The organism is Idiomarina baltica OS145, from assembly GCF_000152885.1.
GTDB lineage: Bacteria > Pseudomonadota > Gammaproteobacteria > Enterobacterales > Alteromonadaceae > Idiomarina > Idiomarina baltica.
The window spans coordinates 60072-107540 of the sequence record NZ_CH672406.1; the positions used below are offsets into that span (position 1 = coordinate 60072).

At 46.2% G+C, this 47469-nt stretch carries 43 protein-coding genes and 1 tRNA gene; 14 read left to right on the forward strand and 30 right to left on the reverse strand.

The features are described from left to right. Nucleotides 1–32 precede the first annotated feature (32 nt). From rmf to rlmKL, 5 genes are all read right to left on the reverse strand, one after another. Nucleotides 33–209 carry a ribosome modulation factor gene (gene rmf, locus OS145_RS07810; protein ID WP_006955790.1) on the reverse strand — a complete coding sequence of 59 codons (177 nt, stop codon included), beginning with the start codon at nt 207–209 and terminating at the stop codon, nt 33–35. A 177-nt stretch (nt 210–386) separates the two neighbouring features. Then, the gene (locus tag OS145_RS07815; protein WP_006955791.1) at nt 387–2111 is read right to left on the reverse strand and encodes a DUF3466 family protein; all 1725 of its coding nucleotides are present in this window, start codon (nt 2109–2111) and stop codon (nt 387–389) included. A 5-nt stretch (nt 2112–2116) separates the two neighbouring features. Next, the gene (uup, locus tag OS145_RS07820) at nt 2117–4039 is read right to left on the reverse strand and encodes an ATP-binding cassette ATPase Uup (RefSeq protein ID WP_006955792.1); all 1923 of its coding nucleotides are present in this window, start codon (nt 4037–4039) and stop codon (nt 2117–2119) included. Then, the gene (locus OS145_RS07825; protein WP_006955793.1) at nt 4036–4266 is read right to left on the reverse strand and encodes a glutaredoxin family protein; all 231 of its coding nucleotides are present in this window, start codon (nt 4264–4266) and stop codon (nt 4036–4038) included. The genes uup and OS145_RS07825 overlap by 4 nt, the downstream gene beginning before the upstream one ends. Before the next feature lie 8 nt (nt 4267–4274). Further along, entirely contained in the window at nt 4275–6404 is a 2130-nt protein-coding gene (rlmKL, locus tag OS145_RS07830; RefSeq protein WP_006955794.1) for a bifunctional 23S rRNA (guanine(2069)-N(7))-methyltransferase RlmK/23S rRNA (guanine(2445)-N(2))-methyltransferase RlmL, read from the reverse strand. Between the two features lie 181 nt (nt 6405–6585). Here rlmKL and OS145_RS07835 point away from each other — a divergent pair. Then, nucleotides 6586–6659: transfer RNA gene (locus OS145_RS07835), tRNA-Met, on the forward strand. Nucleotides 6660–6771: 112 nt separating this feature from the next. Here OS145_RS07835 and OS145_RS07840 read toward each other — a convergent pair. The 16 genes from OS145_RS07840 to OS145_RS07915 all read right to left on the reverse strand — a co-directional run bounded on the left by OS145_RS07840 (nt 6772) and on the right by OS145_RS07915 (nt 27947). Beyond that, a complete protein-coding gene (locus OS145_RS07840) occupies nt 6772–7320 on the reverse strand; it encodes a cell division protein ZapC domain-containing protein (protein WP_006955796.1) in 549 nt (182 codons plus the stop codon). Nucleotides 7321–7389: 69 nt separating this feature from the next. Further along, nucleotides 7390–8397: a quinone-dependent dihydroorotate dehydrogenase gene (gene pyrD, locus OS145_RS07845; protein WP_006955798.1), complete on the reverse strand. Its 1008-nt coding sequence runs from the start codon at nt 8395–8397 to the stop codon at nt 7390–7392. Beyond that, nucleotides 8397–13241 carry an NAD-glutamate dehydrogenase gene (locus tag OS145_RS07850; RefSeq protein WP_006955800.1) on the reverse strand — a complete coding sequence of 1615 codons (4845 nt, stop codon included), beginning with the start codon at nt 13239–13241 and terminating at the stop codon, nt 8397–8399. Before OS145_RS07850 ends, pyrD begins: the two co-directional genes overlap by 1 nt. 208 nt (nt 13242–13449) lie before the next feature. Further along, nucleotides 13450–13671: a DUF2835 family protein gene (locus OS145_RS07855; RefSeq protein ID WP_006955802.1), complete on the reverse strand. Its 222-nt coding sequence runs from the start codon at nt 13669–13671 to the stop codon at nt 13450–13452. Nucleotides 13672–13706: 35 nt separating this feature from the next. Beyond that, on the reverse strand, nt 13707–16319 hold the full coding sequence (gene pepN, locus OS145_RS07860) for an aminopeptidase N (protein ID WP_006955804.1): 2613 nt from the start codon (nt 16317–16319) through the stop codon (nt 13707–13709). 9 nt (nt 16320–16328) lie between these two features. Continuing rightward, nucleotides 16329–17792 (reverse strand): Na+/H+ antiporter NhaC, encoded by a 1464-nt coding sequence (gene nhaC, locus OS145_RS07865; RefSeq protein WP_006955806.1) that lies wholly within the window; start codon nt 17790–17792, stop codon nt 16329–16331. A gap of 12 nt (nt 17793–17804) precedes the next feature. Next, nucleotides 17805–19187, reverse strand: a complete 1383-nt coding sequence (locus OS145_RS07870; protein ID WP_006955808.1) for a sodium-dependent transporter — start codon at nt 19185–19187, stop codon at nt 17805–17807. A gap of 124 nt (nt 19188–19311) precedes the next feature. After that, nucleotides 19312–21372, reverse strand: coding sequence for a carboxy terminal-processing peptidase (prc, locus tag OS145_RS07875; protein WP_006955810.1), 2061 nt, complete (start codon nt 21370–21372; stop codon nt 19312–19314). Nucleotides 21373–21394: 22 nt separating this feature from the next. Continuing rightward, nucleotides 21395–22030 (reverse strand): RNA chaperone ProQ, encoded by a 636-nt coding sequence (gene proQ, locus OS145_RS07880; protein WP_006955813.1) that lies wholly within the window; start codon nt 22028–22030, stop codon nt 21395–21397. Continuing rightward, entirely contained in the window at nt 22023–22313 is a 291-nt protein-coding gene (locus OS145_RS07885; protein WP_006955815.1) for a hypothetical protein, read from the reverse strand. The genes proQ and OS145_RS07885 overlap by 8 nt, the downstream gene beginning before the upstream one ends. Before the next feature lie 4 nt (nt 22314–22317). Continuing rightward, entirely contained in the window at nt 22318–22788 is a 471-nt protein-coding gene (locus OS145_RS07890; RefSeq protein ID WP_006955817.1) for a free L-methionine (R)-S-oxide reductase MsrC, read from the reverse strand. Between the two features lie 8 nt (nt 22789–22796). After that, complete coding sequence (locus OS145_RS07895; RefSeq protein WP_006955819.1) at nt 22797–23093, reverse strand: YeaC family protein; 297 nt, start codon at nt 23091–23093, stop codon at nt 22797–22799. An 8-nt stretch (nt 23094–23101) separates the two neighbouring features. After that, the gene (locus OS145_RS07900; protein WP_006955821.1) at nt 23102–23428 is read right to left on the reverse strand and encodes a zinc ribbon domain-containing protein; all 327 of its coding nucleotides are present in this window, start codon (nt 23426–23428) and stop codon (nt 23102–23104) included. A gap of 134 nt (nt 23429–23562) precedes the next feature. Continuing rightward, nucleotides 23563–25239: an alanine/glycine:cation symporter family protein gene (locus OS145_RS07905; protein WP_006955823.1), complete on the reverse strand. Its 1677-nt coding sequence runs from the start codon at nt 25237–25239 to the stop codon at nt 23563–23565. 40 nt (nt 25240–25279) lie between these two features. Further along, complete coding sequence (locus OS145_RS07910) at nt 25280–26413, reverse strand: M14 family metallopeptidase (protein WP_040487989.1); 1134 nt, start codon at nt 26411–26413, stop codon at nt 25280–25282. 88 nt (nt 26414–26501) lie between these two features. Further along, complete coding sequence (locus OS145_RS07915; RefSeq protein ID WP_006955827.1) at nt 26502–27947, reverse strand: glyceraldehyde-3-phosphate dehydrogenase; 1446 nt, start codon at nt 27945–27947, stop codon at nt 26502–26504. Nucleotides 27948–28073: 126 nt separating this feature from the next. On the opposite strand from OS145_RS07915, the gene OS145_RS07920 reads away from it, so the two are divergent. Beyond that, nucleotides 28074–28901 (forward strand): DUF2989 domain-containing protein, encoded by an 828-nt coding sequence (locus OS145_RS07920; RefSeq protein ID WP_006955831.1) that lies wholly within the window; start codon nt 28074–28076, stop codon nt 28899–28901. Here OS145_RS07920 and msrB read toward each other — a convergent pair. Beyond that, the gene (gene msrB / locus OS145_RS07925) at nt 28864–29277 is read right to left on the reverse strand and encodes a peptide-methionine (R)-S-oxide reductase MsrB (protein WP_006955833.1); all 414 of its coding nucleotides are present in this window, start codon (nt 29275–29277) and stop codon (nt 28864–28866) included. The two genes, OS145_RS07920 and msrB, sit on opposite strands and share 38 nt — an antisense overlap. Nucleotides 29278–29368: 91 nt before the next feature. Here msrB and pyk point away from each other — a divergent pair, with 91 nt between their 5' ends. Further along, nucleotides 29369–30799: a pyruvate kinase gene (pyk, locus tag OS145_RS07930; RefSeq protein ID WP_006955835.1), complete on the forward strand. Its 1431-nt coding sequence runs from the start codon at nt 29369–29371 to the stop codon at nt 30797–30799. A gap of 18 nt (nt 30800–30817) precedes the next feature. Here pyk and OS145_RS07935 read toward each other — a convergent pair whose 3' ends face one another. From OS145_RS07935 to OS145_RS07950, 4 genes are read right to left on the reverse strand one after another with little or no spacing between them, the layout of a single operon-like run. Then, nucleotides 30818–31666 carry a DUF6279 family lipoprotein gene (locus OS145_RS07935; protein ID WP_006955837.1) on the reverse strand — a complete coding sequence of 283 codons (849 nt, stop codon included), beginning with the start codon at nt 31664–31666 and terminating at the stop codon, nt 30818–30820. Then, the gene (locus tag OS145_RS07940) at nt 31666–32490 is read right to left on the reverse strand and encodes a LytR/AlgR family response regulator transcription factor (protein WP_006955839.1); all 825 of its coding nucleotides are present in this window, start codon (nt 32488–32490) and stop codon (nt 31666–31668) included. Before OS145_RS07940 ends, OS145_RS07935 begins: the two co-directional genes overlap by 1 nt. Further along, nucleotides 32487–33572: a sensor histidine kinase gene (locus OS145_RS07945; RefSeq protein ID WP_006955840.1), complete on the reverse strand. Its 1086-nt coding sequence runs from the start codon at nt 33570–33572 to the stop codon at nt 32487–32489. Before OS145_RS07945 ends, OS145_RS07940 begins: the two co-directional genes overlap by 4 nt. Nucleotides 33573–33604: 32 nt before the next feature. Next, entirely contained in the window at nt 33605–34306 is a 702-nt protein-coding gene (locus OS145_RS07950) for a flagellar brake domain-containing protein (protein ID WP_006955841.1), read from the reverse strand. Between the two features lie 78 nt (nt 34307–34384). Here OS145_RS07950 and OS145_RS07955 point away from each other — a divergent pair, with 78 nt between their 5' ends. Next, complete coding sequence (locus OS145_RS07955) at nt 34385–36160, forward strand: M61 family metallopeptidase (RefSeq protein WP_006955842.1); 1776 nt, start codon at nt 34385–34387, stop codon at nt 36158–36160. Here OS145_RS07955 and OS145_RS07960 read toward each other — a convergent pair. From OS145_RS07960 to OS145_RS07970, 3 genes are all read right to left on the reverse strand, one after another. After that, on the reverse strand, nt 36157–37005 hold the full coding sequence (locus OS145_RS07960) for a M23 family metallopeptidase (protein ID WP_006955843.1): 849 nt from the start codon (nt 37003–37005) through the stop codon (nt 36157–36159). The two genes, OS145_RS07955 and OS145_RS07960, sit on opposite strands and share 4 nt — an antisense overlap. After that, entirely contained in the window at nt 36998–37879 is an 882-nt protein-coding gene (locus OS145_RS07965; RefSeq protein ID WP_006955844.1) for a 6-carboxytetrahydropterin synthase, read from the reverse strand. Before OS145_RS07965 ends, OS145_RS07960 begins: the two co-directional genes overlap by 8 nt. A 77-nt stretch (nt 37880–37956) precedes the next feature. Beyond that, entirely contained in the window at nt 37957–38604 is a 648-nt protein-coding gene (locus OS145_RS07970) for a LysE family translocator (protein ID WP_050749996.1), read from the reverse strand. A 66-nt stretch (nt 38605–38670) separates the two neighbouring features. Here OS145_RS07970 and OS145_RS07975 point away from each other — a divergent pair, with 66 nt between their 5' ends. The 10 genes from OS145_RS07975 to OS145_RS08020 all read left to right on the forward strand — a co-directional run bounded on the left by OS145_RS07975 (nt 38671) and on the right by OS145_RS08020 (nt 47071). Next, a complete protein-coding gene (locus OS145_RS07975; protein WP_006955846.1) occupies nt 38671–39570 on the forward strand; it encodes a LysR family transcriptional regulator in 900 nt (299 codons plus the stop codon). Nucleotides 39571–39581: 11 nt separating this feature from the next. Continuing rightward, nucleotides 39582–40055 carry a GNAT family N-acetyltransferase gene (locus tag OS145_RS13025; RefSeq protein WP_006955847.1) on the forward strand — a complete coding sequence of 158 codons (474 nt, stop codon included), beginning with the start codon at nt 39582–39584 and terminating at the stop codon, nt 40053–40055. Between the two features lie 2 nt (nt 40056–40057). Continuing rightward, a complete protein-coding gene (locus tag OS145_RS07985; protein WP_006955848.1) occupies nt 40058–41290 on the forward strand; it encodes a permease in 1233 nt (410 codons plus the stop codon). Beyond that, entirely contained in the window at nt 41290–41919 is a 630-nt protein-coding gene (gene alkB, locus OS145_RS07990; protein WP_006955849.1) for a DNA oxidative demethylase AlkB, read from the forward strand. The genes OS145_RS07985 and alkB overlap by 1 nt, the downstream gene beginning before the upstream one ends. Nucleotides 41920–41983: 64 nt before the next feature. Further along, entirely contained in the window at nt 41984–42511 is a 528-nt protein-coding gene (locus tag OS145_RS07995) for an acyloxyacyl hydrolase (protein WP_006955850.1), read from the forward strand. A gap of 23 nt (nt 42512–42534) precedes the next feature. Further along, on the forward strand, nt 42535–43326 hold the full coding sequence (dkgB, locus tag OS145_RS08000) for a 2,5-didehydrogluconate reductase DkgB (RefSeq protein ID WP_006955851.1): 792 nt from the start codon (nt 42535–42537) through the stop codon (nt 43324–43326). Nucleotides 43327–43424: 98 nt separating this feature from the next. Continuing rightward, a complete protein-coding gene (locus OS145_RS08005) occupies nt 43425–43796 on the forward strand; it encodes a hypothetical protein (RefSeq protein WP_006955852.1) in 372 nt (123 codons plus the stop codon). Between the two features lie 51 nt (nt 43797–43847). Continuing rightward, complete coding sequence (locus OS145_RS08010; RefSeq protein ID WP_006955853.1) at nt 43848–45824, forward strand: cytochrome c biogenesis protein CcdA; 1977 nt, start codon at nt 43848–43850, stop codon at nt 45822–45824. Beyond that, nucleotides 45817–46317 carry a protein disulfide oxidoreductase gene (locus OS145_RS08015; RefSeq protein WP_006955854.1) on the forward strand — a complete coding sequence of 167 codons (501 nt, stop codon included), beginning with the start codon at nt 45817–45819 and terminating at the stop codon, nt 46315–46317. Before OS145_RS08010 ends, OS145_RS08015 begins: the two co-directional genes overlap by 8 nt. A gap of 28 nt (nt 46318–46345) precedes the next feature. Beyond that, on the forward strand, nt 46346–47071 hold the full coding sequence (locus OS145_RS08020) for a thioredoxin domain-containing protein (RefSeq protein WP_006955855.1): 726 nt from the start codon (nt 46346–46348) through the stop codon (nt 47069–47071). Nucleotides 47072–47117: 46 nt separating this feature from the next. On the opposite strand, the gene OS145_RS08025 is transcribed toward OS145_RS08020, so the two are convergent. Further along, entirely contained in the window at nt 47118–47423 is a 306-nt protein-coding gene (locus OS145_RS08025; RefSeq protein ID WP_006955856.1) for a hypothetical protein, read from the reverse strand. Nucleotides 47424–47469 lie beyond the last annotated feature (46 nt).

The window sequence follows — 47469 nt, forward strand, 5'->3', positions numbered from 1 at the left end:
GCCGGCGTTTGTATATTAATTTGCTGAGACATTTAGCGGAACAAGCCGGTCCCCCTAGCCTCCATGGCATCTCGCCAACCGCCTAACCATTGAGACCTGAAGTCGTCTTGGGTTTGATACGGACACTGATCCTTCGAGCGTCCTGATAATCCGGCTTTAAAGCCTTGAGTGTGGGCTCTTTCAAAGCGATCACGCTTCTGTCTTTTCATAAAACTACCCCTTTTTCACTTTCTTATTCGGTTGTGATTATCAAAAGAGCGCATTAACTAATGCCCTCCCTATAATTGATAACGCGAAACCAGGATAGTTCAATGTGAAAAAGTAACACAGCCTACTTGAAAAAACTTAACAAGTTGAAACTGTGTTACTTTTTTATGATATTTTCGTTATGATTTTTTGATATTTTTTAGCTGACGACGGCGCGAAAGTGTAATAAAGAAACCGAGTAGCGATAATCCCGCTAGCGGGAAGCCGCCAAAACTAGCGCCACTACGCTCTACTTTATTCTCTTCTTCACGACAGTTGTTCAACTCACCTTCGATCGGATCCATCTTTATAGTAACTGAAACCTGGCGGGTTTGAGTGTTCCCTTCACCATCAACGTACTCTTCAGTTTTAAGTGCCGAAGCGACGACCTCGCCAGAGTCTGTAATCGCGCGTGCGTCGACTATAAAGTACGGGCTGTCACACGCAATGGCATCGTTAAGGTTAATGAACTCAGCGTTTTCGGCAGCTGTATCGTACACGAACCCAACCCGGCGACGCGATGACGATAGCGAAGGCTCGATCTCTCCTGTACCGACCACTACGCCATTATTATTAATATCACTGGGCACCGTTGACGACCCTTCAAAGAAACCCGGTAACGTTTCGAGCGTGGCGCTATCCACGTCATAGTAAAAGCCGGTGTTTCTCAAATTTGCGGCGCGTGTTGAAGTTAAATAGCCGACAACGCGATTGTTGTCGTTTATCGCATTCGCAGAGCCCCAATAATATTCATCACTCTCAGTGACTGGAATAGCTTCGCCATCAATAAAAATGGCTGGCATGCGAATGGGACCACGACTAGGGTGATAAGTGAAACTCTGACCAACAGCGATACCATTATTGTTGACAGCAAACGCGTAGCTTGAGAAGTCAGATTGATCGTCTTCGCGGCGCTCCGCAAGCGTGCCTAGTTCAGTGGATGAAATCACTTCACCGTTTGCATCTAACTGCCACAAAAAACCACGAATATCGTAAATCGAACGCCGTGAGGCGTAATTTGAACGACTGTAGAATAAAATCGGCGCAATGTTATTCGCTGTAGCGTTGTGCAAGTCTATCCACAGCTCAGAGGCACACACTTCCAACGGTCGTGTTTGTATCGCATCGCTATCTTCGGCAGGTGTACAGTTGTCGATAGTCGTGGTCGCGCCAGGGCTTAGACCAATACTGGCATAGCCTGCAGCTAGTCCGCTATCATTTACGTCCATCAATGCGCTCTCGCCACCCAATACAGATTGGTCAGGTGGCGCGATGGTGGTCGTCTGGCCATCTTGATACCAAACACCTCGAGAAATAAAATCTCGCACATAGTATGTGCGCGTGACATCTTCATCATCCGCATTTTTATACGTGAACTCGACCGGTTTATAAGCACCGTACCCCATCCCCACAGCGGTATTCGCAGCGTTGATACTGTTTAAGTGCGTTATTGTGGAGACATCATCAGGTTGATCAAAGAAAGACACTGACTGGGTCACACCGTCATACATAAACGCTTGATACGGCGCAATCGACTTTTGCAGAAAGTTATTGTTTACGTTAGCGGCCAACGCGTTGACGATGTAATCATATTGAGCAGGCGTCAATTCAGTCACCTCTTCAATATCTGTAATACCCAAAGCCGCAAGCTGCGTCGCAGTTAATTGGCTTAAATCGATGTCAACATTGGTCTGAAAACTTGAGACACCAACGATGAATCCTTGCTCGTTTAAGTCACGCGGAAAGCTATTACGAAAGTTATCCGCCGTTGCAATTTCTTCAATTGAGAACGTATCCGCGCTTGCCGTAACACTGCAACCTGCTAATACACTCGCTACCAATAAATGCTTAGAAAATGGTTTCATCACGATTAACTACTCTGTTTTGATAAATTTTCGAGTTCTTCCCAACGCTCTAAGTAGCTCATTAACTGCTCCTCTAGAGCGCCCGCTTGCTCCATCACGGGCTGCGTGATATCAATGGGTTGAGAGAAAAACTCCGGTTCGTTCATTTGTTGCTGCAAGGTTTCGATGTCACTTTCTATCTTTTCTATTGCTGCAGGCAACTCATCGAGTTCACGTTGTAACTTGTAGGATAACTTTTTCTGCTTTGTTACTGAACCCTTGTTATTACTTTGTTCTGAAGACGGCTTCTCTGACTCTTTAGACGCTGATTTTGTTCCATCATTGGGCAAACTTTTACGAGCGAGATAATGCTCAATTTCAGAGAATCCCCCGAAAATCTCGGTGATCTGACCTTCACCCTCAAATAACAAAACGGAGGTCGCCGTATTATCCACGAATTCACGGTCGTGACTTACTAATAAGACAGTGCCTTCGTAATCCGCAATAATCTGTTCGAGTAACTCTAAGGTCTCTATATCAAGATCATTAGTCGGCTCATCGAGTACTAAAATATTGCTTGGTTTTAGCAATATTTTAGCCAGCAAGGCACGGTTGCGTTCACCACCAGATAAGGCGCGTACCGGAGTCCTTGATTGTTTGGGACTAAATAAGAAGTCTTGCAAATAACTGAGAATATGACGTGGACGACCTTGAAACACAATGTCCTGCTTGCCATCGCCCACGTTGTCCATCACCGACTTTTCAGGATCAAGTTGGGAGCGGTGCTGATCAAAGTACGCGACTTCCAGATTTGTACCGAGCTTAATATTTCCCGCATCAACGGCTTGTTCGCCCAAAATAACTTTAATCAGCGTACTCTTACCACAACCGTTAGGTCCCACAAGCGCCACTTTATCGCCGCGCTGTAGCAGTAAGTCAAGATCACGAATGATCGGTTTATCAAAGCTCAGTTCAACATGTTCGCCCTCAAACACGCGCTTGCCAGACCGCTGCGCTTGATTGACCTGCATCTTGGCATTACCTTGCAACTCACGTCGCTGCGCACGCTCCTTACGCAATTGCTGTAGAGCCCGAACGCGTCCCTCATTACGAGTTCTACGTGCTTTAATTCCTTGGCGAATCCAGGTTTCTTCTGCCGCAAGCTTTTTATCAAACTCAGCGTTTTGTGATTGCTCAACTTCTAGCAACTCCTGCTTTTTCGTGACATAGCTGTCATAGTTACCTGGAAATGAAGTTAAAGCGCCGCGATCCAAATCAACGATTCGTGTCGCAAGTTTACGAATAAAGGCACGGTCGTGACTAATAAATAAAATCGCACCGTTAAATTGCAGTAATTGCTCTTCTAACCACTGCACCATTTCGACATCCAGATGGTTAGTCGGCTCGTCAAGTAGCAACACATCGGGATCAACGACGAGCGCACGCGCGAGTGCAACACGACGCAACCAGCCGCCCGATAATTGCGACATCGATACGTCGGCAGGCAGACTTAAGCGCGTTAAAACCTGCTCGATACGAGTCGCAAATTGCCAGCCGTTCTTTGCATCGATCTGTGTTTGCAGACTATCGAGCGCTTTCATCATTTCATCACTCGGATCGTCTGCAATCATATTTGATAAACGATGAAACTCGTTTAATTTCTCGCCCACATCGGCTAACGCCTGAGCCACATAATCATAAACCGACATTTCGAGTTGCGCGGGCGGGTCTTGAGGCAACCGGGTGACTATCGTATCTCCCACATACTGAACTTGACCATCGTCTAAGTGAATTTCTTGATCGATGACCTTAAGAAGCGTCGACTTACCCGCGCCATTGCGTCCGACCAAACAGACTCGCTCACCGGCCTCTAAAATAAACTCAGCATGATCCAGAATTGCATCAGCGCCAAAAGCCAGCTGTGCATCCTGAACGCGTATCAAACTCATGATTCAATAAACTCCTTTGCCTTTTGAGCATCAAAAGGCCAACGCAGCTCGTTATCATTGGCATCAACTAACACCGGAACGAGCCAACCATATTCTTTTTGCAATCTTTCATCCGAACAAATATCGACAACACTCAATTCAATCGACTCATCTAAATCTATTTGATTGAGCAGCAGTAACGCCTCTTTACACAGAGGACAATGTGGCTTAGTTAATAAATAAAACACATTTCCACCTAGTACTCTTTACTAATAATGAAGTAGTGATGAATCCCTTTATGACGTTTAAAATCTTCAGGGATAGAGGCCTCAGTTTGGTTATTTACCGAATAACCCGCCTTCTCTAAACCCGCTTCATCAATTTTAAACTTCTTGCGGTTGTTAGAGAATAAGATCACGCCGCCCTCGTTCAGCAGTCGTCCAGCCGTTTTAATTAAGCCAACATGATCGCGCTGAATGTCCAGCGTACCCGTCATGCGTTTTGAGTTACTAAATGTTGGGGGATCGATAAAAATGACGTCGTAACGTCTGTCGTCGCGTTGATCACGCATCCAAGTAAAACAATCGGCTTGAATAAACTCGTATTGACGACCACGCAACCCATTCAAATGAAAATTACGCTCACCCCAAGCAAGGTACGTTTTCGACATATCGACCGACGTGACCGAATGCGCACCGCCCAACGCCGCTTGCACTGAAGCGGTACAGGTGTAACTAAATAAGTTCAGAACATCGAGATCTTCGCACTTATCAAACAGCTCTTTGCGAACCAAGCGATGGTCGAGGAATAAGCCAGTATCGAGATAGTCGGTCAGATTAACCTCAAACTCGGCGCCATATTCCTGCACGTTGAAAATAACGCTATCTTGTTTCTGACGATTGCGACGCTCGTATTGCTCTTGCCCTTTCTGCCGTTTACGCACCTTTAATACAATGTGGCTTGAATCAAACGGCAAAGTCTCAGCAACCATTTCCACTAAGTGCCAAAGACGATCGGTAGCAACCCCATCAGGAATAGTTTTGGGGGGCGCATACTCTTGTATTACTAAGTGATCGCCATAGATATCAATCGCCGCATTATATTCCGGTAAGTCGGCATCATAAACACGCCATGCTTCGAGCCCTTCTTTACGCGCCCACTTGCTAAGTTTTGAATAATTCTTTTTAAGCCTGTTAGACAAGTCTTCAGATTGACTTTCTGTAAATTCAACTTGCTCTTTAGTGAGATCGAATAGCGCCAATGTGGTGGCGATCGGACCATTCATAAACGCATATTTTTTATGACTACGCAGTTTTAGACGTTTTAATAATGTCTCGTCGCCAGCAAGAAGTCCTATTTGCCAGCCTAAGAAAGACTGTTTTAACCGACGGCCCAAACGGCGGTATAGTAACAGCGTTTCGACTTCTTCACCGAGGCGTTCACCATAAGGCGGGTTTGCAATCAGAAGACCCTGATCAGCGGGTGCCTGCATATCAAGCACATCGGATGTATCAAATTGAATAAATTGACCAAGCTGACAGCGGGCCGCATTTTCTTTCGCAATACCGATGAGTTTGGGGTTCATGTCACTGGCATAAAAACGCGCAGTCATCTTGTTGCGACCTTCCTTAAAGCGCTTTTCAGCGTTTTCAAGCACACTGTGCCAAACACTGCGGTCATGCCCTACCCATCGCAGGAAGCCCCAGTCGCGACGGTTTAGGCCCGGCGCTTGGTCGGCCGCTATCATGGCCGCTTCAATCACCAATGTGCCCGAACCACAGAACGGGTCAAGGATAACAGGTTCATCGTGTTCTAATTGTTGATGAATTCCAGCACGTATGAGCACCGCGGCTGCCAGTGTTTCTCGTAGTGGCGCTTCACCTTGTTGTTTGCGATAACCTCGCTGATGCAGCCCACCTCCAGAGAAATCTAAAGACCAGATAAGTTCATTCTTGTGATAACGCGCGTTTACTCGAATATCAGGAACCTGTTTATCGACATTCGGGCGCTGTGCGTTACGACCCCGAAAAAAGTCAATAATACCGTCCTTAACGACCTGGGCACCAAACTGCGTGTTACGTATCTCATCATTGGTGCCATGAAAGTCAACGACAAAGCTATGTGTATCACGCATGACCTGTGTCCAATCGAAGACACTAATCGCCTGCTGAATCTGTTCTGCGTTGAGTGTTTCAGCGCGGCCTAACTCGACGAGCACACGACTGGCTAAACGCGACCATAGAGCAATGGTGTACGCAAGCTTTAAGTCTGCATCGACATAGCACCCCGCCTGAGTCACAGTAATTGATTTGGCACCTAGCCCCTGCAACTCATTCTCTAATAATTGTTCCATGCCTTTTGCGCACGATACAAATAAACGCAACATAGTTTATTCCATTCAGTAATTTGGCCGCGATTATAGCGTTTCTCAATCAATGTGTCTTTAAAACACTGTAAACTGAACAAAGGTTGTTCGGTATGTGTGTTTTTTATGCATTTGAACTGTATTTTATTAAAAAGCGCTTGCGCAAGCGGTGGGACATGTATATTATGCACCCCACATCGGACGCGGGGTGGAGCAGTCTGGTAGCTCGTCGGGCTCATAACCCGAAGGTCGTAGGTTCAAATCCTGCCCCCGCAACCGAATCCGATGCCTTCAGTAAGCATTTATAGCTGTTACCAAGATCACATCTTCCATAAAAGTATTCTCGGCACACTATCGAAAGCACTCAATTGACTTCACGCGCAGTAATTTATGCGAGCTGTTGGCTAGATAGCATTGTTTGACGCATTTCTAGGGTCGAGGGAAGCAACCGATTATGAAGCACTTTGATGACGTGATACTGTTTAATCGTTTTAATCGGTGACAATTTCATATCACCTGACAACAATAGACATGAAGCAAATTCATCATCACGGTCGATTATCAAGAATAAACCGTCATCAAAACCGCTATTCAATTCACAGATATGACGTTCGGGCGCCCATTCTTCAATGTTCGACTTTTGAAAATGCCAACTTTGAGGCATTTGCGGACACCCAAAACGAACAAATGCCGCTGCGCACAACGATGCCTCTTCGACACTCGTACCTAAGTCATCTGTTGAGTAACCTTCTAATACATCGACAAAATTCTGTAAGAGAGTCAAATCTTCAACATTAAAAGGCGCAGAGCAAAAATCGACATTCACGAGTTGTTTGCCTTTATAAGGCAAACGGAAAGGTGCGCCATCCCCCGCCTGAATTGACAGTGGCTGAGCTTTATCGTCGTATAGCCAACACATGTGTTGATTAATTTCCAACTTGCACACCTTTATTATTATGAATGTTGTTATAAATTTGGCAAATAGATTACCCAAAGTCACCTAGTTTTACAAGTTATTGACAATGTCCTTTACAAGCCTAGGTCCTTTGTAAATAAAACCGGTGTAAACCTGCACTAACGATGCGCCCGCCTCAAGCTTTTCTTTCGCGGCGCCTGCAGAATCGATGCCGCCTACTCCGATAATAGGAATTGACGAGTCCAACGCTGAACGTAACAGCCGAATAATACAGGTACTGCGATCACGCACTGGTTTGCCGCTCAAGCCACCCGCTTCATCCGCTAGTTCGCTATGCGAAACACCATCACGCGAAAGCGTTGTATTCGTTGCAATAACACCATCGATGCCCTGCTCGTTAAACGCCTCAGCCATCATACGCACTTCTTCTGGGCTCAGATCAGGTGCGACTTTAACAACAAGCGGTACATACTTGCTATGCACTTTTGCTAGTTCTTTCTGCTCAGCTTTTAAGCCTGCTAGCAAACCATTTAAAGCATCGCCGTGTTGAAAATTGCGTAAGCCCGGTGTATTTGGCGAAGAAATATTGATGGTCACGTAATCGGCATAACGATAAACCTGAGTTAGGCAGGCAACGTAGTCTTGTAAAGCATCTTGCTCTTCAGTGACTTTGTTTTTACCAATATTAATGCCCAGCACACCTTTATAAGTACGTCGCTTGACCTGTTCAACCAACGCCTCGACACCGTCATTATTAAAACCCATGCGGTTAATAATGGCCTCATCATCAACCAACCGAAACAGTCTTGGCTTTTCGTTGCCTGGCTGTGGTTTCGGCGTCACCGTACCCACTTCAATAAAACCAAAGCCCATCTGTCCAAATGCAGTCATGCAACGCGCATTTTTATCGAGACCCGCTGCAAGACCGACAGGATTCGGAAACTCGATCCCCATCACGGTCACAGGCTTGGCCGGCAGACGTTGGCGCCACGCGAGTGACAATGGCGTATTAGCAAACCGCCGAAGCATACCGAGCGTCCAGTCGTGAGAACGCTCGGCATCTTGGTTAAACAGCCATTTTCTGACCAGGTTATACACTAGCCCGCAACCTTAGGCGCACAGTTGTGGCTCAACAACATGAGTTCACGCAATGCAACTGAGAACTTAGCAAACTCGTGGCTCTTCGTGGTGCGGAAGTCCGATAACATTGACTGCCAACGTTGCAGCAAGGATTCGTTTTGGTCCATCCAATCATCCAACATTTGCAACGGCTCACCTATCTCTGAGGCCGATTTCAATACAACTAAGGTCAACGCACGTTGCTGCCAATCCAGTTCTTCTCGGAATGCGGCACGTGCCAGCGCTTGCCAGTGGTTAGCAACCGGTTGATTATTAATTTGATTGAGGAACCAATGTAGATTCAGACGAGCACCTAAATAGAAGTACATGTTGCCAACGGTCTGATACGATTGTTCGGTTTCGTCAGCAATTTCGGCAATGTCCATTGCCGAAAATACGGTACTCAAGCTCGCCACTTCTTGAGCCAACTCTTTCGGAAGTCCTTGCTCAATATAGCGGTCGATCGTTTTTTGAATCACAGCCGCTTCATCTTCGTTCATATAACTTAGACAGTTTTTACGCAAGTCATCAAAAGCGGGCATGTAAAAGTCAATGTGCTCTTGAATACCATTTAATTTAGTGTTGCGGTGACGCAAGAACCAACGTGTAGCTCGACGCACCATACGGCGAACCTGGAACAGAATATCGTTCTGTGTTTCAGCCGGCACTTTATTGTTCAACGCTTCAATGGCATCCCAAAGTTCCTCAACGCGGAAACACTCGCGAGCCACTACAAATGACGATGCAACTTCAGCGATGGTCGCTCCGGTGGCTTCTTGTTTACGAAACACGAAGTTAGGACCCATATCATTGACGATCGTATTAGCTAACTTAGTCGCGATAATCTGTCCCTTCAACGGGTGTGAAGCCATCGAATCAGCAAACTGTTTTTGCAACGGTTTAGGGAACGAACGGAACAATGCTTTGCCAAGGAACGGATCTTCAGTGATTTCATCGGTGATTAACTGCTCCTTAAGCACCATTTTGCCATAGGCTGTTAAAACCGATAGTTCTGGACGTGTCAAACCTTTATTCTGGGCTTGGCGTTCCGCCAGCTCGTCGTCTGAAGGTAAGAACTCCAGCGAACGATTTAATGCACCGTCACGTTCTAACTGGTGAATAAAGCGTTGCAATTCTTTGATTTGGTCACTACCTCGAAGCGCAGTAATCGAGAGCGATTGTGTTTGACGATTACAATCGTCAAGAACGATTTCTGCCACTTCATCAGTCATGTCGTACAATAACTTATCGCGTTGTTTCTTCGTGAGGTCACCGTTATTGACTAAACCATTCAGCAAGATTTTGATATTGACTTCATTATCTGAACAGTCCACGCCGCCAACATTATCAACGAAGTCGGTATTAATACGACCGCCGCGCTGAGCAAATTCAATACGACCCAACTGAGTTAAACCTAAGTTACCGCCCTCGCCGATCACTTTGGCTTTCAATTCTGCACCATTAACGCGCAGTGCGTCATTGGCTCGGTCACCCACATCAGAATCGGTTTCATCTTTACCTTTAATGTAGGTACCGATACCGCCGTTCCAAATAAGATCAACGTCCATGGTTAGACACGCACGAATGAGCTCGTTAGGTGTCATTGATTTCTTCTGGGAGCCCAGCATCTTCTTCATTTCTGGCGACAGCTCTATTGCTTTAGCACTGCGACTGAAGATACCGCCACCTTTAGAAATCAACTCTTTGTTGTAATCTTCCCAGCTTGAGCGCGGCAATTTAAATAAGCGATCACGCTCTTTCCAAGAGCTGGCTGCGTCTGGTTCTGGGTCGATAAAAATATGCATGTGGTTGAACGCAGCTTGTAGGCGAGTATGTTTAGATAGCAACATGCCGTTACCAAACACATCCCCCGCCATGTCGCCAATCGCAACACAGGTAAAGTCAGTGGTTTGGCAATCAATACCCATTTCACGGAAGTGACGTTTAACCGACTCCCAAGCACCACGAGCGGTGATACCCATTTTCTTATGGTCGTAGCCAACTGAACCGCCGGAAGCAAAGGCGTCGCCCAGCCAAAAGTTATATTCAGCAGAAATACCGTTAGCGATATCTGAGAACGTCGCTGTGCCTTTATCAGCTGCGACAACCAAGTAAGGGTCGTCTTCGTCCTGACGAACGACGTCAACAGGTGGTACGATTTCACCCTCGACGATATTGTCGGTGATATCTAATAACGCACGAATAAACGTTTTATAACACGCCTGTCCTTCTGCAATCATACCTTCACGGTCTTCGGGCAGGTGTTTACAGTAGAAACCACCTTTTGCACCCACAGGTACAATAACGGTGTTCTTAACTTGTTGTGCTTTCACCAGGCCTAAAATTTCAGTACGGAAGTCTTCACGACGGTCCGACCAACGCAGGCCACCACGAGCCACTTTACCACCCCGTAAATGGACACCCTCTACCCGCGGCGAGTAGACAAAGATTTCGAACTTAGGCAACGGCAACGGCATCTCAGGTACCAGTTCAGGTAAGAACTTAACTGAGATGTAAGGTTTATCATTGCCTTTTTCATTCTTCTGGAAGAAGTTTGTACGTAAAGCGGCGTCAATTAATTCAACATAGCGACGGATAATACGATCGTCGTCCAAGTTAGCGACGCTATCTAATTCGGTATTGATGCGCGTATGTAACGCGTCCAGTTTCTTCTCAACACCTTTAGTGCCGGGCTCAAAACGCGTGTAGAACATCTTAATGACGAGTTTAGCGAGTAGCGGGTACTTGCTAAACGTGCTTTCAATATAGCTTTGACTGAAGGTCGTACCAATCTGACGCATGTACTTCGCAAACATACGTAAAATAGTGACTTGGCGACCCGTCATACCGGCACCAAGTACGAGCCGGTTAAAGCCATCATCTTCAAGTTCACCTTTCCAAACTTTTGCAAACGCATCTTGGAATAGTTCGCGACTGGTTTCTAAATCGAGCGCCCCACCGGTATGGATCATATGAAAATCTAAAATCCAAAATACATTACCGTCTGCCGCTTTAACAGGATAAGGGCTCTCGCCAATCACACGCAAGCCAAAGTTTTCGAGCATCGGCAGCACGTCTGATAAGTGGATGGGTTGATCTTTATGGAAAAGCTTGAGACGCAAGTATTTGCTGTCGTCTTTCTCTTCCTGAGCGCGATAAAGCACCATGCCGAGTTTATGTTCATCGTCAAGGGACTCAAGCTGGTTGATATCTGAAATCGCAACAGAAGGCAGCACATCCTCTTTATAAGCACGCGGGAACGCTTGACCATAACGTTTATTCAAACGTGTTGAGCGCGCCTCACCAAAGGTTGAGTTTAAAATACGCTCAAAGTTATCTTCCCAAGTGCGAGCGGCCTCAATAAGATTCTGTTCCAATTCCTTCACATTTACGTCCTGCTGGTCGTCTTCTAGGCGCACGGTGTAATGCGTTCGTGCGAGATTTGATTCGGAGAAATAAGTGGTAAAGTCAACGTCGTGTTGAGTACGCAAGGTTTGTTTTAAAATGCGCTGAGTGCGTTCACGTAATAGAGTGTTGTAACGCTCTTTAGGTACATACACCATGCATGTCATAAAGCGACCAAAAATATCGCGACGCAAGAAAATCCGAGTCATATCCCGCTCTTGCATCTGCAAAACGCCCAAACCAACTTGCAGTAGATCATCATCCTCTGCTTGCACGACTTCATCACGCGGATAGGTCTCTAAAATATTAACTAATGCTTTTGCTGCATGCGATTGTGGAGCAAAACCAGACGCTTCAATCACGCGCTTGAGCTTCTGCGAAACCAGTGGAATATCACGCGCGCTATTGTTGTAGAAGTTCGACGCGTAAAGACCAATAAAGCGATGCTCACCAATGACCTCGCCTTCTTTATTAAAGCGTTTGACACCAATGTAGTCGCAATGCGCTGGGCGATGAACACGTGACTTTGAATTGGTTTTTGTGAGTAACAGAATGCGATCGTCCTGTGTAATTTCACGCGCATCTTCTGGCAAGCTTGAAATTAAACGACCTTTTTCACTGACCGAATTACGCATTAGACCCAAACTGCTATCTTCGGTTTGGCTGAGTTCGTAATCGCCTTTAACAGGCTTTAAGTCATAAGAGCGATAGCCTGTAATGGTAAAGTTATCATCCGCCAACCAGCGTAAAAACGCTTGGATATTTTGTTTTTCTTCCTTCGAGCCTGGATAATAATCGGCAGTCACTTCTTCTGCGACTTCAGAGAGCTTGGTCACCATCGGCTGCCAATCGGAGACCGCCAAGCTGATCTCTTCCATGACAGAGCTCAATTCTTTCTTCAGCGCTTTTAATTCGTCCTTGGTGCTCTGGCGGTCGACCTCAATTAAGAATGCGGTATCGACAAAATTATCATCACGAGTACCCGGGCGTAATAAATCAGTGACCTGATTATCTTTATCACGCTTATGGCTAATAGGCATGTGCAACAATAAGTGGCTCGTGATACCCAAGCGTGATAAAGCCATGCGGACTGAGTCCACCATAAACGGCATGTCACTCTGAATAATTTCAATAATCGTGTGCGGTGATTCCCAGCCATCATTCGGCACGTCTGGGTTATATACTTTAATCAGTGCTTTATCGCCGGGTTTATATTCATTAAAGCTGTGCCATAAACCCAGCACAGCACCGTACATATCACTGTCATTACGGTGACTCAAATCATCTGAGGAAATATTACGATAAAGACGTTTCGCGAAATCTTGCACAAGCGGTGCTTGGCTTGAAGCAACTTTCTTTTGAATAAGTTCGACTACTTTTTCTAAAAGTACTGGGGATTGACCATCAACCAACGACATAATTGCAGAGTCCTTGAGATTATTTTTTTGATGAAACGTCGTAGGCAAGCCACAAAGCGGCCCACGGCCTGATAATCTACCTATGATTGATGTTATTGTCGGACATTTAAGGCAGGCTTTCAACGCATATTCGTGCAATAAATGAGTGTTTAGACCAGCGAGTAGTAAAGCTTATGAAAAATAACTCAATAACTATCCAAATTAGGAGCTAAATTCGCTTGAGGGAAACGAATTTATTATTGTTATCGAGCTGTATAATGAACCGACCGGATACGCCAGTTGAGTCGACAAAAGGAACCATACGACCGGCCGGAATAGCAATTCGTACGTTAGTATCAGACAGTACAACTAAATGTTGGGCGCCACCACCGTAGTAAATATCGATAAATTCCTGATACGACATAGAAATTGAAAAACGATATTCAATCACAGGATGACTCCCAACTCGCTATTTCGTGAAAATAGTTATGCAGCTAAACTATTTTCTATTTTTTCTTGTAAATCACTTGCTAAGTTCGGCAACGCTTGGATTTTTTCCAGTTGTTGCTTCATCAATGCCTGTCGCTCGGCATCGTACCGTCTCCAAGACATAAAGCTTGATATTAAACGCGATGCTACCTGCGGATTTTTATCATTTAACTGACAAATGACATCACCAATTAACGCATAGCCGGCTCCATCAAACTGATGAAATCTTGCGCTATTTTGTGTGAACGCCGCCAACAATGAATAAATTCGGTTCGGATTATCTAGACTGAAATCGGGGTGTTTCATTAAGGTTTTAACATTGGCAATGGTACCATCCGTATCGGCTAATGCCTGCGTCTGGAACCACTTATCCATCACCAGTTTATCACCGCGCCATTGCTGATCAAAAGCTTCCACAAGCGTGATAGCATTTGATGCGTTGCCCCAAACCGATGCCTGCAGTGCCGCCAGTCGATCCGTCATATTCGTTGCGTTATCAAACTGCGTTTGACTCAGATTCACGTAATTTTCGCCCGCTACGGTAAGATAACTCAATAGCACATTTTGCAATTGCCGTAGCGCTATATCCTCACCTGACAAGCGATAGTCACGCTGCTGCAATTCATCATAAATAGCGGCATAACGTGCACTCATCGTGCCGTGCAAATGTTCAGCTAAATGACGTTTTAACTGTCGCAAGTTGTGAACAATGGTATCAATCTCAATGGTTTCAAAATACTCGCCAACGGTAGCCGCATTTGGCAACGTCAGCGTCAATGCGATTAACGCAGGATCAGTATCCGACGTGATTAAACGTTCACACGCATCGACAAGCGCCTTATCCACTTCGACCGTTGATTGCGACTTGACCGCATCCACCACGCGACTTGTAAATAGCTGCTGTGCAGCGTCCCAGCGACTCACCGGATCGTCTGCATGCGCCATTAAGGTCAACATCGCTGCTTCAGGTAAATCACGTTGCACTTTAACGGGTGCAGAAAAATCATCGAAGACCGAGACAATCGGTTCTTCATTCGACGCCAATTGAGCTGCAAATTCGCCATTGACGTAAAAGCTTTGACGTTCTTCAGTCAGTTCGAGCAGGTTTTCAGCGAGCACTATACGGTTACCGTTAGGTGCATAGGCCGATATACGCATTGGAATATGCATGGGTCGTTTTTCCGCCTGACCTGGTGTAGCTGGAACCGTCTGACGGGTGTTGATAATGAGTTGTTGCTTGTCAGTATCAAACGCGGTTTCGACTTCCACACTCGGTGTCCCAGCTTGCTCATACCAGCGACGGAATAGTGTAAAATCCCGATCGTTGGCATCTTCCATCGCTTTGACAAAATCTTCACAGGTCACTGCGGCACCGTCATGGCGTTCGACATAAAGCTTCATGCCACGCTGAAAGCCAGTTTCGCCCAGTAATGTATGCATCATACGAATGACTTCAGCGCCTTTGTTATACACGGTCACCGTATAAAAGTTATTCATCTCCACAACTTTGTCAGGTCGAATGGGGTGAGCCATTGGCCCTGCGTCCTCAGTAAACTGATGACTACGAATCACCTTCACGTTTTGAATACGATTAACCGCACGTGAACCTAAATCTGAGCTAAATTCTTGATCACGGAATACCGTCAGACCTTCTTTCAGCGAAAGCTGGAACCAATCGCGGCAAGTAATTCGGTTTCCCGTCCAGTTGTGAAAGTATTCATGACCGATCACCGATTCGATATTTAAAAAATCTTGGTCGGTGCCGGTTTTAGGATTAGCAAGCACATATTTAGAATTGAAGACATTAAGTCCTTTGTTCTCCATAGCGCCCATATTGAAGAAGTCGACCGCGACAATCATGTAGATATCGAGATCGTAAACTAGACCAAAGCGTTCCTCGTCCCAACGCATTGCATTTTTTAACGACACCATCGCGTGCTCACTGCGATCTAAGTTACCTTTATCGACAAATAACTGCAGTGCGACTTCGCGTCCTTCGCGCGTCACGAAGGTGTCCTCAAGTAAATCAAAATCACCACACACCAACGCAAATAAATAGCTCGGTTTAGGGTATGGGTCATGCCAAGTGACAAACGGCTTGCCCTCTTCCTCACCGTGTTCAACGCTGTTGCCATTCGCCAAAATATGCGGATAGTCTGCACTCGGTGCGATAACTTTGGTAGTAAAAGTCGCCAATACATCGGGGCGATCTAAGTAGTAAGTTATACGGCGGAAACCCTCTGCCTCGCATTGGGTACAAAAAGTACCTTCAGCCAGATAAAGCCCTTCCAGCGCTTTATTGGTCGATGGGTTCAATGTATTGACCACTGTCAGTGTGAACTCATTTTGCTCAACCTCAATGGTCAGCGTTGAGTCAGTGACTGTATAATCTGAAGTGTTGAGAGCTTGGTCGTTTAAAACAACCTTTTCCAATTCGATGTGCTCTCCATCGAGTACCAACGCATCACTGTGCTCGCCTTGGCGCTTTATTTTCATGGTATTAGTGATGCGTGTGTTTGTCTTGTCCAATTCAACAACTAAGTTCACCGTATCGATGGTGAACTTAGGTGCTTGGTAATCTTTCCGATACTTCGCGGTTTTTTGTGACATAAACCCTCTTTACGACGTTTGAGTATTTTCAGTCATTTCTGGCTCACGACGTAAAATCGTCCATCCAGTATAAGCCAGTACAATCGCAATTAATGGTGTCAAATAGTTAAAGAATGCATATATACCATAGTCTAGCGGACTTACAGCCAGAACACTAAACATGTATGCGCCACAGGTGTTCCATGGAATCAATGCGGAAGTCAAAGTACCACTGTCTTCCAATGTACGAGAAAGTACTCGAGGATCCAGGCCGCGACGTTGATATTCTTCTTTAAACATACGGCCAGGCAATACGATGGCCATGTATTGGTCGGCAGTTAATACGTTGGCGCCAAAACAGGTAAATAACGTACCAGTGATCAAACTGCCTACTGACTTCGCTGACTTTAGCATGCCCTGAATAAAGCGCTTTAACAGCCCGAGCTTTTCCATGACGGCGCCGAACGTCATTGCACTTAAAATCAACCATAGGGTATTAAGCATGCTCGACATACCGCCGCCACTCAGCAGCGAATCAAGGTTTGTGCTTCCGGTACTGACCGTCGTACCATCAGACATTGCGAGCCAAATTACTTTCAGGTGCGCTAAGAAGGTGTCATTACCACCCGCCATCTGCTGCACCATATCAGGTTGAAAAATGAGTGCCCAAACACCACCTAGCAACGCACCAAAAAACACAGTCGGTAACGCAGGTTTACGGGTTGCTGCTAAAAATAGCAGAACACCTAAGGGTACTAACATTGCCCAACCTACATTAAAGGTATTGTCGAGCAGGCTTTGCATTTGATTCAGCTTTTCAAGAGATACCGATGAGTCGGCGTTCAGCCCCAAGAATAGGAAGATTGTCACTGAAATAATAAACGCGGGGCCTGCGGTGTAGCCCATATAGCGAATATGAGCGAACAATTCAGTACCGCTGACTGCGGGTGCCAAATTCGTAGTGTCGGACAATGGAGACATTTTGTCGCCAAAATACGACCCCGAAACGATAGCACCGGCTGCGATAGCAGGGTCAAGACCCATGCCCGATGCGACTCCCATTAACGCAACACCAATGGTTGCAGCCGTCGTCCAAGAGCTACCAATCGACAATGCAATGATACCGCAAATAATACAGCTAGCAGCATAAAACAGCCCCGGGTTTAACAACTCTAAACCGTAGTAAATCAGCGTCGGTACGGTACCTGAGAGCAACCAAGTACCAATCAAGGAGCCTACCGCAAGAATAATCAACATGGCGCCTAAAGCAACAGAGATACCTTCTTGAATACCTTTTTCAATTTGCTCCCAGCTGAAGCCATTCTTAAAGCCGATAATGCAGGCAATACCTGCAGCTATCCAAAGCGCTATTTGGTTAGGTCCATAGGATGAGTCTTCGCCAAAGAAATACACTGATGAGGCCAACATAATGACCAAAGCGACCAGCGGAATCAGTGCCTGAAAAAGTGTGGGCTGTTTTATTTGTTGTGTCATGAATGCGTTATCCTAAATCTCGATAATGCCGATAAGTTGAAGAAAAATTATAATAATAGCGATCGGTGCAACGTATTTGAGGCACAAATGCCAAATATCAAAAATGTGGTTGCCAGCATCAAGCTCGTCTTTAGCGTTATCACGCGTCATTACCCAACCCGCTAAAACGGCGAGCAGCAAGCCACCTAACGGTAATAATAGACTCGATGTGAGTAAGTCAATCACATCAAAAATTGAATTCAATGGCTTACCCAGCCACTGTGTACTCAGTTGCGCCCAAGAGCTCCCAGAGAACGAGTGGATCGTGAGCTGTCCCAGCAACCATAATACACTGGCGGAAATGATCGTTGAGGGCCAACGCGATAGATTGAATTTTTCTGAGACAAAAGCCACCGACGCTTCAATCATTGCTATCGCCGAAGTAAATGCGGCGATCACTAACATTGTGAAAAATAGAGTGCCTACCCACTGTCCCCCCGGCATTTCACCAAAAGCCAGTGGCAATGTGGTAAATATTAATCCAGGTCCTTCACTCGGTGTTAGATTAAAGCCAAATACCAACGGGAAAATGGCGAGACCTGCAATTAAAGCAACCAGTGTATCAATCACCGCTATCCAAACGCTTGTTTGTACGACCGAAGTTTCCTTGGGCAAGTAAGCGCCATACATAATGACAACGCCGGATGCTAAACCGAGCGTGAAGAACGAGTGACCCAGCGCAATCATCACGCCGTTAATCGAAAGCTTTGAAAAGTCTGGTTTAAACATGAATTCTACGGCTTCGCCAAACGCCCCAATGTTTCCAGCATAGATCGCCAAAGCGATCAGCAACACAAACATAGCCGGCAATAAAAAACGAACCGAGCGTTCGAGTCCTTTGTTGACTCCCTTGCCCACAACAACCACTACGCCAATCAATATAAGCGTGTGCCACAGCATCAACTCACTCGCCGATGACAACATGCCAGAGAATAGCCCCCCGACTTGCTCGGCTGAGGCACCATTGAATGCGCCTCCCGCCGCTTTAAACACGTAATCGAGCGCCCATCCTGCAATAACGGCATAAAAGCTCAAGACGAGAAAGCCCGTCAACATGCCTAACCAACCTGCCAATTGCCAATGCCGACTACGTTTAGACTCGACTGCGACTTGCTCTGCGGCGTATCCCGGTGAGTGACGACCTCGTCGACCAATGACCACTTCGGCCATCATGATAGGGATGCCAATGAATGCGATACAAAGCAGATATACTAAAACGAAAGCACCGCCTCCGTTTTCTCCCATCACGTAGGGAAACTTCCAAATATTGCCAAGGCCTACGGCGGCCGCCGACGATGCCAAAATAAATGACAATCGACTTGACCAACGACTTGATATTGATGCTGAGTTTTTCATTGTTGTTCTAGATCATTTTTTTAGTATAACGCGGTAGTTGACCACAAACTGCGTGGGTTGCCAAGCATACGTAAAAAAACCGCCATAAAGCGGCGGTTTTTTGAGCATATCTATGACTATTGACTTAGTCGTTTTGAGCGAGCTTCACATCATCAATAAATTCAAATGCAACAGAAATGGTCTCATCAAGATACGGATCCACCTCAAGCACCTCGTCGTCGACATCATCAATCGATTCAACTGGCTTCATTCCCATCCGTTTGAGACGATCATTAACTCGGGCTAAGCGCTCTTTCTTGTCCGCAGCTTGCTCACTCTCACGCTCTTCAATATTCAAGCTAACCCACGTTTTTTCCATGTTTTTACGTAGCTCATCGATATCCTTGAATATGTACGAAAACTCAGGATCTTTCTCTAAACGCTCATGAGCGTTCTTGTTTAACGACTGGATTTCAGCGCTATCAAGATAACTGAAGGTGTCATATTGCGCTGGCTTGATTTGATCCCACGGTAGCGCGTTGTCTTCACGGCTCTCGCCCCACTCCGACGCTTCCACGTATGAAGGCAAGGTGACATCAGGCGCCACACCTTTTAACTGCGTACTACCACCATCAATCCGATAAAATTTCGCGATCGTATATTGCACGCTGCCTAAAGGCTCACTGAAGAAATCAAAACGACGGTTAAGCCCGCGATGCTGTTGGACAGTCCCTTTGCCGAACGTATTCTCGCCCACAATCAGCGCACGCTTATAGTCTTGCATTGCCGCAGCAAAGATTTCCGATGCGGACGCACTATAGCGGTCAACTAACACAACCAGCGGACCTTCGTAATAGGTAACACCATCTCGATCTTTACTGATTTCAACATGGCCGCGCCCATCACTGACCTGAACGACGGGGCCTTGGTCAATAAATAAGCCCGTTAATCCAATCGCTTCATTAAGTGCGCCACCACCGTTGCTTCGAAGGTCAATAACGATACCTTCGACCTCTTTAGACTTAAGATCCTCAAGCAGCTTTTTGACGTCTGCAGTCAAGTTGTTGTAAAAGCCAGGTATCTCAATGACACCCATTTTACGCCCTTTATTAGGTCCCTCTTCCGGTACCTCTACGTGCGCTTTTGCAGCGCGATCCTCTAACTTAACCTTGTCGCGGACTATTTCAACCACTTTCGGTGTGCCGCCAACGCCTTGTGAAGCCTCTAAGACTTGTAGGCGAACAGAAGATCCTTTCGGTCCTTTGATCATATCGACAACGTCATCGAGACGCATGCCAATGATATCCACAAAATCCTCAGCGTCCTCACCAACACCTTGCCCAACGGCAACGATTTTGTCCTCTGGAGAGAGCTCACCCGTCTTGTCAGCAGGTCCTCCTGGAACCAAACTACGAATCACAGTGTAGTCGTATTCTGATTGTAAGACGGCGCCAATACCTTCCAACTCAAGATTCATGTTTTGCTGAAATCGTTCAGAATTAGCGGGTGATAAGTAGCTCGTATGAGGTTCGATGGAACGAGCAAACGCATTCATCAGCGTTTGAAAGGCATCTTCATTCTTTGAGTTGGTGAGTCGGTTCAACGCACTATTGTAACGTTTACCAAGGGTCTCAACGATATCTGGCCACTCTTTGCCCGCCAATTTCAAGTTCAGGGCATCATATTTGACGCGCTTTTGCCAAAGCTCGTTCAATGCCTCTTCATCTTTCGCCCAGTCGGCATCTTCACGATCATAGTAATATTTTTCGCCCTTTTCATCGAAGCTCATGGGCTTATCTTTATCAAGCAAAGAAAGCGCATATACATAACGTTGAAAACGACGTTCTAAACTTGTTTGGTAAAGCTCATAGGCGATTTCGAGCTCACCGCTCTCAAGCATGTCATCAAACAACCGAGCATACTCTTCTGACGCGTCAACGTCAGACTTCAACAAAAACATTTTATTGAAATCGAGCATTTCTAGGTAACGGTCATGAATCTGCTCTGATAGCGAGTCATCTAGCTCAGGCTGAGAGAAGTGATAACGTGTAAAATACGCTAACACACGCTCACTGACTGTCTCGTGCTGACTATCTTGCGTTAATTGGGGTAATTCAGAAATATCGTGCGTCGGTGGAATCGCCAGCGCGCTCGGGGCTACAACTAACAGAGCTAACGCATTTAATTTGAATAATCCTGACTTCATATTGACGACTCCTGACAGACGCTTATTGTTTTACGAATACGTTTTCGGCTTTTACTTTCATACTCAGACCATTGGCAAGCTGGACTTGAACATCGCTTTTATCGATCTCAACCACCGTGCCTGGCATCGGTCTGTTACCTGCTTTAACTTGAACCTGTTGACCCACAGAAAGACTATTAAGTTCCACATCTTTCAATTTAGGGGCTGGTTTTCGCGCTGGCTTTGGCTTTCTAGCAGCCTTGTTCGCACTGGGTGCTCTCCGCTTCGGTTTAGTACGTGCTTCTTCAGATTTTGTATCTGTTGTTTTACGCTGCTTCGCTCGCTCAGCGGCACGTTCCTTTGATTCCTTAAGTGCTTCCGCAGCATGTTGTTGATGCTCGTCAAGTACCTTTTCAACAGCTTCACCGTCCAGATTGACACGCTCTGTTCCTGTTTTCACACTGCGAAGATAACGCCAACTGTTCGTGTAATGACGTAATGCAGTACGCAAGCGAGTTTTGCTTACCTTTTCGTCGTCTTCCAGACGCTTCGCAAGATCTTCAAAAATCCCGATCTTTAATGGCTTTGCATCACCCTGAAGGCTAAAACAGTTCGGAAACTGTTCAGCCAAATACGCAATGACGTCTTTACTTTTCGTCAGTTTTTCAGACTCACTCATTCCAATCTTCTTCCTGTTCACGGACGTTTTCTAAAACAGTACGAACAAACATGTCCATATCATCGAATTCAAGTTCAAGCAGCCGAGGCTCCTCGATCCACTCATATAACGTAAGACGCACAGCCTCTTCCAGCTGCTCTACGGTATCGGTTTCTATACGCTGATCATTAATTAGATGCAGCATTTCATTGATTTGGTCAGCCGCGGCTTCTTCCTCGCCTTCAAAGAAAATTGTGTCTTCGTAGTTGACCAAATAAAGTTGGATATCAAAATCTGCAAACATAGGGTTAGGCTTGATTCCAATTAAAAGTAGCACAGATTGCCGCAATTCTCGCGAACATCTCTGCGTCTTCTGCGCTGAATCGTCCTACGGTAGGACTATCTATATCGAGTACGCCGACAGTTTTTCCATCGACAATAATAGGGGCTACAACCTCTGCGTTTGAAGCGGCATCACAGGCGATATGACCGCTGAACTCATGCACATCGTGCACGTGTTGCAAGGCTTGTGAGTCGGCTGCTACACCACATACACCCTGACCGAAGGGAATCCGTACACAAGCTACCTTGCCTTGAAACGGCCCTAATACGAGCTCGCGCTCACCTCGAGTGAGGTAAAACCCAGCCCAATTAATGTCTTCAAACTGGTCAAAAATGAGTGCTGAAATATTCGCTAAATTAGCAATTAAATCGGATTCTCCACTTGTGATGGCTTCGCATTGAGTCACGATATCATCACGTACTGATACTACTTGCATGGTACCTCTTATCTCTCATCTTCATTTAGGTTAAAACGCGCAATGGTATCGGCTCCGCTCTGCTCCGAGAACTGCCGCTTAAGTTCACTTTTAGATTTAGTGACTATACGTCCATCTTTACCTACTGAGTAATGTTGGTCGCTATCAAGAAACCGTGCTTGATAAGCCATTACTAGTTGGAGCGAGTTTTCCAGTTGTTCTTCCGATAATTTTGCACCGTCAGGCCAACGTCCTGTTTCGACGGCACTGACCAAGCGTTCATACGTATCTTGGCTCATACTGTTGATGAGATCTTCAAATTGCATTATTAGCTTTACCGCTTTCTTTTAAGCATGATGAGGCGTACACGGTTAATGACAAACCAAACCAAACCAATGCCAATAAACAACAATGCAGCGCTACGCTGCCAACTATTGGCGAGAGGTTGTTGGAAAAATAGATAGACAAAGGCAGCAATGGAGAGCAACAAGGCCAACATCGATTGAGAAACCAATTTATCTGACTTTTCCTGCCTCAATCGAATCGCTTCACGCTCGATGTCTTCTTTTGAATTGCCCGCAAAAACAAATTGGCAATGAGGGCAATCTTTTGCCTTAGAAGACACGCGCTTACCACACGAAGGGCAATTAACTAATGCCATATCAAACACCTTTACCGATATATACCAAGCAATATAAGGCTTTTATCACTAAATTCAAGGGACAGCCCCAATAAATGAGGTTTAAATAAAAAAAGCGAGGCGCTTGCCTCGCTTTTTTAGAATAAACGTTATGGCTATTTACGTTTTTGTTCTTTATTAAAGTCCTGCCAGTACGACTTAACAGTACTCTTCATCTCTTTGTGTAATAACAACATACCGATCAGGTTTGGTAAGGTCATTAACACGATGGCGACCGCTGATGCTGTCCAAATTAATGTCGTATCGGCAAACGATGCCCAGAAAAAGCCTGCTACGTATAAAATACGGTATGGCATGACACCCTTCTGACCAAATAGATAGACCACAGCGCGATCACCATAGTAGGACCAAGCAATCGCCGTCGAAAAGGCAAACAGCAATAGCGTCACAGGAATAATGTACTGCCCAAAGTCACCCAAGTAACCGTTTGCAAAAGCGAGTGACGTTAGCGCCGCCGAGTGAACCAACGACTTACCGACTACTTCGATATCGTCTTTGATCAAATTACCATCTTTAACTTTCACCGTCCCGGTATAAGCATCCTCGCCGGCCACAATAAAGCGTACATCTTCAGCCACCGAACGCGCATGTAAGATAGTAAACTCATCATTAGTCTGAGCAACACCATTCTCAACGCTCACCACACCACTATACCGCTTGATCTGGTTCTCATCCGTCTGATTCAGATACGCATAGAGTTTCTCACGGTCAGCCGTTATGGTGTCATCATAGTGCCCAGCAATGAAGTCGAGGTCACTTCGTGCGAAGTTATTCTCAAATTTCTGGGTCCAAACGCCTGAGGATAGAATCACGAGACCCGTCAGCGTACAGATTAAGATGGTATCTAGGAAAGGCTCAAGAATTGAAACCAAACCTTCGGAAACCGGATCTTTCGCGCGTGCTGATGCGTGGGCAATCGGTGCAGAACCCTGACCCGCCTCGTTCGAGAACAAACCTCGGTTAACACCGCGGTTAAAGGCATAAGCAAAACTTGCGCCTAAGAAACCGCCAGCGGCCGCAGAGCCGGTAAATGCATCGCGGAAAATAGAAACAAAAGACTCACCGATATTATCAATGTTAAATGCAATGACACTCAGCGAGCCAAGCACATACAAGATACCCATAATAGGTACAATCTTAGAGGTGACCGCTGCAATACGCTTAATACCGCCGATGATAACCATGGCGAGTAGAATCGATAACACCGCACCAGTAACAACAGGGTCTATCTCGAACGTTTGTTCCATTGACTGAGCGATGTTATTGATTTGGGGCATGTTACCCGTACCGAAGGAGCTGATAATGGTTGCGATAGCGAAAATCACTGCTAACCATTTCATGTTTAAGCGGCGATCCATGTAATACATAGGTCCGCCCGCCATGGTGCCATCTTCAGTTTTTACACGATACTTATGCGATAAGGTGACCTCAACAAACTTAGTGGTCATCCCCATGAACGCAGTCATCCACATCCAAAAAATAGCGGCGGGGCCACCTAAGAAGATAGCCAATGCTACACCACCAATATTACCGGTACCCACGGTTCCAGAGAGCGCCGTCGAAAGCGCTTGGAAGTGGCTGGTATCCCCTTGTGAGTCTTTTTTATCGAACTTACCGCTCAATACGCGCCACGCGTGACGAAAGTAGCGCACTTGAGGAAAGCCCAAATAAAGTGTGAAGAATAAGCCCACACCTAACAAAAGAAATGGGAAATAGGCTGCCGAGCCCAAAAACCCATCAATCCATAACAAAATATTATTCAGCGTTTCCAAGGTGTATCCCCTTTATTTATTGTTATTTTCACCGAGCTTGTTAAGCCTTACGCAAGATAGGTGACACGGCCAATATAGCCGTTAGCAAGTCCTCGCCTAGACGTTGGCTACGTGTCAACGACCACCCAAAGTCTTCATCAGGTAAGTCGGCATTATCCTTAAATGGCATTTCTAAAGTGTACGATAAGCATTTAAAACGCTCACCAACGGCGGTACACGCAACCGTCATATTCGCTTTGCCTGGCTCATCTTTCTCGTAGCCATATTCATCTTGGAATTCAGGCGTTGCCGCTAACAAAGCATTTTTAAACGTTTCTTCTAACTGCTTATGTCGCTCATCATACGAGGGAATACCCTCACAACCCGCTACGAAATTATAGGGAAGCGCTTCGTCACCATGCACATCTAAAAACATGTCGACGCCGGTTTCCTGCATCCGCTTAAGTACATAAAAGACTTCTGGGCTTTTCTCTAGGCTAGGTTCCGCCCACTCTCGATTCAGGTTAGTACCTACCGCGTTAGTTCGCAAATGACCTCGAACACTGCCGTCTGGGTTCATATTGGGTACGACATAGAACACATTTTCATCTAACAGTTTCCGAGCGACGCCATCCTCATCATCTAACAAACGCCCTAAAAATCCTTCCATTAGCCATTCAGCCATCGACTCGCCGGGATGCTGACGTGCAGTCACCCAAATGGTATTTTTATCGTCGCTGGGTTCGCCGATTATCAGCAAGTTTAACTCACGTCCATCAAGCGTTTCACCGAGTAACTCGTGATAGCAATCCACAGATTGTTGTGCCTGCTGAATCAAATCTAAATGACGCTCATACGAATACGGGACAAAGTAGGCGTAGTAGACTGATTCTTGCTCTGGCGTATGGCGTATGGTGAGTTGCTTACCATCATACTCGGTCGGTACGCGAAACCACGTATCGCGATCATACGAAGCCAACGCTTGGTAATCTTTCCAGCCATCGGGATACGCTGATTGACCTGCATTTTCAATGACCATCACATGTTCCTCGCCAATCTCGGCAAACAACTTGTAATGAAACCACTGATAGAAGTCCGATTGATGGTCCTTGCGAATTGCAAGACGAATATTCTCACAAGACTGCGCTTCAATAACGTCGATGTTACCGCTATCAAAGGCTGTATTAATACGTATCATGCGTTTCCTTAATAGTAATTAAAACGAGTGCATACCAGTATACGAAAAAAGCGCCACCGAGGGCGCTTTTTTCGATTTTTCGCATTTAGCGAGGCAAGTTTGGCACTTTAAGACCTGCCATTTGCTCAGCAACACGCACAACTTGGCAGCTATAGCCGAATTCGTTGTCATACCACACATACAACACAGCGCGGTTGTCTTCAACGATCGTTGCTTGTGAATCAACAATACCCGCATAGCGACTACCTACCAAATCACTCGACACAATTTCAGTCGAGGCAGTGTAATCGATCTGGCTTTCAAGAGAAGAATGCAAAGCGGTTTTACGAAGGTATTCGTTCAACGCTTCGCGATCAGTTGACTGGCCTAAATTCAAATTCATGATAGCCATGGACACATTAGGCGTCGGTACACGAATCGCATTACCTGTTAATTTGCCTTTTAATGCAGGAAAAGCCTTCGCAACGGCCTTAGCCGCTCCGGTTGAGGTAATGACCATGTTGAGGGGCGCTGAACGACCGCGACGCTCTGCTTTATGGTAGTTATCAATCAGATTTTGATCGTTAGTGTAGGAGTGAACCGTTTCTACGTGACCATTTTCAATGCCATACTCATCATGAACCGCTTTAAGTACTGGCGTAATTGCATTGGTTGTGCAGCTTGCTGCAGAGAGAATCCGGTCATCTTCTAAAATGTCGCTATCGTTGACGCCAAACACGACATTTTTGATGTCACCTTTTGCAGGCGCAGTTAACAATACCTTAGCGACACCTTTAGATTTAAGGTGGAGACCTAAACCTGCTTCGTCTTTCCAGATACCGGTATTGTCAATTACGATTGCATTATCAATGCCATACTGCGTGTAATCGACTTGATCAGGGCCATCGGAATAAATGACTTTAATTGAGGTGCCGTTGGCTTTGATGCTATTTGTTTCTTTATCAATAGTAATAGAACCATTGAACTGGCCATGAATTGAATCGCGACGTAGCAAGCTCGCACGCTTTTCAAGATCACCCTCGCGACCCCCACGGACAACTATCGCACGTAAACGCATTTTATTGTTCGCACCATTCTTCTCAATCAGTAAGCGCGCCAATAAGCGTCCAATACGTCCAAAACCGTATAACACGATATCGCGTGGTTCGATGCTATCGTCTGCATCAACAACGTCACTCAATTCACGACGCAAATAGTCTTCAATTGATAAGCCGTCGGCTTTGCCACCGTGGTGATAACCGTAAGCAAGTTTACCCAGATCGACACGTGCCGGCGCCATCTGCATTTTTGCCATAGCCTCTAGGAATGGGAAGCTCTCACGTAAACGTACTTTCTGACCTTCATAACGGCGAATCAAACGATGTGCTTTGATAATATTGATTGTCGAGACGTTTAAAAGTGAACGACCATAAACAAGAATCTCAACACCAAAGTTACGGTACAATTTACCGATCAATGGCTGCATGAGTTCTGCGTACTCTTGGCGCTCCTGCCAACTTGAGAGTGTCGGGTCCTGCTGGTTAGCATTCATTAGCTAAGTCCTCATGGTATGATATGCTCAAAAAATCTCGATGCATATTGTACTGAAAAGCGCACAGATAAGCCAACCTATGCTGGCCAAGTTATTAGTTACTCGTTTACTTAACGGAAAATAGCGATGAAATATGGATATATTATCGGAGTCTGCAGTGTCGTGTTGGCGTCGCTCGTCGTCGGGTGTGGCGATCGCCCAATAACTGTCCGTGAAGCTTGTAACTCCGACCCGACTATGTGTTCAGACTTAAATCAAGATAATTGGTGCAATGCTGAACGGCGTCAGCTGATATTAACGCGCTACAGTCATAAGATGAATCCATCTGCAGAAAGTAAATATTATTTACTGAAGGATTTACAAAATTACTCTCAGTGCATTGAGCTCGCTTCGGCGATTGAACACAAAAAGCTCAAGGAAAAGCAATCACATCGTATCGAAGCTTATATTAATAGTCTGCGCAATATCGAAAAGCGAGCGCAAGAGACTCGTCAAAGTGAGCACCCTTTATTACTCTACTGGCACTGGGCGAACCGCAACAACCAAGCGGCACTCAAACGTTTATTAGCGCTTGAGGGGGCACCCATCATGCAAACCTCTGAACTACAATTTGCTTTAGCCACCTATTACGCGAAAGAAAACACCGATAAAATGCTTGCCTATCTTTATCGCGCATTACGGCTGTATCAACCGGGTCAACGCTTCAATGTCGAGATCCCCGAATCTTTAGCAACCTATTACCTAAACCAAGGAGCGGTTGATAAAGCCTATGTCTGGTCTCTCGTTGCCGTCAATTTCAAATCCAAGGTACTCGATGTAGAGCAGCTCGATGATATTTTTACGCAACCCGATGAGCGCAAAAAGCAACTTCGTGACATTGCTGACAGACTCACAGACCGAATCACGGAGGGACGTTTTAATCTTCGCCCCGATTGGTCAGTGCCAACGAATTAACACAATAGCGTTGCCCTGTTTCCGTTGGGCCATCGTTAAAAACATGACCCAAGTGGCCTTTACAGCGGCTACAGACAATTTCAATACGTTGCATGCCGTGACTACTATCCTCACGGTATTCGATAGCTCCATCGATAGCTTCATCAAAACTTGGCCAGCCACAATGACCTTCAAACTGTTGTTGTCCAGTAAACAATAATTGCCCGCAGCCAGCACAGTGATATTCACCGTGTTCATTTACCTGAATAAAGTCGCCGCTAAATGGTGCCTCGGTACCCTGTTGACGCAGGATCTGATATTGCTCAGGTGTTAATCGCTCACGCCATTGTTCATCACTCAGGTCGTTCCAATTAGTATCGCTTTGTTGATTACTCATGACTCACCTATGTCTCTGTTCTGTCTTACCTTGTTAACAAACACTGTGTTAGACTTAACATCTAATCACTTTCAGCTGCTCGGAGTTTTACATGTTGCGCCGTACAAAGATCGTTACCACCCTAGGTCCTGCTACTGATGACCCTAGTGTTCTTAAATCACTTATACAAGCAGGTGCTAATGTAGTACGTCTAAACTTCTCTCATGGTTCGGCGGACGACCATATCAAACGTGCTGAAATGGTTCGTAAGCTATCCGCTGAATTAAAAGCACATGTCGCTATCTTAGGTGATCTGCAAGGCCCAAAGATACGGGTAGCACGCTTCAAAAACGACAAAGTCACACTTTCGCAGGGTGAAAAGTTTACCCTCGATGCCCAGTACGATAGCCAATCGGGTGATGAGCACATTGTCGGACTTGATTATAAAGAACTACCACATGACGTTGAGCCGGGTGACATCCTCCTACTGGATGATGGCCGAATTCGTTTGCAAGTTGAACGTATCGATGGGTCTGCTGTACATACGCTGATCGTTGTTGGCGGTCAGTTATCGAATAATAAAGGTATTAATCGACTCGGTGGCGGACTCTCTGCAAAAGCACTGACAGAAAAGGACTTAGAAGACATAAAAACAGCCGCACAAATCGGTGTGGATTATTTGGCAGTCTCTTTTCCTCGTAGCGGTGACGATATTAACGAGGCGCGTCAGCTATTACGTGCGGCAGGCGGGAATGGCGTACTTTGTGCCAAAATTGAACGTGCAGAAGCCGTCGCATCGGAGCACGCGTTGGATGAGATTATAAGAGCATCCGACGCTGTGATGGTTGCACGGGGTGACTTAGGTGTCGAAATTGGCGACGCACAACTCGTCGGTAAACAAAAACTGATAATTAGTCGGGCACGCCAACTCAATAAAGTCGTTATTACGGCAACCCAAATGATGGAGTCCATGATAGAAAATCCGATGCCAACCCGCGCAGAGGTGATGGATGTTGCCAACGCAGTGCTAGATGGCACAGATGCCGTGATGCTATCTGCTGAAACGGCGGCAGGCAAACATCCAGTTGCAACCGTAAAAGCAATGGCTGAAATCTGTCTGGGTGCAGAAACGCATCCAAGTGCCCAACTTAAACATCACGATTTAGAAGAACATTTTTCAAGTATTTCCGAGGCGGCGGCCATGTCCGCAATGTATGCAGCCACCCACCTAACGGGTGTAAAAGCAATTATCGCACTCACGGAATCCGGATTTACGGCTAAATTGATGTCTCGTATTACCTCTCATTTGCCTATTTTCTCGCTATCTCGTCACTCGGGTAGTCGTCATAAGTGTGCATTGTACAGAGGCGTATACCCTATTCAATTTGACTCAACCGAATCAAAGAATCCGATATTAGACGCGATTGCGGTAATAAAGGGTTTGGGGCATGTTGCAAAAGGTGATCTCGTTGTGCTTACACACGGCGATGTCATGGAAACCGTTGGCTCAAGCAATACCTGTAAAGTTATCGAGGTTCAGTAAGCTGACCGCACTTCGGCGTCACGCGCCGAAGTGCGCCTCAATGTCACGACATAACTCGATATATTCATCAAGCTGCTCGATGAGGTTCTCGCGTTGCTCTTGCGTTAGATTTCCACTGAGCTTGGCAAGATAACGATGGCGAATCGTGCTTTTTGCGCGGCGATTATCCTGCTGGGCCTCTGATAACATTTGTTCAGGGTCCGTAATCAGCGACTTTATCACCTTAGCCTGCATAGGCGATGCTAATAGTGCCTGTTTGAAACTATCGAGCCAACGCTGGCGGTAAGCTAACCAATCATACTCATTAGGAACAGCGTCAGACTCAGATACCCAGGATTTGACCAACTGGCGCTGTTCATCGGTGAGTGAGCCTAGCCGCTCTTCCAAAGCCTCTTGACGACGCTTAACGCGATCATAAGAAGCAAATAAGTCATCGCCCTCTTCCGCTTCTTCCTCGCGCTGCTCATCAAGCTTTTCTTGCATCGAGGTAATTAACTGCTGCTTTTGATCAACTGAGAGCTCATTCAGAAACGCAGTATGCGCCGCTATTTGGTCCTTAATCTGCTGCCAAAAATACCACGCATCGCTTTCAAGTTGTGCGATGAGTTCCTTATCGACTGTGTCTTCAGCAAGCGCCTGCCGCAAACTTTGTAAACGCATTCGATACTGAGGAATTTGTTGGGTAGCGTGCCACTGGTGCAACTCATCGATAATCCTCGATGCGCGCGTTTGTTGGTCATCAGTTAATTCAACATAATCATCGAGTTGCCACTCGATAAAAGTGTCTAAATAACGATAACCAAACTGTGCGGTACAGCCTATTAGCAACGCAGATAAACAAAGTACTGCCGTATAAATTCGACGCATTAGTTTAAGATAAGTTGTTTGATCCTATCTTTGTAACTACGGCTGACTTTTAGTTTTTGACCATTCTTAAGCGAAATATGATATTCACCATTCTGACGCGTGCACAATTTTTCGACTTGGTTCACATTAACGATGGCAGAACGATGGATGCGCTGAAATAAATGAGGATTTAATTCTTTTTCAAGCTCTTTCATGGTTCGACGAAGAATAAACGTTTCCCCGCTCGCATGAATACACATGTAATCACCCGCCGCATCAACCCACTCAATAGCATTCACGGGTACTCGCGTGATCTCGCCACTGTCTTTAATCGCAATGTGTTCCGGGTAACGACTCATCGGAACGTCGTCACCGCTTGCTAAACGCTCCAGAATAACATCACAGTCTTCGCCAGTAACCTCGGCGACCAAGTTGACTAATTTCTGCTGCGTCGCATCGAACTCATTGGGTTCTAATTCTTGCTTCACTCGCTCGATAGTCTCTACTAAACGTTCTTCATCAACAGGTTTAAGCAAGTAATCCAGAGCACGCACTTCGAAAGCACGTATCGCGTATTGGTCGAACGCCGTAACAAACACAATCGCGGGTAACGTCGGCATACATTGTTGCAAAGACTTTAGCACATCAAACCCGTTCAAACCGGGCATCTGAATATCCAAAAATACAATGTCGGGCTTCAACGCACTGATCTCAGCAACCGCTTCGCGACTGTTCCCCTGATGCCCTACCAACGTGATTTCGTCAAATGATTCTAATCGGATCGCCAGTCCTTTACGTGCTAAAGACTCATCGTCCACGATGTAAGCAGTAAAACTACGACTCATACACTCTCCAACGTTTCAAAAGGCAATACGATCTCAACACATAAGCCTTGTGGTTCATTTTTTGTCATACTGAACGTAAATTCATCACCGTAGAGCGCGGCTAATCGCTCGCGTGTGTTTTTAAGACCCACGCCTGCATTCTTCATCAGCAATTCAGGCTGTTCAGGAGCATGAGGTCCATTGTCACACAATTGCACAATTAAGCGATTGCGCTCAACGTAAGCCTTTAGTGATAATACGCCTTGTTCCTCAGTTTTAGCAATTGCATACTTAATAGCATTTTCAATTAACGGCTGAAAAAGTAAACTCGGCACCAATGCCCGTTTAGCCTCATCACTCACATCTATCAGGATCTCTAAGCGCTCATCAAAGCGCACTTTTTCGATATCGAGGTACAACATCAACGCCTCGACTTCCTTTTTTAAGGTGATCTTCTTAATGGGATCGTTGTCGAGCGAGAAACGCAAGAAATGACTCAAGCGGTTAACCATCTTATTGGCGATAGCTGTATCTTGGACCAAGATCAGCGTAGAAATTGCATTAAGACTGTTGAACAAAAAGTGGGGGTTGAGTTGATAACGCAACATTTTCAACTGCGCTTGGTGCGCCATTGAGGAAGCCATCAGCGCCTTCTGTTTTTCGTTTTGCAACATACGGTAATATTTAATACCAAAATATAAGCCACTCCAGCTCAATACGATGTAGAACTTGGCTATATTATTTTTAAAATAGGCAAGATGACTGTCTGGTGTAAAACCAAACTTATAAATCTCCCAATATGTCGCGTTATCGACCACGGCCCAGAGACACGCGGTAATGTAACTTGCAAGAATAACAACAAACATTAATAACAGTGGATGCCATTCCCAAACGCGTTGGTAAAAATACCGTAACGGAAGCGTAAGCAAGAAACCAGAGTAAGCCCCTAAGACAAGTACAACACCATATATATCGCGCATTTCATGCATTAAGGAACCGATATAATTAACTAATGCATACCCTGCCCATCCGCCGAATTGCAGTAGCCAAAAGCCGCGGTCCGAACTTGGAAACCATGATTTGCTGAGCAATGATTTTAACAACCTTGAAACCTTCTCGTTGAGCGAGCTATAAGTTAGGACTGCGACCGCGAGAGCGCATCAATATCCACTAAGCTGCCGGAAAACAAGCTGTTAATAGCCTCTTTTTGCTGACTATTAAACTGAACACCTAGCGTCGTTTCAGTTTCTGCAGCCTTTACTTGACGTACAATACTTCCCAATTCAACAGTGTTGCCAGACTTCTGATTAACCGTAATGTTAACCCGCTGTCCTGTCTCCCATTTAATCGGACTGGCGGTATCGTCGGCAGCCGCTTCGGCGTTGACGTACTGTAATTTACACCCGGTTTCAGAAACATCGAGAATAATAGCTTCAACGGACGCATCCACCGAATTATCTTCAGACAAACGCGATACCTTGCAAGGTAAGTAAGCGTCAAAGCGTCGACCCTGACGAATAACGCGACTTTCAACCTGCTTAGGCCAGTCTAAAAACAACATTTTGGTTGGGTGGGCGACGACAAAGTCAATATCACTTCTAAACGCACAAATTTCGCCGTTTTCGTTCTCAAGAACAAAGCGAACAATAATCGGAACGCCCTCGTAAAGATGCTCCCGTAACTCTCCATAACGCCTAGAATCAGGCATATTGACAATGAACCAACGTCCTAAAACAGCACCGATAAACTCGGTTTGAAAACGTGCCGGTACATTGAGACCAGAAATTTGTATTTCAACTTTCTGCCCTACCGTCAACTGCTTGATTTTTGCTGCCATGCAATCCCCTACTAATAAAATCAAGTATGCTAATATGTTCGCTATAAGTCATTGACTGTCAAGCAAAGGAGTATCCGTTTGATCCATTATCAGATTACCCCAATTGACCCCAAAGGTCATTTATTTGAGGTCTCGCTGCATATTGAAAAGCCCAATCCCAATGGTCAAGAACTTTGGCTACCTAATTGGATACCGGGAAGTTATCTCATACGCGACTTTAGCAAACATATCGTCGGTATCTATGCAGAAAGCGATGGACGTTCCCTTAAGCTCGATCAAATCAGCAAAAACCGCTGGCGCCTTGAGTCCTCGGAGCATGCTATTCAGGTAAAGTACCAAGTATACGCGTTCGACCTCTCCGTGCGAAGCGCTTATCTTGACGAACTACAAGGCTTTTTCAACAACACGTCACTCTGTCTTGCCGTCGCCGGGCAAGAGCAAACCCCTTGTCGCTTGAGCCTCGAGCCAAGCGATGCCATCGCACACTGGCGTATTGCAACCGGTATGCCGCGCGTTTCCGGAAATGCGCACGGTTGGGGTGAATTTGAAGCGGAAAACTACGATAAATTAATCGACTATCCTTTCTTGCTCGGTGAGCTGACCATTGAAGAGTTTATTGCCCATGGAATAAAACACTCGTTAGTACTGAGCGGCCGACACAAAGCCGATACTTCGCGCATCACCGCTGACCTAGCGCGTATTTGTGAATATCAGCTAAAAATGTTTGGCGAACCCGCACCCTTTAAGCACTACACATTTTTAACCATGGTCGTAGGCGATGGATTTGGCGGACTTGAGCACAACAACTCGACTGCGCTGGTGTGCAGCCGCAAGGACCTCATTAAACCTGGGCAGACTAAGGTAGACGATAACTATGAGACGTTTTTAAGCTTATGCTGCCACGAGTATTTCCATAGCTGGAATATTAAAACGCTGAAGCCTAAAGCTTTTATTCCCTACCCGCTGGAGCAAGAAACCTACACAGAACAACTGTGGTTCTACGAGGGCATGACCTCATATTTTGATGATTACCTACTTCATCGTGCCGGCATTATTTCTGCTGATCGTTATTTACGTTTGCTGGGCAACACCTTGGCGCGTGTTGAACGCGGTGTCGGACAGCATCAACAATCCGTGACTGAATCGAGCTTTTTAGCTTGGACCAAGTTCTACCAACAGAATGAAAACGCGCCCAATAGCATTGTTAGTTACTATGCTAAAGGGGCTCTTATCGCCTTGTGTTTGGACTTAACCATTCGTCTACAAAGCGATCATCAACTCGATTTACAGCAAATAATGCATGACTTTTGGCATCGGTACGGTAAAACCGGCGAAGGTACTGAAGATCACACTTTTTTCGAATACTTGAGCCACTATACAGCCCTTGACGTGAATGAGTTCCTTCACGACGCTTTATATTCTCGTGAGCAACTGCCCGTGTCAGAGCTGTTAGAGAATTTTGGCGTAAAGGTGTCACGACATGTGCCCGCCAACGACTTACAAAGTAACGGCAAATTACCCGAAAAGTCCGCTAAAGTGACCTTAGGAGCGCGTTACAAAAACCATCCTCAAGGATTGGAGTTAACGCAGGTATACCACGATGAAAGCGCTTATGAAGCAGGGTTATCAGCCAATGACCGCTTAATAGCCATCGACCATCTCCAAGTTACCAGCGATAACATCAACGAAATATTAGATGCATTCAAGCCGGGCGATAGCGTTACTGTGCACGCCTTTAGACGTGACGAATTGCGAACATTAAAGCTGACTTGGCAAGCACCTAAGAAAACAAGCTACGTGCTTTCTATCACGCAGCCTGAGTATCTTAATGATTGGTTGAAAACCAACCTTTAGTTATTTACGAGAGGATATAGCTGGGGTAATAGTGCAGGATCGAGGCGCTCATTGCCCCAGTTTACGCGCCAATCAAGGTGTGGGCCCGTGGCGCGGCCCGATGCGCCTACTTCACCAATCTTTTCACCCTGCTGAATGGTATCACCGACCTCAACCGAGAGCTTGCTTAGGTGCAGGTACGTGGTATTCACACGGTACCCATGATCGATAATGAGTGTGCCACCTGAATAGAACAAATCAGGTTCTGCTAGCGTCACCACACCACTCCAAGGCGCGTAGACGGGGGTTCCAGTCGGTGCGGCAATATCTTCGCCATAATGAGGGCGGCGAGGTTCACCATTATAGAATCGCTGTGAACCATAAACACCACTGATACGCCCTTCCGCAGGCTTACGTACCGGGGTCATAAAGTCCATTCGTTTCGAGTCAGTTTGGCGAGCACGCCATACTTTAGCTGCTTCAGCCTTGGCGCGTTTAACCTGCTCGGGATCCGGGGTGACTGTTTTTTGCGGCACACCTTCAACTCGATCAATCTTGTATTCGCGTTTGCTTAAAGTCAGATTAATCGGTGTTTTTTCTGAGCCTTCAACCACTTCAAGGGTTTGATTTAACGCAGCATCGCGACCAAAACCAATAACAAAGTAACCATCATCACTGATATCAAGGCGCTCACCTTGATAAACTACCTCTGAGTTGGGCTCAACTTGACCGATCAGCAACGCCCCCTGAGTCAACTCGCCGTACCATGTCACGGGTGTCTCTTCCTGAGCCGCTTTAGCTGCGCTGCCAAACGCAATACTCACTATCGATAATAGTGGGATAATCACTTTGAAACGGTTAAGCATAAGCAATTGCTCCTTTGCCTACTCCCTCGAACGCTCTAACCCGTACACGTTGCTCAGGATGGTCTTGTTTGATTTTTGCAGCAATAAACTCTGCAATACACTCCACCGTAGAGTCCGAATCAATAAAATCGTTCTCACTCTTAGGTACGATCAATTCAAACAAGCCTTGATCAGCAACATAACTGTAACCCACATGAGTCGCTTCACTCAGCTGCTTAGCCGATTCTGACCGCTGTAACCGTTTAATCTCTGCTTTGTCTTCTTCTGAACCAATGTAAATATCAGCCCATCGCTCAGACCATTGTTTCTCGAGCACTGGTTGACGAATATTATCCAACGCAATTTGAATTTTTGAACGGTGACCGTGAGCGATACGCTGGCAGTTACCGTCATGCTTCTTGAGCCCATGCGTATAATGATAATAGAAGCCATCGATTGCTTCGGGGCGCAGCGACAAGCGCAATCCTTGTACGTTACCGGGCAATTCGCGTTTTATTACTGCGCGTAAGTAGTCGGTCACGGTCAGTGCATCCACTTTTTCCGCATCGATATAAGCAAAGGCTTCAGCAGGACAAAATAGATGAATCGAGCGCCCTTCGGGACGCATAAAGTCAACCCAGTGAGACTCGTCGTCATCAGAGTGTGTGACACGTGTGTATGCGTGGCTACTCGGTACCAGTAGCTTATGATCAACTGACCGATCAATAATCGCTTTGATCTGCTTCTTCACGCGACCAAAATCAAGCACCATCGACTGTTCATTAAGTGAGCCATCGAGCTCAATATCTACAATCCAGCTTTCGCCCACGATGCCGCGCTCGGCACATAGGTAAGAACAATCAATCACGGTCAAATCATCTACAAATAACAGCATAGCTCTCGCTTACATCTCATAAAAATCGGTTCAATTATAACGCTATTCATTGGGTTACGCACCCAGTGCTCATCGGCTTAAACAATAATTTTCAGTTCGCTGAGTACATCAATGAATAAATGCACAGCGAGGGCAATCAATAACACACCCATGAGTCGATCAACCCAGTGCATGTAACGCCACACGCGTTTAAATACGCGCTCCGACGACAGCACTCGGGACAGAAACAAAAACCATACGCCCGTGGCGAGAATTAAATAAATGGCATAGCTTAACTGCCAAGCAAATGGTGTGTCAGGGCTAATCACTACAGTAAACAATGTCAGAAAGAACAACGTTGCTTTGACATTCAACCCATTAGTAATAAAGCCCGTCATAAACGCGCGCCTTTCAGACGGACGTTGCGGGTCGTGCTCATGGGTGTCGGGCGCAGGTTTCGGTTTTGACTGCAATGCGCCCACGCCCATGTAGGCTAAATAGAGCGCACCCGCTGTCAAAATAGCTGCATATAACCACTGCGTTTGTTTAATAATAATGGCTACACCCACCAGTGAATAAGTCACATGCAAAATAATACCTGCGGCTACGCCCAAGCTCACAAACGCGCCGATTTTGCGACCGTAAGATAAGCTATAACGCGTCACCACCGCGAAGTCTGGACCAGGACTTGCAACGGCGAGCAGATGATAGGTGGCAATAGTAATAAACTCAGCCCAATAAGACACGACTTGCGCCTCCATGCAATTAAGGTTAACTTTTAGTTAACTCAAATTAAATAAAACTGGTCAACTATGAGCACTAAATCAAACTTATCGCTGAATGCTCTGCGCGTGTTTGACGTCGCGGCGCGTGCAGGCACCTTCAAACAAGCCGCTCAGCAGTTGGGCGTCACCCAAGCGGCTGTCACACGACAGATTCAGACACTCGAAAATCAGTTAGGCATGCGCTTATTTCAACGCGACAACCGTGTTCATGCACTAACGCCGGCGGGATTAGAGCTTGCCCCCGCACTCGAAAGTATTTTTCGCGAGTTAGATCACACCATACAACGTGCCCGCTCCACCGCGGATCATAACATTACCCGGCTTACACTGGCTATTAGTTCTGAGCGTCTACGTTACTGGCTACAAGATCGCCTTGCTGACTTTCACTCGATTTACCCACATATCCAACTCAGCTTTGTTCGTAGCGATGAGCAAGTCAATGATGCACAGCAAGCTGACTGGGCGAGTCAAATTCAACACGAAAACATTGATCTGCTTATCAGCCAAAGTCTTTTACGGGATACGCAAATACAGCAAACCACACTCTATAAACCGAGTTATGTCGCGATCAGCCCCGATGCAAATTGTGACTCGACTCAGGCAACGTGGTTTGTCGATAAGGCACACCCCATGCATCAACGAGTGATAGAACAGCACACAAACCGCACTCACCCGCTGACTATTAATCAATGTGCCGATACGACTATGGCGCTCGACTTGGCACACACATATCAAGGAGTGGCTATTGTCGATGAACAACTGACACAGCATCCATCATTATCAGACTGGCACACTTTGGGCAAAACTGAGTCGTCACGGAGTGTAGCTGTGTATGCGCAGTATCGTAAAAAGCGTCGCTATTCCGTTGCGCTCGTCGCGCTACTTAACTGGCTTAAGTTACAAGTCAAAGATATCGATGCATCCTAGGAGTCGCCAATATGCCCAATTCCAGCCTAAAGACTGAGCGCTTTAATTTAGATCGTCACGCGATTGCAAAGGTGGTATCTATCGAACAACAGCTCTACGATAACCTCGCCTATCCTGAACTATTGTTCTATCAGGCCGCACATCAATGGCCGAACTCTCAGTTTATTTGTCGTGATAACAATGACATCCTTGCGTATGCCATGTACGCGCCGGCCGAAAAGGCCAATACATTATGGTTGATGTCCGCCGCAGTAAAGCCAGGTTGCCAAGGCCGTGGCGTGGGCACAAAACTGTTAAGCGATAGTTTGCGTAGTTTAGATGAGCAGGGGGTGACATGTGTCCTTCTAAGCGTCGCCCCAAGCAACGCAGCCGCAATCAGCGTATACCAAAAACTTGGTTTCGAAGTTGTTAGAAAGGCTGAGCATTACCTTGGGCTGCGTGAACACAGACTCATAATGCAGAGGAAAATCACAAACAAGGAATAGCCATGAATTTTTTACAAGAGTGGGCAAATGCAGCACACACCAGTGTTGGCTTCTTTTGGATGGCGTTGTGGGCGTTCGCGCTCGGATACCTCATAAGTAGTCTTATTCAGGTCATGGTCAGTCGTGGACATATGAAAAGCCTGATGGGTGACGACTCGGCTAAATCGATGACACTCGGCACTTTTTTTGGGTTCATTTCGAGCTCGTGCAGTTTCGCAGCACTTTCAACAACACGCGCTTTGTTTAATAAAGGCGCCTCCTTCCCCGCCTCCATGGCATTTTTACTTGCATCCACGAACCTCGTTATCGAACTCGGATTTGTGATTGCGATCTTCTTGAGTTGGCAGTTTGTCGCAGGTGAATATATTGGTGGCGTGTTACTTATCGCTTTTGCTTGGCTGTATATTAAACTGACATCACCTACGGGTTTGATTAAATCGGCTCGCAAAAACGAAAACGCAGAAGATGAGGACAACTCAACGAAGCCATGGAGCGCCTTACTGACACGCGAAACATGGCAACAAGTCGCAAAAAAATACCAAATGGAATGGCAGATGGTGTGGCAAGACGTGCTTCTTGGCTTCACTGCTGCGGGTATCATTTCCGCCTTTGTACCCAGTGAGTTTTTCAACTGGTTATTCCAAGGTTCTGGTGCCAATGTCGCTGATGCTTCGTTTTTGGAAGTGCTACAACAGACCATTGTGGGTCCTTTAGCCGCGTTCTTCACCTTTATTGGTTCAATGGGTAACATTCCGCTCGCCGCAGTGCTATACGGTGAGGGGGTCGCCTTTGCGGGCGTCATGGCATTTATATTCTCCGACTTAATCGTATTGCCAGTGTTGCGTATCAACGCTAAGTACTACGGTTGGAAAATGGCGTTATACATTGCCCTGATGTTATTCGTCTGTTTGGTATTAACCGCCTTAACGCTGCATTATGGCTTGTTTGCTTTTGACGCCTTGCCCGACCATTCCCAACAACAAAAAATCACCGAACGCGCGTTCTTCTCGGTCGACTACGGGTTCATTCTTAACCTGATCTTTTTAGCTGTGAGCGCGGGTTTAATCTATTTGACTCAGCGGCAGAAAAAGCAACATAACCATCACGAACATCATCATCACCATGATCACGACCATGGTAGCAGTAACTCATGGCGCGACTATCTGATGAACGGTCTTTGTATTATTGCCGGCGTTTGGTTGATTGCAGGTCTGATACTGTATGGGACGCTTTAATGTCTCTGTTAGACGCGTCTGGACCCATTGAGTTTGCGCCTGGGGCATGGCTCTTGCCGAATCATGCCTCAGAGCAAGCTGCGGATATACTGGCGGCGATACGTGAGTGTGTGCGTCAAGCGCCGCTTCGTCATTTCATGACGCCCGGTAATAAGCCTATGTCAGTGCTGAGCAGTAACTGCGGTGATTTTGGGTGGGTTTCGGATAGCAAAGGCTACCGCTATCAAGCAACCGACCCCAAGTCAGATAAACCTTGGCCTGACATTCCGTCGATTTTGCTTAATGACGCAACACAAGTCGCTGAACAAGCAGGTTATCCAGAGTTTTTACCTAATGCCTGCTTAATAAACGTCTACAAACCGGGTGCTAAAATGGGACTACACCAAGATCGCGATGAGTCCGACCTAAACGAGCCGGTCGTCTCTTATTCATTTGGCTTGCCCGCGCGCTTTATTTGGGCAGGCCAAACACGCACCGGCACGAAACAACGTCTGCCGCTTAATCACGGTGATGTATTAGTTTGGGGCGGTCCTAGCCGACTTAATTATCACGGTATTGATAAACTGGTCGAAGGCACCCACCCGCTCACCCAACAAACACGTGTCAATCTAACATTAAGAAAAGCTTAATTTTTTCTGATCCTTTTACATACAGTCACGTATGTATCATTACCTGTATGTGAGAGGAAGTAGTATGAGCAGTATCAAAACCGCGGCTGTCGCATTGGCAGCCGCAACCTTTTTATTACCTGTAAAAGCCGATGAATGGCACGTATCAGCTTCGTATTCCACCGACCAATTGCGTGGTGCACGAATCGGCTACCGCACTGAGAGTACGCAATTCAGCTTTTTGGATTGGGCAGGCAGCCCGCAAGTAAGTCTCGAGATGGGTCTCAATCATTGGCAGGACTCAAACGACACGTCCGACAATATCACCGCACTGACCGTGTCACCTGTGTTTCAATGGCAATTGACCGAAAGCGCCACGCCACTGTATTTAGAGGCTGGCATCGGCGGTAGTTATTTTGATAAAACCCGTATTGGTGACCGCCGTTTATCAACACAGTTTCAATTTGAAGATCGTGTTGGCTTCTCTTGGCAGTATAGCGCTCACAGTAAAGCAAGAATTACAGTACAGTACTCCCATTATTCCAATGCAGATATCGAAAGACCCAACGACGGATTGGACTTTTATTCGATTTATTGGGTATTACCTATATGAATACGTTAGCAAAGGAGGCAATTATGATTCCCCAGTTTGGTATGGGCACCTTTAGATTGGAAGGACAGGAACTCACCGACCTCGTTAGTGCTGCCATTGATATGGGTTACGAGCACATCGATACCGCGCAATTTTATGGTAATGAAGCCGATGTGGGTAAAGCACTCGCTCAACACACCAATAAGGACGTGTTTGTCACGACCAAAGTATGGTACGAAAAGCTCGCTTATCAAGACGTGCTTGATTCGCTGCAAGTGAGCCGCGATAAACTGCAACGCGACACCATCGATCTCGCGCTGATTCATTGGCCCTCGCCGAATGACGAAGTGCCTGTTGAGGAGACCTTAGACGCGCTGCAGAAAGCCCAGCAAGATGGGTTAATTAAGCACCTAGGTGTGTCCAATTTCACCATCGATTTGTTAAATCGTGCGGCGGCGCATGTGGGGAAAGATGAAATCCTCACCAACCAGATCGAGGTCCACCCATTCTTTCAAAACCATGCGATAACAGATGCCTGTAAACAAATGGGCGTTAAAGTTACGGCTTATTTACCGTTGGCAAAAGGCGCGGTAATGGATAACTCAGTGATGCAAAATATTGCTGAGAAACACAATGTCTCGCCGGCACAAGTCGCTATTGCATGGCAATTGGCGAATGACTATATCGCGATTCCGTCAACCACCAAGGTGGACCACTTGAAATCGAATTTTGATGCGCAAAGCTTAAAACTCGACCAAGATGACATGAAGGCAATCGCGGATATTGACAAAGACGATCGTCTCATCGATCCCGATTTCTCGCCTGATTGGGACTAACGAGTTCGTAGTAGGTAGCGTACACAGTGCGCTGCCTATTGAACATCGCTTAAGTTCTGGCACAATGCAGGTAATAAAATTGAATAATCAGCGGTGCCATGACCCCTCTTTCTAAACAACAAAAGCCCTCTTTTATTGCGGTATGTGTCGCACTCACCTTGGTGTTTGTGTTGTGTTGGGGTAACCGTTTCAGTCTCATTAAAACCTGCCAGCTGAGTGACCAACATAGTACCGTCACAGCATCGCTTGATTCGAGTAATAAGACACCTCAAGCGAGCCATAAACAGTGTGAGCACGCCTCACACTTGCTCAAAGTCAGTCAATTAGATATCAGCGCACTGGCATTATTTGTTGCGTTTATTGGCTTTGTACTCTTTTCCAAAAGCAATACGCCAGCACCTAGCTATGCACAGCGATTCGCAAAACCTAAGCGAAGGTGCCACACCCTCTTCTGCTTATTTCTGGAATAGCTTCTTACGTTTGCCTCGAAAACGTATTTTTTAGCTATTTTAGGAGTATCAATGAAAACAGCAAAATTTGTAGGCTACCTACGCTGGTTTAGCGTATGTCTAAGCCTTTTGATGTCATCGTTCAGCTGGGCACAGGGCTCACCTTCCACGGGTTGGTTGACGAGTTCTGATCACGACGCGGTTAAGGTCAAACTTTCAGTGACAGGCGAATTTAACCCCGAAACACGGACATTGCCGGCACTTTTAACGGTGCAACTTAAAGATGAATGGAAAACGTACTGGCAGGCACCGGGTGAAGGCGGTATTCCACCGCGTATCGACTTGGCTTCGTCTCAAGGTATTGAACGCATCGATTGGCATTGGCCAACACCGAGCGAGTATTACGTACAATCCATTCGTACAGCCGGCTATAAACACCAAGTCACTTTTCCCCTCGAGATCGTCGTATCTGAAGCGACTGAAAGGGCTCAGTTGGATGCTGTATTCACGTTATCGAGCTGCACGAATATCTGTGTGCTAACAGATTTTCCGCTGCAATTGAATATTGATGTTAATCAACTCTCGCCAGACAGCGAACAGAGTTTTGCTTTTGCGCGAGCAATGAGTCTAGTACCGCGGCCACTCGGTAACGCGCAAGTGACGCGCGCTGACTACAACGCTGATGATCAACAACTGAGTTTTGTGTTATCGCGCAAATCGCGCTGGGATTCGCCACAGGTGTTTGTGCACAGTGAAGATAAACAACTTGATGAAGTGGTTTTTAAACTCGTCCAACAGACGGTGAGCGTTGATGGGAAGCGTTTAATCGCCAGCTTTAAAGCATCTCATTGGCTCGAGCTACCAGAACTCGTCAATCGACAAGTCAGCATCACCGTAAATGACGATCCATTCAGTGCGGTTTACACAACACAACTCGACCGGAGTAATAGCACGACAACGAATGACCCCCTCGATACTATGACTATTTGGGGGGCGCTATTCGCCGCTCTGCTGGGTGGTTTAATTCTCAATATAATGCCCTGCGTCTTACCAGTCCTTGGAATCAAGGTGCAATCTCTGATCGCTAACAGCGACGCATCAGCGCGGCAGGTTCGGTATCAGTTTCTCGCCACAGCTATGGGTGTTATCAGCACCTTTATCGTTATTGGCGCTCTACTCGGCCTGTTAAAACTGAGTGGCGCGCGGATCAGTTGGGGAATGCAGTTTCAAAACCCTTGGTTTATCGCAGTACTGGCGTTCATTACATTGGCTTTTGCAATAAATTTGTTCGGGCTTTATCAGATCCGCCTCCCGCAGTGGCTCAATCAATGGGCGCTAAAGTCACAGCGTAGTTCGTTACTAGGTCATTTCAGTCAAGGCGTATTTGCCACTGTATTAGCAACGCCGTGTACTGCCCCCTTTTTAGGGACTGCGGTGGCGTTCGCACTAGGCGCGCCAATGTATTTGTTACTGCTGATATTCTTCGGGCTCGGTGTTGGTATGGCGCTGCCTTGGTTGTCCATCGCGGCATTTCCACAAACCCGTAAGTTGTTACCCAAACCCGGGCCGTGGCTGAAATGGGTGAAGCCGATATTTGGTGCCTTGTTGCTCGCCACAAGCGTCTGGCTATTCACATTGTTAACACCGCATTGGTTAAAGGCATCCAGCGAATCAACTTCAGCAGAGCAAACCAGCGAACGCCCTTGGCAAATGCTCTCGTTTAAGACGATTCATCAGGCGGTTACACAAGGAAAAGTCGTATTTGTAGATGTCACAGCAGACTGGTGTATTACCTGTAAAGCCAATAAGCTCGGTGTACTTGAACAAGAGCCGGTGTACAGCGCGCTCGCAGCACCTGACCTGATTCGTATGCGCGGTGATTGGACCGTGCGAAATGATTATATCACTGACTATCTTCGCGCCTATGGACAATACGGCGTGCCATACAACCGAGTATACGGACCGGGCGCTCCCGAAGGGATTGAGTTACCCATCATCCTTACCAGCGATGCCGTAATGCAAGCCATCAAGGAAGCGAGAAATGAATAAATGGGGTCTGAGATTTATTAAATTACTGGGTTACCTTGTTGTCGCCGCCGCGATCGCCTTCGGCGTCGACTTGTATCGTAACAATAACGTACCCACTACGTTGCCCGACGAATTAACACTCACAAGCCTGGCTGGCGAACCGCTATCAATAGCTAAGATGAGTGAAGAAGAGCCCGTGCTACTTTATTTCTGGGCGACCTGGTGTCCCGTGTGTCCAACGGTCTCGCCGACTGTAGACTGGTTAAGTGACGACTACAACGTCATTTCAGTGGCATTAAGATCAGGGCATAACACTAAGATTTCTGCTTATTTGGAGCAACAAGAACTGGGGTTTATAACGGTTAATGACACTCAGGGCGCGATCGCCCGCCAGTTCAATATCACCGCAACACCCACCATTTTAATTATTAATAACCATAAAGTGACTAGCGCCACCAGTGGCTTCACATCGCCACCGGGGATCCTAGCACGCTTGTGGTTGAGCAAATTTTAGAATTAACTTTTAAGATAAGGAATTAATGATGTTTAAACGAATGACACTCTTTATTGGTGCCGCTTTAATGAGCAATGCGATCAGCGCGCAATCACTCACCGATAAACAAGAAACGGATCTGGCACAAATCGAAACCATGCTCCGAGATAACCCGCAACTTATTGGAAATATGCGTCAGGGATTAGAAAATTTTCTAGAGGAACAAAAAGCGCAAAAAGCGACCTACCAAGAATATAAGGACTGGCTTTTTGATACCTCTACACACCCTACTCTAGGCAATATTGATGCCGCGCATTCGATCGTCATTTTTACGGATTATAACTGTCCCTACTGCAAAAAGCTGGAGCCCAGTTTAGAGCGTTTAATTAAAGAATACCCATCGGTCAATGTCATTAATATCATTGTGCCGCTACGTCAGCGCTCTGTTGATGGTATCAACACCAATGCAACTGAGTTTGGGCTGAGTGTTTGGTCGAATGCTTCCGATAGTTACTATGATGTGCATACACTGCTAATGAGCAAATCAGGAATGCATAACGCTGATTCACTTCGAGCAATCGCCGAACGCACGGAAACACAAGCGTGGTTGGAACACCCGCAAGCCAGCAAAGAAACGATTAAGAAGAACTTACAGACGTTTCAAGCGCTAGGGTTTCGTGGTACTCCTACCATCATGATTGGTGAACAGTGGATACCTGGTTTTATTCAGTATGGTCAGATCGAACAAATTGCCAAGCAAGAATTCGGTCTATAGATTGCTTTCTAAGGGGCTCCCATGCCCCTTTTTTTGGCCTTAGCCTTCAAGCTAGATTCATCAAATATCCGACAAGCCATGGCGCAATTGCACATAAACATAATAGACCGACTTTTTTCCAGCGAGCTTCTATATTACTTTTTAGACTGTAAAACACCGCCGCGTACGCAGTTACTATCGACCAGCCTATGTATATAAGTAACTCAGTCAGTGCCAACCCTAAATAGACTTCTCTCATCTCGCTGGATGACATTCCCCAACTGAGAATTAGCTGACCATAAACGATGACGGCAACGGTACCAATAATAGCAATCAAAGGCATCGCGTTCTTCTGCATAAACACTCGACTCATGTGCAAGCTCCCGTGTTATTAATGATTCATTGTAAAACGAACTAAG

What these genes read in the sequence shown, in the direction of transcription:
- rmf (WP_006955790.1), bottom strand. Translation starts at nt 209, where the DNA reads ATGAAAAGACAGAAGCGTGATCGCTTTGAAAGAGCCCACACTCAAGGC.
- OS145_RS07815 (WP_006955791.1), bottom strand. Translation starts at nt 2,111, where the DNA reads ATGAAACCATTTTCTAAGCATTTATTGGTAGCGAGTGTATTAGCAGGT.
- uup (WP_006955792.1), bottom strand. Translation starts at nt 4,039, where the DNA reads ATGAGTTTGATACGCGTTCAGGATGCACAGCTGGCTTTTGGCGCTGAT.
- rlmKL (WP_006955794.1), bottom strand. Translation starts at nt 6,404, where the DNA reads ATGTTGCGTTTATTTGTATCGTGCGCAAAAGGCATGGAACAATTATTA.
- OS145_RS07850 (WP_006955800.1), bottom strand. Translation starts at nt 13,241, where the DNA reads ATGTCGTTGGTTGATGGTCAATCCCCAGTACTTTTAGAAAAAGTAGTC.
- pepN (WP_006955804.1), bottom strand. Translation starts at nt 16,319, where the DNA reads ATGTCACAAAAAACCGCGAAGTATCGGAAAGATTACCAAGCACCTAAG.
- nhaC (WP_006955806.1), bottom strand. Translation starts at nt 17,792, where the DNA reads ATGACACAACAAATAAAACAGCCCACACTTTTTCAGGCACTGATTCCG.
- OS145_RS07870 (WP_006955808.1), bottom strand. Translation starts at nt 19,187, where the DNA reads ATGAAAAACTCAGCATCAATATCAAGTCGTTGGTCAAGTCGATTGTCA.
- prc (WP_006955810.1), bottom strand. Translation starts at nt 21,372, where the DNA reads ATGAAGTCAGGATTATTCAAATTAAATGCGTTAGCTCTGTTAGTTGTA.
- proQ (WP_006955813.1), bottom strand. Translation starts at nt 22,030, where the DNA reads ATGAGTGAGTCTGAAAAACTGACGAAAAGTAAAGACGTCATTGCGTAT.
- OS145_RS07885 (WP_006955815.1), bottom strand. Translation starts at nt 22,313, where the DNA reads ATGTTTGCAGATTTTGATATCCAACTTTATTTGGTCAACTACGAAGAC.
- OS145_RS07890 (WP_006955817.1), bottom strand. Translation starts at nt 22,788, where the DNA reads ATGCAAGTAGTATCAGTACGTGATGATATCGTGACTCAATGCGAAGCC.
- OS145_RS07895 (WP_006955819.1), bottom strand. Translation starts at nt 23,093, where the DNA reads ATGCAATTTGAAGATCTCATCAACAGTATGAGCCAAGATACGTATGAA.
- OS145_RS07900 (WP_006955821.1), bottom strand. Translation starts at nt 23,428, where the DNA reads ATGGCATTAGTTAATTGCCCTTCGTGTGGTAAGCGCGTGTCTTCTAAG.
- OS145_RS07915 (WP_006955827.1), bottom strand. Translation starts at nt 27,947, where the DNA reads ATGAATGCTAACCAGCAGGACCCGACACTCTCAAGTTGGCAGGAGCGC.
- OS145_RS07920 (WP_006955831.1), top strand. Translation starts at nt 28,074, where the DNA reads ATGAAATATGGATATATTATCGGAGTCTGCAGTGTCGTGTTGGCGTCG.
- msrB (WP_006955833.1), bottom strand. Translation starts at nt 29,277, where the DNA reads ATGAGTAATCAACAAAGCGATACTAATTGGAACGACCTGAGTGATGAA.
- pyk (WP_006955835.1), top strand. Translation starts at nt 29,369, where the DNA reads ATGTTGCGCCGTACAAAGATCGTTACCACCCTAGGTCCTGCTACTGAT.
- OS145_RS07935 (WP_006955837.1), bottom strand. Translation starts at nt 31,666, where the DNA reads ATGCGTCGAATTTATACGGCAGTACTTTGTTTATCTGCGTTGCTAATA.
- OS145_RS07940 (WP_006955839.1), bottom strand. Translation starts at nt 32,490, where the DNA reads ATGAGTCGTAGTTTTACTGCTTACATCGTGGACGATGAGTCTTTAGCA.
- OS145_RS07950 (WP_006955841.1), bottom strand. Translation starts at nt 34,306, where the DNA reads ATGGCAGCAAAAATCAAGCAGTTGACGGTAGGGCAGAAAGTTGAAATA.
- OS145_RS07960 (WP_006955843.1), bottom strand. Translation starts at nt 37,005, where the DNA reads ATGCTTAACCGTTTCAAAGTGATTATCCCACTATTATCGATAGTGAGT.
- OS145_RS07965 (WP_006955844.1), bottom strand. Translation starts at nt 37,879, where the DNA reads ATGCTGTTATTTGTAGATGATTTGACCGTGATTGATTGTTCTTACCTA.
- OS145_RS07975 (WP_006955846.1), top strand. Translation starts at nt 38,671, where the DNA reads ATGAGCACTAAATCAAACTTATCGCTGAATGCTCTGCGCGTGTTTGAC.
- OS145_RS13025 (WP_006955847.1), top strand. Translation starts at nt 39,582, where the DNA reads ATGCCCAATTCCAGCCTAAAGACTGAGCGCTTTAATTTAGATCGTCAC.
- OS145_RS07985 (WP_006955848.1), top strand. Translation starts at nt 40,058, where the DNA reads ATGAATTTTTTACAAGAGTGGGCAAATGCAGCACACACCAGTGTTGGC.
- alkB (WP_006955849.1), top strand. Translation starts at nt 41,290, where the DNA reads ATGTCTCTGTTAGACGCGTCTGGACCCATTGAGTTTGCGCCTGGGGCA.
- OS145_RS07995 (WP_006955850.1), top strand. Translation starts at nt 41,984, where the DNA reads ATGAGCAGTATCAAAACCGCGGCTGTCGCATTGGCAGCCGCAACCTTT.
- dkgB (WP_006955851.1), top strand. Translation starts at nt 42,535, where the DNA reads ATGATTCCCCAGTTTGGTATGGGCACCTTTAGATTGGAAGGACAGGAA.
- OS145_RS08005 (WP_006955852.1), top strand. Translation starts at nt 43,425, where the DNA reads ATGACCCCTCTTTCTAAACAACAAAAGCCCTCTTTTATTGCGGTATGT.
- OS145_RS08010 (WP_006955853.1), top strand. Translation starts at nt 43,848, where the DNA reads ATGAAAACAGCAAAATTTGTAGGCTACCTACGCTGGTTTAGCGTATGT.
- OS145_RS08015 (WP_006955854.1), top strand. Translation starts at nt 45,817, where the DNA reads ATGAATAAATGGGGTCTGAGATTTATTAAATTACTGGGTTACCTTGTT.
- OS145_RS08020 (WP_006955855.1), top strand. Translation starts at nt 46,346, where the DNA reads ATGTTTAAACGAATGACACTCTTTATTGGTGCCGCTTTAATGAGCAAT.
- OS145_RS08025 (WP_006955856.1), bottom strand. Translation starts at nt 47,423, where the DNA reads ATGAGTCGAGTGTTTATGCAGAAGAACGCGATGCCTTTGATTGCTATT.